General features: G+C 63.2%; 58 protein-coding genes and 1 pseudogene (1 of these 59 only partly in view). 31 read left to right on the top strand and 28 right to left on the bottom strand.

Annotation, left to right across the window (positions count from 1 at the left end):
- On the top strand, positions 1–680 hold the 3' end of the coding sequence (locus JQ580_RS31380) for a M10 family metallopeptidase C-terminal domain-containing protein (protein ID WP_212284853.1). The gene continues 1627 nt to the left of window position 1, outside the view; 680 of the gene's 2307 nt are visible here — the last part of the coding sequence; its start codon lies off the left edge, out of view; it ends in the stop codon at positions 678–680.
- Between the two features lie 212 nt (positions 681–892).
- Here the strand turns inward: JQ580_RS31380 and JQ580_RS31375 are convergent, their stop codons facing one another.
- Both JQ580_RS31375 and JQ580_RS31370 read right to left on the bottom strand, forming a co-directional pair.
- Positions 893–1345, bottom strand: a complete 453-nt coding sequence (locus tag JQ580_RS31375; protein ID WP_212284851.1) for a PEPxxWA-CTERM sorting domain-containing protein — start codon at positions 1343–1345, stop codon at positions 893–895.
- 1145 nt (positions 1346–2490) lie between these two features.
- A pseudogene (locus tag JQ580_RS31370) lies at positions 2491–2787 on the bottom strand (IS66 family transposase); the annotation flags it as partial.
- Between the two features lie 159 nt (positions 2788–2946).
- Between JQ580_RS31370 and JQ580_RS34390 the strand changes: the two are divergent.
- The gene (locus tag JQ580_RS34390) at positions 2947–3198 is read left to right on the top strand and encodes a Lar family restriction alleviation protein (protein ID WP_212284849.1); all 252 of its coding nucleotides are present in this window, start codon (positions 2947–2949) and stop codon (positions 3196–3198) included.
- A gap of 1617 nt (positions 3199–4815) precedes the next feature.
- Here JQ580_RS34390 and JQ580_RS31360 read toward each other — a convergent pair.
- On the bottom strand, positions 4816–5052 hold the full coding sequence (locus JQ580_RS31360) for a hypothetical protein (protein WP_212284847.1): 237 nt from the start codon (positions 5050–5052) through the stop codon (positions 4816–4818).
- A 348-nt stretch (positions 5053–5400) separates the two neighbouring features.
- Positions 5401–5925 (bottom strand): nucleotidyltransferase family protein, encoded by a 525-nt coding sequence (locus JQ580_RS31355; RefSeq protein WP_212284845.1) that lies wholly within the window; start codon positions 5923–5925, stop codon positions 5401–5403.
- 113 nt (positions 5926–6038) lie between these two features.
- Between JQ580_RS31355 and JQ580_RS31350 the strand changes: the two genes are divergently transcribed.
- Together JQ580_RS31350 and JQ580_RS31345 are read left to right on the top strand one after the other, a co-directional pair.
- Complete coding sequence (locus JQ580_RS31350; protein ID WP_212284843.1) at positions 6039–6503, top strand: GNAT family N-acetyltransferase; 465 nt, start codon at positions 6039–6041, stop codon at positions 6501–6503.
- A gap of 386 nt (positions 6504–6889) precedes the next feature.
- The gene (locus JQ580_RS31345; RefSeq protein WP_212284841.1) at positions 6890–7090 is read left to right on the top strand and encodes a hypothetical protein; all 201 of its coding nucleotides are present in this window, start codon (positions 6890–6892) and stop codon (positions 7088–7090) included.
- A 21-nt stretch (positions 7091–7111) separates the two neighbouring features.
- Here JQ580_RS31345 and JQ580_RS31340 read toward each other — a convergent pair whose 3' ends face one another.
- Both JQ580_RS31340 and JQ580_RS31335 read right to left on the bottom strand, forming a co-directional pair.
- Positions 7112–7375, bottom strand: coding sequence for a DUF6894 family protein (locus JQ580_RS31340; RefSeq protein ID WP_212284839.1), 264 nt, complete (start codon positions 7373–7375; stop codon positions 7112–7114).
- Between the two features lie 158 nt (positions 7376–7533).
- The gene (locus JQ580_RS31335) at positions 7534–7782 is read right to left on the bottom strand and encodes a hypothetical protein (RefSeq protein ID WP_018319193.1); all 249 of its coding nucleotides are present in this window, start codon (positions 7780–7782) and stop codon (positions 7534–7536) included.
- A 339-nt stretch (positions 7783–8121) separates the two neighbouring features.
- Between JQ580_RS31335 and JQ580_RS31330 the strand changes: the two genes are divergently transcribed.
- Positions 8122–8892 carry an EAL domain-containing protein gene (locus JQ580_RS31330; protein WP_212284837.1) on the top strand — a complete coding sequence of 257 codons (771 nt, stop codon included), beginning with the start codon at positions 8122–8124 and terminating at the stop codon, positions 8890–8892.
- Positions 8893–9104: 212 nt separating this feature from the next.
- On the opposite strand, the gene JQ580_RS31325 is transcribed toward JQ580_RS31330, so the two are convergent.
- Positions 9105–9332 (bottom strand): hypothetical protein, encoded by a 228-nt coding sequence (locus JQ580_RS31325; RefSeq protein WP_212284875.1) that lies wholly within the window; start codon positions 9330–9332, stop codon positions 9105–9107.
- A gap of 127 nt (positions 9333–9459) precedes the next feature.
- On the opposite strand from JQ580_RS31325, the gene JQ580_RS31320 reads away from it, so the two are divergent.
- Both JQ580_RS31320 and JQ580_RS31315 read left to right on the top strand, forming a co-directional pair.
- A complete protein-coding gene (locus JQ580_RS31320; RefSeq protein ID WP_212284835.1) occupies positions 9460–9654 on the top strand; it encodes a hypothetical protein in 195 nt (64 codons plus the stop codon).
- Between the two features lie 147 nt (positions 9655–9801).
- Positions 9802–10128, top strand: a complete 327-nt coding sequence (locus tag JQ580_RS31315) for a nuclear transport factor 2 family protein (protein ID WP_212284833.1) — start codon at positions 9802–9804, stop codon at positions 10126–10128.
- Between the two features lie 6 nt (positions 10129–10134).
- On the opposite strand, the gene JQ580_RS31310 is transcribed toward JQ580_RS31315, so the two are convergent.
- Positions 10135–10326 carry a Myb-like DNA-binding domain-containing protein gene (locus JQ580_RS31310; protein WP_212284831.1) on the bottom strand — a complete coding sequence of 64 codons (192 nt, stop codon included), beginning with the start codon at positions 10324–10326 and terminating at the stop codon, positions 10135–10137.
- Positions 10327–10754: 428 nt separating this feature from the next.
- Between JQ580_RS31310 and JQ580_RS31305 the strand changes: the two genes are divergently transcribed.
- The 4 genes from JQ580_RS31305 (at position 10755) to JQ580_RS31290 (ending at position 13667) form a co-directional block, all read left to right on the top strand.
- Positions 10755–11075 (top strand): hypothetical protein, encoded by a 321-nt coding sequence (locus tag JQ580_RS31305; RefSeq protein ID WP_212284829.1) that lies wholly within the window; start codon positions 10755–10757, stop codon positions 11073–11075.
- A 40-nt stretch (positions 11076–11115) separates the two neighbouring features.
- Positions 11116–11742: a hypothetical protein gene (locus JQ580_RS31300; protein WP_212284827.1), complete on the top strand. Its 627-nt coding sequence runs from the start codon at positions 11116–11118 to the stop codon at positions 11740–11742.
- A 237-nt stretch (positions 11743–11979) separates the two neighbouring features.
- Complete coding sequence (locus JQ580_RS31295; RefSeq protein ID WP_106951687.1) at positions 11980–12165, top strand: hypothetical protein; 186 nt, start codon at positions 11980–11982, stop codon at positions 12163–12165.
- 215 nt (positions 12166–12380) lie between these two features.
- Entirely contained in the window at positions 12381–13667 is a 1287-nt protein-coding gene (locus JQ580_RS31290; protein WP_212284825.1) for an NRAMP family divalent metal transporter, read from the top strand.
- Between the two features lie 390 nt (positions 13668–14057).
- On the opposite strand, the gene JQ580_RS31285 is transcribed toward JQ580_RS31290, so the two are convergent.
- Complete coding sequence (locus JQ580_RS31285) at positions 14058–14342, bottom strand: hypothetical protein (RefSeq protein WP_212284823.1); 285 nt, start codon at positions 14340–14342, stop codon at positions 14058–14060.
- A 136-nt stretch (positions 14343–14478) separates the two neighbouring features.
- On the bottom strand, positions 14479–17964 hold the full coding sequence (locus JQ580_RS31280) for a LuxR C-terminal-related transcriptional regulator (protein ID WP_212284821.1): 3486 nt from the start codon (positions 17962–17964) through the stop codon (positions 14479–14481).
- Between the two features lie 142 nt (positions 17965–18106).
- Between JQ580_RS31280 and JQ580_RS31275 the strand changes: the two genes are divergently transcribed.
- Positions 18107–18418 carry a nuclear transport factor 2 family protein gene (locus JQ580_RS31275; RefSeq protein ID WP_249134575.1) on the top strand — a complete coding sequence of 104 codons (312 nt, stop codon included), beginning with the start codon at positions 18107–18109 and terminating at the stop codon, positions 18416–18418.
- Between the two features lie 83 nt (positions 18419–18501).
- Here the strand turns inward: JQ580_RS31275 and JQ580_RS34180 are convergent, their stop codons facing one another.
- Both JQ580_RS34180 and rocF read right to left on the bottom strand, forming a co-directional pair.
- Complete coding sequence (locus JQ580_RS34180) at positions 18502–18624, bottom strand: hypothetical protein (protein ID WP_283814015.1); 123 nt, start codon at positions 18622–18624, stop codon at positions 18502–18504.
- Between the two features lie 327 nt (positions 18625–18951).
- Positions 18952–19929 (bottom strand): arginase, encoded by a 978-nt coding sequence (rocF, locus tag JQ580_RS31270; RefSeq protein ID WP_212284819.1) that lies wholly within the window; start codon positions 19927–19929, stop codon positions 18952–18954.
- 248 nt (positions 19930–20177) lie between these two features.
- Between rocF and JQ580_RS31265 the strand changes: the two genes are divergently transcribed.
- Positions 20178–20438 carry a hypothetical protein gene (locus JQ580_RS31265; RefSeq protein WP_212284817.1) on the top strand — a complete coding sequence of 87 codons (261 nt, stop codon included), beginning with the start codon at positions 20178–20180 and terminating at the stop codon, positions 20436–20438.
- An 18-nt stretch (positions 20439–20456) separates the two neighbouring features.
- Here JQ580_RS31265 and JQ580_RS31260 read toward each other — a convergent pair whose 3' ends face one another.
- Together JQ580_RS31260 and JQ580_RS31255 are read right to left on the bottom strand one after the other, a co-directional pair.
- Positions 20457–23198 carry an EAL domain-containing protein gene (locus JQ580_RS31260; protein WP_212284815.1) on the bottom strand — a complete coding sequence of 914 codons (2742 nt, stop codon included), beginning with the start codon at positions 23196–23198 and terminating at the stop codon, positions 20457–20459.
- Between the two features lie 59 nt (positions 23199–23257).
- The gene (locus JQ580_RS31255; protein ID WP_212284813.1) at positions 23258–24538 is read right to left on the bottom strand and encodes a FecR family protein; all 1281 of its coding nucleotides are present in this window, start codon (positions 24536–24538) and stop codon (positions 23258–23260) included.
- Positions 24539–24669: 131 nt separating this feature from the next.
- Between JQ580_RS31255 and JQ580_RS31250 the strand changes: the two genes are divergently transcribed.
- The 4 genes from JQ580_RS31250 (at position 24670) to JQ580_RS31235 (ending at position 28087) form a co-directional block, all read left to right on the top strand.
- The gene (locus tag JQ580_RS31250) at positions 24670–26466 is read left to right on the top strand and encodes a ShlB/FhaC/HecB family hemolysin secretion/activation protein (protein WP_212284811.1); all 1797 of its coding nucleotides are present in this window, start codon (positions 24670–24672) and stop codon (positions 26464–26466) included.
- Between the two features lie 151 nt (positions 26467–26617).
- Complete coding sequence (locus JQ580_RS31245) at positions 26618–27448, top strand: alpha/beta fold hydrolase (protein ID WP_212284809.1); 831 nt, start codon at positions 26618–26620, stop codon at positions 27446–27448.
- Positions 27449–27524: 76 nt separating this feature from the next.
- A complete protein-coding gene (locus tag JQ580_RS31240; RefSeq protein ID WP_212284807.1) occupies positions 27525–27731 on the top strand; it encodes a hypothetical protein in 207 nt (68 codons plus the stop codon).
- A gap of 38 nt (positions 27732–27769) precedes the next feature.
- The gene (locus JQ580_RS31235) at positions 27770–28087 is read left to right on the top strand and encodes a c-type cytochrome (protein WP_212284805.1); all 318 of its coding nucleotides are present in this window, start codon (positions 27770–27772) and stop codon (positions 28085–28087) included.
- Between the two features lie 238 nt (positions 28088–28325).
- Here the strand turns inward: JQ580_RS31235 and JQ580_RS31230 are convergent, their stop codons facing one another.
- Complete coding sequence (locus JQ580_RS31230) at positions 28326–28667, bottom strand: phasin (RefSeq protein ID WP_212284803.1); 342 nt, start codon at positions 28665–28667, stop codon at positions 28326–28328.
- 167 nt (positions 28668–28834) lie between these two features.
- A complete protein-coding gene (locus JQ580_RS31225; RefSeq protein WP_212284801.1) occupies positions 28835–29020 on the bottom strand; it encodes a hypothetical protein in 186 nt (61 codons plus the stop codon).
- Positions 29021–29679: 659 nt separating this feature from the next.
- On the opposite strand from JQ580_RS31225, the gene JQ580_RS31220 reads away from it, so the two are divergent.
- Entirely contained in the window at positions 29680–30036 is a 357-nt protein-coding gene (locus tag JQ580_RS31220) for a hypothetical protein (RefSeq protein WP_212284799.1), read from the top strand.
- A gap of 45 nt (positions 30037–30081) precedes the next feature.
- Here JQ580_RS31220 and JQ580_RS31215 read toward each other — a convergent pair whose 3' ends face one another.
- The gene (locus tag JQ580_RS31215) at positions 30082–30657 is read right to left on the bottom strand and encodes a hypothetical protein (protein ID WP_212284797.1); all 576 of its coding nucleotides are present in this window, start codon (positions 30655–30657) and stop codon (positions 30082–30084) included.
- Between the two features lie 41 nt (positions 30658–30698).
- On the bottom strand, positions 30699–31229 hold the full coding sequence (locus JQ580_RS31210) for a GcrA family cell cycle regulator (RefSeq protein WP_212284796.1): 531 nt from the start codon (positions 31227–31229) through the stop codon (positions 30699–30701).
- 162 nt (positions 31230–31391) lie between these two features.
- Between JQ580_RS31210 and JQ580_RS31205 the strand changes: the two genes are divergently transcribed.
- Positions 31392–32000, top strand: a complete 609-nt coding sequence (locus tag JQ580_RS31205) for a S24 family peptidase (RefSeq protein ID WP_212284794.1) — start codon at positions 31392–31394, stop codon at positions 31998–32000.
- Between the two features lie 109 nt (positions 32001–32109).
- Complete coding sequence (locus JQ580_RS31200; RefSeq protein WP_212284792.1) at positions 32110–32385, top strand: hypothetical protein; 276 nt, start codon at positions 32110–32112, stop codon at positions 32383–32385.
- A 133-nt stretch (positions 32386–32518) separates the two neighbouring features.
- Here JQ580_RS31200 and JQ580_RS31195 read toward each other — a convergent pair whose 3' ends face one another.
- Entirely contained in the window at positions 32519–33493 is a 975-nt protein-coding gene (locus tag JQ580_RS31195) for a quinone oxidoreductase family protein (protein ID WP_212284790.1), read from the bottom strand.
- A 223-nt stretch (positions 33494–33716) separates the two neighbouring features.
- Here JQ580_RS31195 and JQ580_RS31190 point away from each other — a divergent pair, with 223 nt between their 5' ends.
- From JQ580_RS31190 to JQ580_RS31180, 3 genes are all read left to right on the top strand, one after another.
- Positions 33717–33917, top strand: a complete 201-nt coding sequence (locus JQ580_RS31190) for a hypothetical protein (protein ID WP_018319162.1) — start codon at positions 33717–33719, stop codon at positions 33915–33917.
- A gap of 162 nt (positions 33918–34079) precedes the next feature.
- On the top strand, positions 34080–35027 hold the full coding sequence (locus tag JQ580_RS31185) for an AAA family ATPase (RefSeq protein ID WP_212284788.1): 948 nt from the start codon (positions 34080–34082) through the stop codon (positions 35025–35027).
- Between the two features lie 5 nt (positions 35028–35032).
- Positions 35033–36412, top strand: coding sequence for a vWA domain-containing protein (locus JQ580_RS31180; RefSeq protein ID WP_212284786.1), 1380 nt, complete (start codon positions 35033–35035; stop codon positions 36410–36412).
- Positions 36413–36433: 21 nt separating this feature from the next.
- On the opposite strand, the gene JQ580_RS31175 is transcribed toward JQ580_RS31180, so the two are convergent.
- A complete protein-coding gene (locus tag JQ580_RS31175; RefSeq protein WP_212284784.1) occupies positions 36434–36616 on the bottom strand; it encodes a hypothetical protein in 183 nt (60 codons plus the stop codon).
- Between the two features lie 351 nt (positions 36617–36967).
- Between JQ580_RS31175 and JQ580_RS31170 the strand changes: the two genes are divergently transcribed.
- On the top strand, positions 36968–37189 hold the full coding sequence (locus JQ580_RS31170; RefSeq protein ID WP_212284782.1) for a hypothetical protein: 222 nt from the start codon (positions 36968–36970) through the stop codon (positions 37187–37189).
- Between the two features lie 52 nt (positions 37190–37241).
- Here the strand turns inward: JQ580_RS31170 and JQ580_RS31165 are convergent, their stop codons facing one another.
- Both JQ580_RS31165 and JQ580_RS31160 read right to left on the bottom strand, forming a co-directional pair.
- Positions 37242–38615 (bottom strand): hypothetical protein, encoded by a 1374-nt coding sequence (locus JQ580_RS31165; RefSeq protein WP_212284780.1) that lies wholly within the window; start codon positions 38613–38615, stop codon positions 37242–37244.
- Between the two features lie 113 nt (positions 38616–38728).
- On the bottom strand, positions 38729–39988 hold the full coding sequence (locus JQ580_RS31160) for an allantoate amidohydrolase (protein WP_212284778.1): 1260 nt from the start codon (positions 39986–39988) through the stop codon (positions 38729–38731).
- 340 nt (positions 39989–40328) lie between these two features.
- Here JQ580_RS31160 and JQ580_RS31155 point away from each other — a divergent pair, with 340 nt between their 5' ends.
- Complete coding sequence (locus JQ580_RS31155) at positions 40329–40814, top strand: nucleoside deaminase (RefSeq protein ID WP_212284776.1); 486 nt, start codon at positions 40329–40331, stop codon at positions 40812–40814.
- A 135-nt stretch (positions 40815–40949) separates the two neighbouring features.
- Here JQ580_RS31155 and JQ580_RS31150 read toward each other — a convergent pair whose 3' ends face one another.
- Positions 40950–42053 (bottom strand): hypothetical protein, encoded by a 1104-nt coding sequence (locus JQ580_RS31150; RefSeq protein WP_212284774.1) that lies wholly within the window; start codon positions 42051–42053, stop codon positions 40950–40952.
- Positions 42054–42581: 528 nt separating this feature from the next.
- Here JQ580_RS31150 and JQ580_RS31145 point away from each other — a divergent pair.
- The 4 genes from JQ580_RS31145 (at position 42582) to JQ580_RS31130 (ending at position 47303) form a co-directional block, all read left to right on the top strand.
- Positions 42582–44171 (top strand): ABC transporter ATP-binding protein, encoded by a 1590-nt coding sequence (locus tag JQ580_RS31145; RefSeq protein ID WP_409363238.1) that lies wholly within the window; start codon positions 42582–42584, stop codon positions 44169–44171.
- Positions 44155–45246 carry an ABC transporter permease gene (locus tag JQ580_RS31140; RefSeq protein ID WP_212284770.1) on the top strand — a complete coding sequence of 364 codons (1092 nt, stop codon included), beginning with the start codon at positions 44155–44157 and terminating at the stop codon, positions 45244–45246. The genes JQ580_RS31145 and JQ580_RS31140 overlap by 17 nt, the downstream gene beginning before the upstream one ends.
- Positions 45233–46150: an ABC transporter permease gene (locus JQ580_RS31135; protein ID WP_212284768.1), complete on the top strand. Its 918-nt coding sequence runs from the start codon at positions 45233–45235 to the stop codon at positions 46148–46150. Before JQ580_RS31140 ends, JQ580_RS31135 begins: the two co-directional genes overlap by 14 nt.
- Positions 46151–46226: 76 nt before the next feature.
- Entirely contained in the window at positions 46227–47303 is a 1077-nt protein-coding gene (locus JQ580_RS31130; RefSeq protein WP_212284872.1) for a BMP family ABC transporter substrate-binding protein, read from the top strand.
- A gap of 94 nt (positions 47304–47397) precedes the next feature.
- On the opposite strand, the gene JQ580_RS31125 is transcribed toward JQ580_RS31130, so the two are convergent.
- Complete coding sequence (locus tag JQ580_RS31125) at positions 47398–48747, bottom strand: 8-oxoguanine deaminase (protein ID WP_212284767.1); 1350 nt, start codon at positions 48745–48747, stop codon at positions 47398–47400.
- Between the two features lie 138 nt (positions 48748–48885).
- On the opposite strand from JQ580_RS31125, the gene JQ580_RS31120 reads away from it, so the two are divergent.
- Positions 48886–49713 carry an FAD binding domain-containing protein gene (locus tag JQ580_RS31120; RefSeq protein WP_212284765.1) on the top strand — a complete coding sequence of 276 codons (828 nt, stop codon included), beginning with the start codon at positions 48886–48888 and terminating at the stop codon, positions 49711–49713.
- Positions 49710–52436, top strand: coding sequence for a molybdopterin-dependent oxidoreductase (locus JQ580_RS31115; protein WP_212284763.1), 2727 nt, complete (start codon positions 49710–49712; stop codon positions 52434–52436). Before JQ580_RS31120 ends, JQ580_RS31115 begins: the two co-directional genes overlap by 4 nt.
- On the opposite strand, the gene uraD is transcribed toward JQ580_RS31115, so the two are convergent.
- The 4 genes from uraD to JQ580_RS31095 form a co-directional block, all read right to left on the bottom strand.
- A complete protein-coding gene (gene uraD / locus JQ580_RS31110) occupies positions 52433–53320 on the bottom strand; it encodes a 2-oxo-4-hydroxy-4-carboxy-5-ureidoimidazoline decarboxylase (protein WP_212284761.1) in 888 nt (295 codons plus the stop codon). The two genes, JQ580_RS31115 and uraD, sit on opposite strands and share 4 nt — an antisense overlap.
- 7 nt (positions 53321–53327) lie before the next feature.
- On the bottom strand, positions 53328–54257 hold the full coding sequence (gene puuE, locus JQ580_RS31105; RefSeq protein WP_212284759.1) for an allantoinase PuuE: 930 nt from the start codon (positions 54255–54257) through the stop codon (positions 53328–53330).
- The gene (locus JQ580_RS31100; protein WP_036045261.1) at positions 54258–54671 is read right to left on the bottom strand and encodes a DUF3830 family protein; all 414 of its coding nucleotides are present in this window, start codon (positions 54669–54671) and stop codon (positions 54258–54260) included.
- A 102-nt stretch (positions 54672–54773) separates the two neighbouring features.
- Complete coding sequence (locus JQ580_RS31095) at positions 54774–55046, bottom strand: hypothetical protein (protein ID WP_212284757.1); 273 nt, start codon at positions 55044–55046, stop codon at positions 54774–54776.
- Positions 55047–55485: the final 439 nt, after the last annotated feature.

The following is a 55485-nucleotide window of genomic DNA, read 5'->3' as shown; positions in this document are numbered from 1 at the left end:
ATGACCGACTTTCGGGCGGACCGGGAAGCGACACTATCGACGGTGGGGGTGGTGTAGACACCGCTGCTTTTTCCGGAAGTCCCGAGAATTTTCGATGGTCTCTTAATCCAGATGGATCGTTCAATGTCACTGATTTGCGGCCCGGATCCCCAGAAGGAACTGATCTAGTCCGGAACGTCGAGCTTTTGGAATTTAGTTCTGATCCCAACGCCACAGGCGGAACCACCACGACTACCCAAGACGTTGGGAACGCTTTTCCATGGTCGATCGAGATCCGCACTTACGATGCCCAAGGCAAACTAAACTCAATCTTTGACAAGAATGACGTTGGGCCAGGGTTTTTGACAGACTACAATACGAACCACGTCAATCCTTGGAACATGGCCGTAACCACGTACGATGAACAGGGTCGCCTTCAGGCAACCTCGATCTATAAAGAGGTAACTCTCGTCACGAGCTACGACTACGCCGGTAATCAATCTTGGAGCCAAGCCATCACGGGTTACGATTCCCAAGGTCGACCGGACTACGTCACGGTCGTAAACGACAACGGTTCATCACTTTACACTCGGTATAGCTATTCCGGAAATGTCGACTACGCGATCTACACTTATGACTCTCAAAACCATCTCGCGCAGTCCTACATCCACCACCCAAATGGAACGTACGAGATAGTCTAGCCCTACTGAAGCCCGCAGCAATCTTTCCATCTATCGTCACCATCGGCCAGGATGAGGCCGCCATCAATTCATCAATTCCGCTCTCAACTATTCCGGTCACAGCCGTAGGGACGTGGCCGAATGGCCAATGTTGACCTCGTGCCCGCGCTCCATAATGGTCGTCTCGGGTTTATCGGCTTGCGCACGTCGCCTTTTCAAACGCGGGCCTTGCCTTAGGCGGGTACAGCCGTACTTTTCCGCCGTTGGAATGTCGTCGCACCGATCCCGACAAAGCCTAACAGCATCATGGCCCAGGTTGAAGGTTCAGGAACAGCAGAGATTGTGTTTCCGATGCTGTCACTCATGATAAACGAATAACTAGCCGCATCGGCAAAGCTGGGATCGATCTTGAATACCGGATCGACCTGTGCCCAAAAGCTTGCCGTTCCAGGGTCGTTACCGACCCCCGCCGGGCCCTCGGCAATTATTGTGACATGGTAGAGCTGGTTCGGCTGGAACAGATAGCGGCTGTTCAAAGTCCCAAGGCTTGGGGTTTCTACGTCAGTCGTTCTGTAGACCGCTACGCCGGGCCCATCTATTCCAAGGTAGGATTGAAAGCTCCCGGCCTGACCGTCACCAGTCGTAGTGAATCCGTAGCTGCCCGAAGCATCGTTACGGGGGAACATGGATCACAATGCCCACCGGAGAGGTCGCCATCTACAGTATAGAGCGACGTTTCCAAACGGGACCATTCTCGCGGGAGGATTGCCTAAGGCTGGATCCCTTACGACCTCACTTAGCGCGAGCTGCCTTGCTTTCGATGCGAGCTGGTTTGCAGCGCGCTTGGGCAGTGGTCAGCCTATTGGAGGCCTTGGACATTCCGGGAGCGGTTATCCCTCCTAGCGGTAAGCTGCGGGCGGCAAATAAATCATTTGAAAGATTGCTCCCAAAAGTCTTCCAGGATCGTTCTGAGCGGCTGCGACTGGTTGACCGCCGCGCAGACGAGCTGTTTGCGGCAGCGGTTGAGGCTGTAGCCGGAAGAGCTTCAGAGCGAAATGTCGGCTCCATTCCATTGCCATCAAACGACTACCTGCCCCTAATTATTGTCCATTTGCTGCCAGTGCGCGGTCTAGTGCACGACATATTTCTCGACACTTCGGCTATCGTGCTTGTAACGCCCCTTGAGCAGGCCAGTGTGCCCGGTGCAGAAATCTTGCAGGGCCTGTTCGACTTAACTCCCGCAGAGGCACGGGTAACACACGGAATAGGCAGCGCTTTGAATATCGACGATCTAGCCCAGGCGCCCAAAGTCAGCGTGGCCACAGTAGGGATCCAAGTAAAGGCTGTTCTCGCGAAGACTGGCACGAGGCGACAAGCTGGAATTAGTCAGTCTGCTTGCCGGCAAATCGTATGGAAGAACCTCTGCATCTTGAGGCGATGCCCTCGGCATCCCGACGCAGTTCTTCAACGTTGCCGTTGCGCTTAACGCGCAGGCGATAGCCGTAATATTTGATTTATTGGATTCAGTGGGGGCCGACAGGGACCAACTTGGCAGACGTCGGCAGGCAGAATTCGAACGCGATACGCATGCCCGCCAAATAAGAATTCGACGCTGGTGCACCAGCGCCCACCGTTTCGAAAAGCGGAAACGCTCCGGGGTTTTTGTGCCTCAATCATCGCAAAAGCCGGCATTTCCCCGCATTTGTTTCTCGTTAAACATCGCGTTGATCAATCGCACGATTGGGGAAAATGCCTTTGATAATTATGAGTTTTAGGTGGCGATCCCGGCAGGACTGATCGAACCTCATTAATTTAACGGTAAGCGATGTTCTCAGGCCACGCGCCAGCGTTCTTGGGTAGCGAGATAGGCCCAGGGTAGCAGTTCGTCGATCTGGCTGTTGGGGAGGTCGTTGACGATGCGGGTGATGACGTCGGCGAGATAGGCGTGGGGTTCGATGCCGATGAGCTTGCCGGGTTCGATCGATGAGGCGATGACGGCCCAGTGTTCGCCGCCGCCATCCGAGCCAGCGAACGGGGCGTTCTTGCGGTCGAGCGCGATTGGGCGGATAGCGCGCTCGACGACGTTGGAATCGATCTTGACGCGGCCGTCGGCAATGAAGCGCGTCAGCATGGAAAACCCGCTGGCCAGAAGCCAGCGGGCTCTCAATGCCCATGCGTCCCGTGGTACTCGTCACCAATCCGCGATAGGGCTACAATAGCTTAAACCGTTGAAGTCAGGTTACCACCTGACGACCACCGCTCTTAGCGCCTTCCCAAAGGAGTTGCCATGTTTCGAGCCCTTTGGAATCGATTGCGCCCTCCCTATCGGCTACCTTATGTGTTTGCGGATGTTCAGGCGCAGCTGTTGCCGTGCCCCTTTTGCGGCGGCGACGCAGCTTTTCAATTGAGAGCTCGAACGCCTGGCAAGCTTGTCATCATGTGCAAAGTGTGCCCGGCAGAGATGGACGTGACTTACAAAACGGCAGAGGCCGCCGGGGATATTTGGAACGCCCGCAATAGAGCAGGCCCGCCCGCGTGAACGCCTGAGAAGTTCAGGACGTGTTCAGGTTCTCAGAACTAACGAGGGGCATGTCTAGATTACAGGTACTGCTGCTATTGGCTCTACTCGCCTCGTCACCAGCATTTGCCGGATTGATTGATGAGGCTCGAGATGTGCCGCCTGAGGTTCGAGCGTCCTGGAATAGAGCCGGATCGGCGGTGTGTCCGCAGGACTACGACTACCTCGCCCGGATCCGGCGCTGCGTTTCCCGATCGGCGATGTCGGGTGCCGTTCGCGCTCAGCGCAATCGAAGCGGTTCCGCTGTTTGCCCGCCCTTCTACGACTACGTGGCCCGGTACAGGCTCTGCCTTCCAAAATGACAAATGGAACCGCGGGAACTGTTAGCCGTTAGTCGCTCGGAGGAACAATAAATGAAGTCAATGTTCGCAGCAACGTTCGTCGGCATCGCCACCCTGCTCTCGGCAGATGCGGGGTTTGCCCAGGTGCGGCCCCAGTGGACCTATGATGGCTCAGCGGTTTGTCCCGAAGGGCATGACTACAGACGTGGTGCCTGCTGGCCTCGCGGTTACGGCGGCTATCGGGAGAGCTATGGACGGGGCGGAAGTCAGGCCGTTCGCCCGCGATGGACACGCAGCGGCTCGGCGGTCTGTCCTGACGGCTTTGACTACTACGGCGGGGTTTGCCGCTCTCGTTATTGAAGCGCTGCTAGGTAGTATGAAAAACCCGCCAGCTTAAGTGCCGGCGGGTTCTCAATGCCCATGCGTACCGCGGTACTCGTCACCAATCCGCGACAGAACGACAGTCGCTCCAAACCGTTGAAGTGAGGTTACCATCCGAAGACTGCTGCACCAGTGTCGTCAGGATCAATTTTGCAGCCCTGGAGTCGGCAGCTTTATAGTTTGCCTCTTAACACCACCGGCTGTAGCTCACGCCCGTTCGGCGCCCCTAGGGATGGATAATTTGACTCTGAAGAGCGGAAAGTTTCGATGGCGGAATGCCCGAGCCTTACACGCACGTCCGTTTAATCTGCTGCGATGACGGCGACCTGAACCATCGATGTGAGATCCGCGTCTCCACCTTCGTTGTGTTCGAGGAGAACCCTGGCCGGCGATCGATCACGGGTCATCCTAGCAAAAAGGAAGCGGAGGAGATCGCCAAGAAGATCGCGCGTAGCGAGCGAAATCGGACAGGTGCGCCGGTTTGGGAGTAATGCCGCCAAGGCGGGAGCCCTGGGTGGGCTTTCTGCTAATGAATACACCACGCCAGAACAAAGATGGACCTATTAATCACAACCTGTTCTGGGCCGGAGAACTACGGGCTAGCTGACGGTGTACGGTGGCCCCTTTTCGAGCAATGCGAGGTCGCATGGGCCTGCCCAGATGCAGCGTGCCACTAGAACACCCCGTGCCGAAAATGGGTTATGAAGTAGGCCATCCATAGGATTGCGCCTTAAGAGCGAACATGGCACGCCTGCGTCCAGCCCCCGAAGCCAATCGTCCAATCCAAGTCGGGCTAAAATCTCGGCAGAGTCAATGGCAGCCATGTAATTTTTGGAGGGAACAGCGACGCCTGTAACAGGATGGTCACGGTCTTTTTTCACCGAGACCGTCTCTCTGGCGCGGCCGAAAGGCAGTGTTATTGTCCCCACTCGTTCTCTGGCAGCGAGCCCGGAGGCGGTCTGAGCTTGTCGAAACCCAACTCGATAATAGCCAACTCGTCTCGAATGGTCTGAATCGCGTTCGTGGGGTTGATGCCAGTGACCTCTTGCAACTCGCCCAGAATTTTGCGGCGATGCGCGAGCAGGTCGATCAATGCACGCCGATCGTTTACTTTGACGAACCCATCTACGATCTGTTGCATCGCTCTCGACATGCAGACCTCCCGCGTTTCCAAGCCGTCATCGGGGTGCGCATACTTCGGTGAGGCCAGCCCGCGTAATTCGGAATTCCAGGCCTGCCGGCGTGTCACGTTGCTCGATCCAACCTTGACGCAGAAGCCCTATCTTCGTCTTCGGAGCTTCCGGAAGCTTCGATGCTAGCACCCAGGCTTCGTGCCTAAGCTGGTCGAGAAACTGTCGGTGGTGCTGGGTGAACAGTGTCCCTGGCCGCGTTCCGCGTTCGGCGCGCAGCTCAACAAGAATGCTCTCCAATGTGTCCTCTCTCATAAATACAGTATGTCATTTCAAGGTTGAAAAGAGGTTAGGGGCGCCTCCGCTCGGTCTCATGCCGCTCGCGGCCTATCTGACCTCCATGCACCTTGCGCTGGGACTGCTTGGCTAACGCGGCTAAGAACGACCTGGGTATCCTGCATTTGCGATAGGGTCATAGTTGGAAAGCGACGAAGCTTCGCTTCAATAGAAGCCAAGCGCTTTATCCGCTGCGCGGTGATCGCGCGTGGATCAATGATTTTAGCTCGCCGCTTTAAGCCGATATGAAAAGTGTTGAGAGGAAAGTTGTGGGAAGACCTCCAATTATTGATTATGTCGAGTGCCAAAATGTAGTCCTGAGACCAAGCCCAATGCGGCTCATTGGGCTTATCATCACCTCGCTCGATGGCGTCCCAATCGAATACGGGAGCGTCGACTAAGAGCATTTTTCCGGCCCAGTTGACGCGCTTCTTGGCGTACTTCGGAACTGCCCAATCCATCTCTGACCGCCACTCGTCATCAGCCTCGTCCCAGCGACAAGGCTCTGCACGCGGCAACAACAGAGAATCGGCCGCGCCACTCATGGTAGCCGGTTCCATGCGCTGGTTTCCACTCAATTGGAGAACAGGATAAGAACTTTGTCATATGAGCGTCTCCGTGCTTCATAAGACGCTCGTGCACAGTATCGAGACATCCCCGAACGATTCATCCCATGTTCTCCATCTACCCCGACGACCTCACCTCTGAACCGACCCGCCGCCTGCTCGCGCTTCATCTCGCCGGCATGCATGCGAACTCGCCGCCGGGCCATGTGTTCGCGCTCGACCTGTCGGGGCTGCAGACGCCCGATGTCACCGTGTGGTCGGTGCGCGAAGGCGATGACGTCATCGGCATCGGCGCGCTGAAGGAGCTCGGCGATGGCGGCGCCGAGGTGAAGTCGATGCGGACCCATCCCGATCATCTGCGCCGCGGCGTCGCGGCGCTGCTGCTGGACCACATCGTGCGCGAGGCCACAGCGCGCGGGTTGACGCGGCTCAGCCTCGAGACCGGAAGCGGCCCGGCGTTCGAGCCGGCGCTCGCGCTGTATCGCAAGCGCGGCTTCGTCAACGGCGAGGCGTTTGCCGATTACACGGCGAGCGCCTTCAACCAATTCCTGCACCTGGCGCTTCGCGCCTGAGACTGCGCGCGGACGGCGGCAGCGAGCGCGTCAGCCGGCATCCGCGTCCGGCCCCGGCTGTTTCGCAGCCGCCGCCGGCGACAAAGCCGAAACGATACGTTGGGGACGATGGCGTGAAACGGTGCATTGGCGGTGGTGTCGTTGCAAACGACCAAAGCGGCGGCTTATGTTCAAAAGTGCACCGAGACATGGTCACGCTCAATTGAGTAATTTAGCTCAAAAGCCTCGCACGCATGGGCGAAGTTTAATCTGCCGATTATCAAAAGATACAGACTCGCTCCCGCAGCACGCGTAACATGGCTCCATCACCGCAAGGCCCTCGGCATTCATCGGTGATGAGAACGCTGATTGCGGGCCCGCCTCTACTCCAACACGGGAGGAGCACCATGCTGATGCGGCGTCGATTCAAGCAGACCACGACACTCACCGAACGGCTCGCCGACGAAGCAGCGCGCTGTCGCGAGGAAGCACGCACGCTTTCGCCGGGGCGGCGCCGCGAGATGCTGCTGCGCCGGGCACGGCAGGACGAAACGGCCCTGCAGATGGAGGCCTGGCTGCGCTCGCCCGGCCTGAGGGCGCCGACGTGACGCAGCAAGCGCGTCAACGCGTCAGCGATCGCGTGACGACGATCGCGAGGTGTCGATCTCGAACCAGAGTGTCACTTGCATGACGGGACCGCTGGCGTCGCGAACGGCGATCGCCATCGTCTGCCTCCCGGCCGCGGGCGGCGCGGAGATCACGGCATCGCGTGTCATGTCGGCCAGCGACTTGGCGGCCTCGGCCCGAACGGCGCGCGGATTGGCCAATTCCAATCCTTCTTCGTCGAGCTCAATTCCCGTGTGGTCACGAAGGTCGAAATAATAGCGCGGCATCTTCGCAAGCCCCCTTTGCCGTATTTAGTCGTTGCGACCGGCAAAGGTTTCCATCGCGCCGAAAAAATCGGCTGGATTCAGCGGGTTCCGGGAACCAGGCCATATCGCCGGCGATTCCTCCGCAGGACCCGACCTGCGCCGGCGTGGCGCACGCCGCCTCACTCCTCCGCGAGCTTGTGCTCGATATAGGCGTCCACCGTCTCGGCGAACGAGCGCTGCACGCCGACCGCCACATCGTGCTGGTCGAGGGCGTCGCGCTGGAGCACGCGCAGGCCGCGCCCGCGGGCGCTGAGCGGCGCCGTGTTCAGATATTGATCGATGGCGCCCTTGGCGAGCGGGATTGCCTTGGGATCGCCCCTGGCGATCAGGAGCCTGAGCAGGCTCTGGCATTCGGCCAAACCTGGCATGGGTTCGCCCTCTCTACCTGTTCTGCGATTTCGGCTTCGGCCGCTTCACCGGCTGGGTGTGGGTGCCGAACAGCGCCAGCAGGAACGCAACTTCTTCCTTCGAACCGATCTGGATCATGACTATTTCTCCTCTTCGCTCCGTTGGTCGGAACCGGGCGCGCGCGCGTTCAGGACAATCGGGTTTCAGCCCTGTTTCAGGCGTGTTTCGTCGCGCCGAACGGTTCTGGCTGGCCTGGTGCACACAAGCAGCGACCGCGGCGCGGCCTCCCCGCTTCGCTGTTCCTTAACCGCAACGCCGTAACGTGCGCGGGATTGAAAGGGCTGCAGGAGTTTGGCGAAATGGTCGTGAAGTGTGCGGGATGTGCCGACGGGACGGAGTTGCCGTTCGCCTTCAAGATGGCGTTCCAGCCGATCGTCGATGTCACCGGGAACAGGATCTGGGGCTATGAGGCGCTGGTGCGCGGCCCGAACGGCGAGAGCGCCTACAGCGTGCTCAGCCAGCTCACCGACGAGCAGCTCTACCGTTTCGACCAGGCCGCCCGCGTCATGGCCATCGAGACCGCCGGCAAGCTGTTCACCGATCCCCGCGCCAGGCTCTCGATCAATTTCATGCCGAATGCGGTCTACGAGCCGCGCGCCTGCATCCAGAAATCGCTCGAAGCCGCGCGTCGCGCGAATTTTCCGCCGTCCAATCTGATGTTCGAGTTCACCGAGAACGAGCGGATGAGCGATCCGACGCATGTCGAGAAGATCGTGCGGGCCTACAAGGCCCTCGGCTTCTGGACGGCGCTGGACGATTTCGGCGCCGGCTATGCCGGCCTCGGCCTGCTGGCCCGGCTGCAGCCGAACCTGATCAAGATCGACATGGAGCTGCTGCGCGACATCCATCTCAGCCATGCCAAGCAGGTCATCGTATCGGGCGTGGCGGCGATGGCGCGCGAGCTCGACATCACCGTTCTCGCCGAGGGCGTCGAGAGCGAGGCCGAGCTCACGGTTCTCAGGGCCGCCGGCATCACGCTGTTTCAGGGTTATCATTTCGCCAAGCCCGGCTTCATGTCGCTGCCGGCGGTGCGGGGGTTTGGGCAGATGGACGTGTCCCTCGCCGGGTGAACCGGATTCTCCCGATCACGCTTCAAACTCGAAAGCCCGCGCGGATTGCTCCACGCGGGCTTTTGCTTGTTGCTTCCTGCGATGACCGGCGCCGTGGGTCCACGGCGCCGGGCCTCGCCTCAGTGCATGTGTCCGATCAGATAGACGCCGCCACCGAGAACGATCACGGCCGGGACGGCCCAAAGCAGAATGACGGGCATCACCGCTCCTCCTCAGTTCGTCGTGCAGACCTTGACGGTCTTCATGCCCGCCTCGGCCTCGGTCCTGGTCTTGTAGACGGTGTCGCCGCTGACGACGGTCGTCTCGGTGGTCGTCGGCTTTGCCTCCGTGATGGTGCACTTCTTGGTCTTGATGTCCTGCACGACGTAGAACGACTGCGCGAATGCAGGCGCCGCGACCGACGTCAGAACGGCAGCGGCAATGATGGTCTTGATGTTCATGGTGTCCTCCTCCAGCAGCCCGGTCATCCGGATCTGTTGTCTTCAAACATCAAAAATTGCCACTTGTTCCCGATCGAGCGTGAACCAATTCCCGCAGCCTGCGTTGGTGCGGACATTGGAGGCCTCGATGCTGGATTTGAGACTTGCGACGACTTCGCTGGCGATGCTGATTGCACTGCTGTCCGTGGCGCTGGCCGATCCCGCCAAGGATCAAGCCCGGCCTGTCGCGCAAAGCGCCGCTGACGCGCGCCCGATCCGCGTCATCCTTCCCGCACCCTGGCAGCCCGCCACGGCGCAGGCGGACGTGCAATCGTCGAAGTGACCCGGCCGCGCCACAGCGATCCCGCGAGCCGTGTCCGACGACGCGGTTCCCCTGAGCGGAACGCAGACTTTCACTGACGACCTTCATCCTGCATTCACACCCCCGTCCCTAAATCTCCGGCCGATGAAACGGCAGGCAGACAGGACGATGCTCTTTGACCCGATGGCCGCTGCGGTGGACTGGCTCGATGCCTACCGCGCCGGCGATATCGAGACGATACTCGAGATGTACGCCGACCACGCGGTGGTCCGTTGCGGCTGCGGCGGCATGAAGACGATCGCGGGCAGGCAAGGCCTGCGCGCCTATTGGGTCGACCGTCTCAGACGCTACCCGGCTTCCAGCCTCGACAACCTGCAGCCGTCGGCTGACGGCACGGTCATCTCCTATGTGGCGCAGGGCCGCGTCGTGAGTGCGATCCTGACCTTCGATCCATCCGGGAAGATCGCCGCGCTCACATGCGGACCGTCGCACTAGCCAGCTTCACGCCTTGCGCTTCTGGGTGACGAGCCGCAAGGCGATGCCGTGCTGCCAGGCACGCACCCTCACCGCGGCTTCGCTTCGATTGAGTTCGTGTGCGATGTCTTCCGGCCGCCGGCCTGCTTCGGCCAATGCCTTCAATCGCTCGTGGTCTTGCGCCGTCCATTTCTTCAACAGCGGATAGCGGGATTGCATGATGGGAGTTGTCTCGCGTGCTTAACGATTCCGGCGACAATGGACCGGCGCAGTTGAAGTTCCGAAGTCGACCGCAGTTCAGCCAAATGGCAGCGACCCCGGGCACCTCCGGGGCTGGCGTGAGGAGCAAGAATGCCGGGGCCGCCGGCGCGCCGACTCAACGCGCGCGCTGTGGCCATCATCCGCACACTGCTAGTTCGTGCCGTATCAATTGATGCGGTGGCCGAAATAAACCCGCCCGGCGATCCGATCATGGTCTGTCGCGGAGCGCCGCTAAACGGGGCCCGCCAATAAACGTTCCTAAATCAAGCGCGATGCACGCGGCAATCGCGAAAGACGGGCTGCGGCACCCGGAAGCTCCGAACGCAAGCAACCAATTCGAATCTCACTTGTTGTCGCCGGCACATTCACTGCCGGAGGACAAAAAAATGCGACGTCTTACTCTACTTGCCACGACCATGTTGCTGCTCGCAGCGGTGCCCGCAAGCGCACAGTCGCAGCCGGCCCAGAGCGGGCCGGGCAACAACGCCGTCAACAGCGCTGACCAGAACAACTCGAACAAGCCCGTTGCTGGCCGCAACAGCTTCACCGAGGGACAGGCGAAATCGAAGATCGAAGAGGCGGGATATTCCAATGTCTCCGGCCTGCAGAAGGACGACCAGGGCGTCTGGCGCGGCAAGGCCGACAAGGCCGGCTCCAAGACCGACGTCAGCCTGGACTTCCAGGGCAACGTCAATCCCGCCAAGTAACGCGCCAGATATCGCGCAAAGCCATCAGGAGACCTGACAAATGACCACCACCATCTCTCGCCTTTACGACACCTACTCCGACGCTGAGAGCGCCGTGACCCGGCTCGAAGGCGCCGGCGTGCCGCATTCCGACATCAGCATCGTCGCCAACAACTCCGACAATTGGTACGGCTCGAGCTCCGGCAAGGTCGATCGCGATCGCGACGGCGTCGATGATCGCGCCGAAGGCGCCGGGACGGGAGCCGGCATCGGTGCGGGCCTCGGCGGTGCTGCCGGCCTGCTCGCAGGCCTCGGCCTGCTGGCGATCCCTGGTCTCGGACCGGTCGTCGCTGCGGGTTGGCTCGCCGCGACTGCGGTCGGCGCTGCTGCCGGTGCGGCCACGGGCGGCATTGTCGGTGCCCTGACGGAAGCCGGCGTCTCGAAGGAAGAAGCCTCGCGCTACGCCGAAGGCGTTCGCCGTGGCGGTACGCTGGTGACCGCGCGCGTGCCCGATCAGGATCGCGCCCGACTCGATGCGCTGTTGCACGAGCGCGCCGTGAATCTGCAGGAGCGCAGTGCAGCCTGGCAGAAGTCCGGCTGGAATGACTTCGATGCCGCGAGCCCGCCGCTTTCGCCGGAAGATATCGGCCGCGAGCGTCAGCTCTACGGCACGACCACGCGTCGCTAAGCGATTTCGGATAGCAACGACAAGGGCCCCGCGATGCGGGGCCCTTTGTTTATGGGCAACGCCATCAGCCGATTGCCGGATTGTCCTGATGATTTCTTCCGACCGGTTGCCTTACCGGCCGATCGAAACTTTGTCTCAAATGCAGCAGAGCGGATTTGGCGAAATGCAATCAGTTCGCGCCATGCTGGGACATGTGCTTGCGCGAATGCAATCGGGAAAGCGTCGGGGAGATCGCCCATGTACTACGTCGCCGCTGCATTGCTGGTGCTGTCGGGACTGTTCTACTCTGCGAGCCATCACGAGATCGGCTCGTTCGGCGTCACCATGTGCAGCTATGGCGGCGCATTCTGTGATAACCCTCTGATCGTCTTTTCCGGCGCGGCGCTGGCCGCCGCCTGGGGCATGTTCGTCAGCATCAGGTAGCGCGGCGGCGCAATCCCGGGGCCTGGAATTCCCGCCGCCTGGCCGGGGCGACCTCGCCCGTGAGCTGGCGAAATCCTGCGATGGTCGCAATCTACACCTGTTTTGCCCGGCGGTCAACCTGAATTAGGTTTAGCCGAAATCTCGGATCGCCTCACGGCCGGGAACTTTTGTTTCCTGATCGGCATTGGCTGTGAAAATCAGCCGCGAGGTCCGCCATGAGCGACAGCGCCCTCACGCCGACGAAATCCGGGCCGACGCTGCTGCAAAGGCTGGGGCCCGGGTTGATCACGGGAGCTGCCGACGATGATCCGTCGGGCATCGCCACCTATTCGCAGGCCGGCGCGCAATTCGGCTACGGGCTGCTGTGGACGGTGTTTCTCACCACGCCGTTCATGATCGCGATCCAGCTCGTCAGCGCGCAGATCGGCCGCGTCACCGGCAAGGGGCTCGCCGCCAACGTCATGCAGCTCGCGCCGCGCTGGGCGGTGCTGGGCCTCGTCGCCATGCTCGTTGCCGCCAACACATTCAACATCGCCGCCGACATCGCCGCGATGGCCGAGGCGCTCTCGCTGGTGATCGGCGGCCTCAACCACGAGCACGCGCTGATCTTCGCCGCGGGCTCGACCCTGCTGCAGGTCTTCCTGCCCTATCGCCGCTATTCGCCGGTGTTGAAGTTCCTCACCCTGGCGCTGTTCGCCTATGTCGCGACCGCCTTCACCGTGAAGATCCCGTGGAGCACGGCGCTGCTTGCCGCGGTGTGGCCGAAGGCCGAGGTGAACGCCGACTACCTGATGATGGTGGTGGCGGTGCTCGGCACCACCATCAGCCCTTATCTGTTCTTCTGGCAGGCCTCGCAGGAGGTGGAGGAGATGAACCAGGGTCGGCGCGACAAGCCGTTGCGCGAGCTGAAGCGCGGCGGCATGCACGAGCTCGACCGCATCAAGACCGACACCCTCGCCGGCATGCTGCTCTCCAACGGCATCGCCTTCTTCATCATCCTGACCACGGCGTCCGTGCTGCATGCGCACGGCATCACCAAGATCAATTCGGCGACGGAAGCGGCCGAAGCGCTGCGGCCGCTCGCCGGCGATTTCACCTTTGCGCTGTTCGCGCTCGGCATCATCGGCACGGGGCTGCTCGCGATTCCGGTGCTGGCGGGATCGGCCGCTTATGGTGTCGCGGAGGTGTTCGGCTGGCATGCGACGCTGGAGGCAGAGCCACACGAGGCGGTCGGCTTCTACACCATCATCGCCGCGGCAACCATCATCGGCTTCGGCCTCGGCTTCACCGGGATCGACTCCATCCACATGCTGGTGTGGAGCGCGGTGCTCAACGGCATCGTCGCCGTGCCCATCATGGCGATGATGATGCTGATCGTCTCGAGCCGCGCGATCATGGGCCGCTTCAGGGCCCGGTCGTGGCTGGTCTGGCTGGGCTGGCTCGGCACCGCGCTGATGGCGCTGGCCGTGCTCGCTCTGCTCGGCTCCTCGGTGATCGCGTGAAGCTAGACCGGTGACAGCGCCGCCGAGATCTGCGAAGCGATGATGAAGGCCGCGAACACCGCCGGCACGCTGATGAACCGCAAGAACTGGTCTATCGAAAGCATCTGTCCCCCAAAGACAAGAAGCGCCCCCCGCCCGTCGCGCTATTCCGCCCCTTGCGCGACGTGCTGCTCCGCCGTCAGAACCCGATCGGAAATGGCGGCTCCACTGATCGTGAGCAGCGCCAGAATCGAAATCATCGCCAGAAATTTCATGGCCGGGAACGTCGCTTCCGATTGTGGCGAAACCCGTCAAAACCTGGTGCGATTCCGGGACGATCCCCCGGAAAGATCATGGCACTCCCCCCGGGTTTCCACGAGCTCCGCGACGACGGTCGCAGGAGGTGGCAAGCTACGGCGTCACGGGGTTGACCGTGGGCGAGGTCTTCGGTCCCGGTCGCGCCGGCTCGATCGACGATTTCGGATTGGTCGGGAGGACCGCGGCGCCAGCGGCCCGTGCCGCTTCTCCCGTGGTCGCATACATCGCAACATGAGCCGGCTGGGTCTTGGCGCGGCTCCAGGGTCCGTGATCGACTATGAGCATAGCTGCGATCGTCACGCCGGCTATGATCAGCGCGATCACACCAGGATGGCGAAGAGCGGCAGACATCGAATTGGCAAAGCGAACACTTGTCATCACGGGACCCGCTATTTTGCTGTCGCAGAGTAATTCAAAGCTGCCCCTCCCGGTTCCCGGGTCGCGCCACCGGGTTCCAATGAGACTCCTCGCGCAAGCGCGAAAGCCGCCTGTCTTGAGGCGAGAGCACCTGCCCCTAGATCAGCAGATCATGTTGCCCGTGAAGACTGCCGGGATGCGGACCATGATTGGAATGCTGCGCCGTGTGATCGTCCGGCGGATGCGGAACCATTTCGACGATCGTCTGAAGGCCATCTTGCTGACCAAGCGCAGCATGCGGCTTGGCAAGCTCCCTGGGCTCGGCCACCGTGATGGGCGTCGACGGAGCCGCCTCGCTATCGAAGCGGAAGACGTGGTCGTCACGGCCGAGCTCGAACGCGGCTTTTGCTGGCGGCGCAGCTTCCGATGCATTTGAACCGCCATGCGCAGTCCGCTGCGGGTTGCTATGATCCACCGTGTCGGTTGCGCCGCTTTCGCTTGCGTCCGCTGCCGTCGCTGGGGCTGAATGGGTCGAATTGCCGTGCTCGCCACCAGGTTCTGCCGTCTTCGCTGCTGCCGGCGGATCGTCGATGCCGTTGCCGGCCTTCGGCTGGGCTTCGGCCACCTCCGTCGCCGCCGCCTTTGCGGGCTCCGGCGCCGCACCATGCGGTAAGTGGCCGTGCCCGGTGTCAGCGAGACCTGAACCGCTCTCGCCTGCTTCCGCTGCTTTGTCGTAAGCCGTGTGACCCGAATGGCCGTGCTCGGCTCCGCCGGTCTCCGCCGTTTTCGTAGGCTTCGCCGGACTGTCCGAAGCCGTAGAGTGATGCTCGTGGTCATTCCCGACACCGTTGCCGGGGTTGGACCTGGGTTCGGCCATCGCCGTCGCCTCCGCCTTTGCGGGCCCTGGCGCTTCGTGCTGTGAGTGGCCGTGTTCCGTCTCAACGGCGGGTTTTCCGCTCTTGCTTGCTTCTGCTCCTTCGTCAGATACCGCGTGGCCCGAATGGCCGTGCTCGGCTCCGCGGGGCTCCGCCGTCTTCGGCGAACTATCCGGAGCCTGGGAATGGTGCTCATGATCATTCCCGACACCGTTGCCGGGTTTGGACTTGGCTTCTGCGATCTCCGTCGCCGCCTTTGCAGACTCTGGCGCTTCGTGCTGTGAGTGGCCGTGCTCCGTGCCGACGGGACCTTTCCCGCTCTTGCCAGCGTCCGCTACGTCGTCGGGGACCGAGTGGCCCGAATGGCCGTGCTCGACGTCAGGTCCCGTCGTCTTCGCTGCCTGTGGCGCACCGTCTGCGGCTTGGGAATCATGCTTGTTGCCATGACCGGCGCTGTTGCCGGGTTCGGACTCCGCCTCCGCCGTCTCTGCCTTTGCCGACCCCGGCTCCTGATTGTGCCCGGAGTTGCCGCGTCCGCTGCCGTCGGCGGTGGCAAAGCCCGGCTGGGCTATCTCGTTTTGGTTCGTCGACGGCGCGGCGGCGTTCGGATTACCCGGCTCGCCCTTCGAGGCGCGATTGTCCGCGGCCGGCGTCGTCGCGCTCTGACCGGGCGACATCGATGATCCATAAGCCGGCACACCGGACGAACCTGAACTCTCCTCCGTTGCATCCGCCTCGTCGCTCGTGCTGACGCTGGACTTTGCGGAATTACCGGGGCCGGTTCGAACGGCTGCGAATTTGAAGCTCAATCCATCATCGGCCGAAGCGCTCCAAACGCCGGCCGTCCCGACCGAATCCTCATGGGCGTGGCCGCTGCTCGTATTGGGAGCGGTTTCATCGGTCGTGGCCGCCGGCATCAGCGCCTGTTCGAGTTGCTCCAAGGTGGCGGCGTGAACGGCGCCCTCTGCTGGCTGAACGGAGTCCGTCTCTGCCACGGACACGATCCCCTGCAGATGGACTTCCACAAGGCCGCGATCCCCGACATCGAGCACACGATCGGTCGGATTCACGAAGACGATGGTTTGATTGCTTGCGGAATCGTAGATCCAGGCAAGGGTGTGAGGCGGAATGGATTTGGGCGCCGCCGTCAGGTGCAACCACGCCAGCGCTCCGAATGCTGCGAGATTGAGCCTGCCGGGCCCGGATGCAAGATCTGCAACGGAGTCGGACGAGACGGACTTGGCACCGCTCGGGGCATGATGAGCCGCGTCTTCACCGGGACTCTGCCGCATTTGATCGGGGCTATCTCCGCCTGTAACGGGCGCGCGACCGGCGTCCGACAGCACGAGCGCTGTTTGGACGTTATGACCGGCGGCGACCGGGCTCGCCTCGCCCTGAGTGACGTCTTGTGCGACGTCAACTGCGGTGGTCACCGAGGCAGAATGCGGATTCAAATCCCGCGCCGGCACGTCCGGGTCTGCGCTGTCAGCGTGATGGGCGCCACCGTGCGTGATCGTCGCCAATGCAGTGGTCGCACTCTCCGTGGTGCCCGTCAGCAAGCTCTCGATCGATGCTTCGTTCACCTCGCCCGCGTGCGCGGCGACATGCGGGTCGCTCAGTGCATAGATCAGGGCACCTGCGAGAGCGGCGAAGGTGCCGAATCCCGAAGGAACGAATGTGGCCGTGGAGGCAAGCTGCGGGATCGGGTGCGCCGAGGCTGCGCCACCTCCAAGTCCCATTTCGCTGATTGCCGGGGGTATTTGCGCGGGAAGATTGCCTGCGCCCGATCCAATCGCACCGCCTTCTGTCCAGGACCTCGAGCCCAGGAATTGCTCCGCCGCGCGCAACGCTGCCATCGCCGCGGCCGGATTCTCAGCCTGGCTTGCTTTGGTGAGCAAGTCCCTCTCCGTGAGAGCAGGCGTCCCCCCGGATTTCGAAACGACGAGATGCTGAAGAACGGCTTTCTTCAAGACCTCATAGCCGGCGTGTTCGTCGGCCTGGCCGGGGCCATCGTCATGAGCAAAATCGTCGTTGGCTTCCGACGCCTTGAGTTCGTCGGCAATTGCGAACGCCAGAAAGGCGAGAACGAGCGCGCTGAAGCCGGAGGTGCGCTGCAGCCATGAGATGGTCGCAAGCACCGTCCTGTTGGTGATCTCGAGCTTCTGAAAGATATTGTGCAAGTGGACTTTGATTGTCCCGTGCGACACGTCGAGCCGGCGCGCGATCTCCTTGTTCGACATTCCTTCCGAGACCAGCCGGACGATCTGACGTTCCCGGGGCGTCAATAGCTCCAGCATCTTTTCGATCTTGCCTTCGCCATCCGCCTCCTTGCCGGCCGGCGAGAGATCGGAGGGTTCGAGCGACAAACCGCTTTTAGCCATCAGTCGCAGCGACTGCAGCATGGTCCCGGGCGCGGCATATTTGGAGATCGCGCTGCAGGCGCCGGCAGCAATCGCTGCACTCAGATCGTGATTGCCGTCGGCTTCCGTGAAGAACACCAGGCGGGTGGACAGCTTCTCGGTTTTCGCGATCGCGAGGACATCGGAGACCGTCAGGTCCGGCAGGCTATCGGCAATGAGCGCGACATCGGGCGCCAGGTTCCTGATGGCTTCGAGGCAGCTTGTCCCGTCGCTGGTCGAGGCGACGACGTCGAAGTCGTGCTGTGTCCCCAGAATCGACTTCAGCCCCTGCAGCACGATCGGTTGCCGATCAACGATCACGAGCCGGATGGGTTTGACAATCCCCGGCTTGGCGGTCGCGTCTAACATGGGGTTTCCTCAGCCCGGTCCTCTATATCCTTCGGCATATGGCCGTCGCCGGGCGGGTAATTAAAATAGTACTGGCGGATTTGGTTCCCGATCCGGAAGTCAGTTTGGACGGTAGCACGTGACAAAAATCTCTTTTGACCCCATGGCCGTGGCGGTGGACTGGCTTGACGCCTACCGTGCCGGCGATATTGACGCGATCATGGAGCTTCATGCCGACGATGCCGTGGTGCACTGCGGTTGCGGCGGCGCCCAAACCATCACCGGCCGCACGGCGCTTCGTGCCTATTGGGTCGACCGCCTCCGGAAATGTCCGGCAGTCACGTTGGACGATCTCAATCCTTCGGAAGATAGAACCGTGATCTCTTACGTCACCAGCACAGGCGTGATGAGCGCGGTTTTGGCGTTTGACGCCGCCGGGAGGATCAAGGTGCTGGACTGCAGTCCTCTGCACTAGGCCCGCGCCGCAGTCTTGGCCGCAGCTGTCCTGCATTGCGGCACGAGGCTTGGAATCGTCAGCCTGGGCCTGAAGTGCCGGTACTAGCCTTCGAAGGCGATCCGCAAGGCGATCACGATCACGGCCGACACGAGACACGAAATCGCCAGCAGCGTCCAATTCGGCCTTGTGCTTTCGCGGACCACGCGCGCGACGAGCATTTTCATGCTCGTCAACATTCGTCGCCGGGAAGGCGGTGCAGATAAGCGACTCCCAAGCTCGCGAGTTCCTGGGCATCACTCTCGCGCTCTTTCCATCTCCTCTGCAGATGTCGTTCAAGCAAGCAGCGCCGGCTGTCGAACGCGTCGACCTCAGGGTGCCGCGCTCGGTACACCGTCCAGGCGGTCTGAGTGGCACGTCTCAAGATGGCATCGTCCACGGCGCTAGCTCTCCGGTCATCAGAGCCAATCGCAGCCAACTCAAGCCACGTCCGAAAGTTTCCACTTTTTCCCGGTTATCATTGTCGCGCCTCGGGTGGCGCTTCGCCTCGCCGCTTACTCGCCCGGGGCGATCGCGTTGCTCGGGGTCGGCCGGTCGGTGATCTGCTGGCCGAACAGGCTGCCGATCAGCTCGACGGCGGTGCGCGCCGTCCGGCCACGTTCGTCGAGGAAGGGATTGAGCTCGACGATGTCGACCGATCCCACCACGCCGGAATCGTGCAACAGCTCCATGATCAGATGCGCCTCGCGATAGGTCGCGCCGCCTGGCACCGTGGTGCCGACTCCAGGCGCCACGCACGGGTCGAGGAAATCGACGTCGAAGCTGACATGCAGCACGCCGTTGCGCGCCTTGACCCGCTCGATCACCCGCCGGGTCAACACTGCGACGCCAAACTCGTCGATCTGGCGCATGTCGACGATCCTGATCCGACGTGAGCGCATCAGTTCCTTTTCAAGCTTGTCGATCGAACGCGCGCCGAACAGATCGAGCCTGTCAGGGTCGATGGATGCGCGGGGGTCGTCACCGAGCAGTCCGTCGAGGCCGGGTTCGCCGCACAAGAACGCGGCCGACATGCCGTGCATGTTGGCGGTGATCGTCGTCTCCGGCGTGTTGTAGTCGGCATGCGCGTCGAGCCAGAGCACGAACAGCTCGCGTCCCCGCGCCTGCCAATGGCGCGCCATGGCATTGACCGATCCCATCGAGAGCGTGTGGTCGCCGCCGAGGAAGATCGGCAACGCGCCGGTTTGCGCGATCTCATGGCCTCGTTGGCTCAGAACGCGCGTCCAGCGCTGGATCTCGCGGTAGTGATTGGCCCTTTCCGGCGGCCTGTCGGTGAGGTCACGGACCTCTGCCACCGAGAGATCGCCGTAGTCGACGACCTCGAAATCCAGGCTTTCCAGCAATGTCGCAAGGCCAGCGGTACGCAGTGCCGCCGGTCCCATCAAGGTGCCGCGCTGCGAAGCTCCCATGTCGATGGGAGCTCCAAGCAAGGCGATGCGCCGGGCTCGATCCGTCGTGGGCTGATCGGTCACGGCTGTCTCCTGACGTCAACTAAGGTCGAGCCAGCCTAACAGAGATTCGCGCCCGTCGTTTCACGGGTGCGCCTTGCCCTGCCAGGAACCAAATCCCGCGCGCTGAATTGCTTAGCCATGGCCGGCACCCGCCGTGAACTACGGCGCCTCTCGCGGATAGCCAAAGGTCGTCAGACCCGCTGTTCAAAACGAGCGCTCGCGCGGATAGCCAAAGGTGCCGGCCTCTATTCTCACCTTGGAGATCGCGCTTGAGCACCGAGATACCGCAGACAGATCACCCACCCGGCATGGCCGAGCGCGCCATCGACACAGCGGCGGACGTTTCCCGCACCATCGGTGAAGTGGCCGGAGGCCTGCATTCGGCAGTCAACCGCCTGACCTCTGCCGTCGAGGACTCGCGCAAACCCGGCGGGACTCTGGCGACAGTCGCATCGATCACGCGCGAAGCGCCGCTGGCCAGCCTGTTTGTGGCTTTCCTGTTCGGAGTCGCGGTCGCCCGGCGCCGATAGGCGGCGACGCCGCCTGGCTCAGGCGGCACTGACCGCGTCGAGTTCCGGCGCCAGGAATGTCTGCTCAAATGCCTGCGCAGGCATCGGGCGGCCGAAGAAATAGCCCTGACCTTCTTCACATCCGAGGCTGACCAGGAAGTCGGCGGTTGCACGATCCTCTATGCCCTCCGCCACGACGGTGAGGCCGAGCTGCCTGCTGAGGCCGATGGTAGAGCCGACGATCGCCGCGTCGTCGGAATTCGACAGCAGGCCGGACACGAACGACCTGTCGATCTTGAGCCCGTCGAGCGGAAACTTCTTCAGATAGCTCAGGCTCGCGTAACCGGTGCCGAAATCGTCGAACAGGATGCGAACGCCGAGTTGCTGAATGCGCTTGAACATATCCAGCACGCGGCCTTCGTCATTGAGCAGGATGTCTTCGGTCACCTCGATTTCGAGCAGCGACGGTGTGAGCCCCGTCGACTCCAGCAATGTCGCAACCGAAAGCGCGAGATCGCCGGAGTGGAGCTGCGACGGCGACAGGTTGATCGCGACGCGCACGCCATTGCCTGCCAGCTCCCAGCCGCGAGCCTGGCGGCAGGCGGTCTCCATCACCCAGTTCGCGATCCGCTCTGACAGCGCCGAGGTGTTGACCACCGGCATGAACTCGCCGGGCGAGACGTAGCCGCGCACGGGATGCTTCCAACGGATCAGCGCTTCGGCGCCGACGAGGCTGCCGTCGACCAGGCGAACCTGGGGCTGGTAGAACAGCTCGAACTCGCCGCGATCCGCGGCGAGCGCCAGTTCGCTCTCCAGCGTCAGCCGGCTTTCCAGCTCCTGCCTGATCGCAGCCTCGAAGATGACATGGCTGCCGCGCCGCGTCATCTTCGTCTTGCTCAGTGCCAGATGAGCATTGCTGAGAAGTTCGTCGGCGCCCTGTCCGCCTTCGCCATAGACCGCGACCCCGATGCTGATCCTGACACGATGCTGGCGCGTTCCCGTCGCGAGCGGCGTTTCGAATGCACGCGCAATCCGCTCGGCGAAATTCACGATCGGCTCACTGCCGTCTGCGGCTTCGCGCGCAATGGCGAATTCATCTCCGCTCAGTCGCGCGACGATCGCGCCATCTCCGGCCTGACTCTCCAGGCGAACGGCAACCGCCTGCAGCACCAGGTCTCCCGCCGAATGCCCCAGCATATCATTGATGCTCTGGAAGCCGTCGAGCCCGATGACGAGCAGCGCGACCTCCCGAGGCTTTCGCTCGGCATTTGCTATCATGCCGACCAGACGGGCATGCAGCGTGTTGCGATTGGCAAGGCCGGTCAGCGCGTCATGTTCGGCAAGATATTTGACGCGTTCGGCTTCACGCTTGCGGACCGAGATGTCGCGCAGGATCGCGCCGTACTGAAAGCCTTCCGTTCCCTGCCAGCCAGAGAAGCTCGCCTCGACGGGGAAGGTTTCACCATTCTTGCGCCGGCCCTCGAATTCGACGACAACCGCGCCGCCCGGAACGAGCAACGCCTGGCGCGCGGCGTCATGCATGGAGGGCCTTGCTTCACCGTTCGCCGGCACGGCGCACAACGTTTCGAACGGACGGCCGATCATCTCTGCCGGGACGTAGCCGAAGATCGCGCTCGCGCCGGGATTCCAGACCGTGATCCGGTGATCCTCGTCGGTGCAGACCAGACCGTCACCAAGCGACATCGCGATGCGGTGAAAGCGGCTCTCGGCGATGCGTCCCAGCAGGCTGCGGAAATCGATTTCGTCCAGCGCAATCGCGGTCAGATAGGCGACGATCGCGATGTGGAACAGCGATGTGTCGATGACCAGGGACCATCTCGCCTGCACGAGGATTGCGACCAGTTCGATGGCCGCCCCGGAGGCGACGAGAATCGCGACGCGAAAGCCCGGTGCGAAGCGACGCCACGAATACAGCATCAGCAGGCAGATCACACCCAGGCCGAGAATCATGCCGATGTCGGACGTCCAGCGCAGCATCCGGCCTTGAAGGATCGATTCCGCGGCCAGCGCCTGGAGGACCGGCCCCGAGACGATCTTTCCGTTGGGGACGCTGAACCGGTCGCCGAGTTCGAGCGCGGTGGCGCCGACGATGATCTTCTTGTCCTTCAGCTTGCCGAGCACGGCAGGATCGCCGCGCAGCACGTCGACATAGGAGATGACGGGAATGGAGGCTGCACGAATGCTGAAATCGATCAGGAAGGGCGGCCGCCGGTTGGCGTCCTGCCCGGCCAGCACGACGGCCATCGACGGCATCAGGGCATCGCCGAGCTTCTCGCCGAACGGATAGCGGCGAACGAGTCCGTCGGGTTCGATTGCGACGTTGACGACCGCCGGCCACGACTGGTTGCCGAACGATTTCAGCGGACGATTGATGTGGGCCGCACCGCCATTCGGCGCCGGCTGCTTGAAGGACGGCAGGATCGTCGAGCCGCCGGCGTCGCGAAGGGCCTGGACGAAGGCTTCGTCCGAGGCCGGGTCCGAGGGTGAGCTGAAATCGACGTCGAAGGCGATATCCCCCGCTCCCGCCGCCTCGAGCTTGCGCAACAGCTCCGCGTGGAGCCGGCGCGGCCAGGGCCACACCCCGATCTGATCGATGGACGGCGCGTCGATAGCCACCACGACGACATTGCCGCTGGCCGCACGCGATTGCGAGCTGAACCGTAGGTCGGTGAGCGCGTTGCGAAGCGCACCATGCCATCCCGTGGACAGCACGATCGCAAGCGCGATCGCGACGAGAATATGCGGCCGGTAGCGTTTCACCCGATCCTCCCGCGTACCCGCTTCTGCAGGTACGTCCCCTCATCCCCTAGGAAATCCCCTCAGCGCCTGCCGTAGGCATGGCCATGGCCGTTGCTGCCGTTGCCGCCGCCGTTGCCATTGCCATTGCCGTTGTTGCCCTTGCCGTTGCCGGTGGCGCCGCTATTGCCATTCCCGTTACCGTTGTTCCCGTTACCGCTGTTGCCGTTGTTACCGTTGTTGTTGCCGTTGTTACCGTTGTTGCCGTTGTTGCCGTTGTTGCCGTTGTTGCCGCCGGAGTTTCCGGGGCTGTCGCTGGATGCACCGGCTGCCGCTGCCGCGATCGCCGCACTGGCAGCCGAGGCGCTGCTGCCGGCGGTTGCCGCGCCACTCGTCGTTGCCGCAGTCTGGACGGAGCTGTTGGAGGCCGGCGTGCTGGATTTGCCGTCGCTCCAGACCGTGTCGGATCCGGCGTTGGCATTGGCGTTGCGCACATGTCCGGGAGCAGCCGCGCCGCGGGCGAGCCCATTGGTGACCTTGTGGACATTCAGCTTGACCTCGCCGAGCGAGCTCGAGATGCGCACGACGCCGGCCTTGCCGACATGAGCTCCGGCCGCCTGATGCGATGCCTTCGGCACGCCGGCCGCCTTGCTCCCCTTGTCGATCGGACCGAGCGCATGGACCGCCTGGCCATTCGCGGCATTGCGCGGCGCCGACAGGCCCGATTTCGGCACGGGCACACGCTCGATCGTCGAGGCGCGCGGCTTGCCCTGCTCGATCGGATTGAACGTGCCTGCGCCGCTCAAGCTGAGACCGGGCTTGCCGTTCTCGAAGACCGTGGCCGCCTGACCCGGCATGACCTGGGCGATCTGTCCCGTCTTGAAGTCGGAGACTTCGACCTGGCCGCGGAGCACGCCGACCTTGGTGCTGCCGGCGCCCACCGTGACGCTGAACTGCGTTCCCTTCACCACGGCGGCGAGATAGGGCGTCTCGACCTCGAAATGCTTGACGTTGCGCTTCTCGACCTCGAGCAGGATCGATCCCGCCCGCTGGATGATGGTGGTCGAAAGCCCGTCCTTCTTCTCGGCCGGCAGGCCGACCACGGAGTTGGGCGAGATCAGGATGGTCTCCTCGCCGCGGACCAGCAGCACCCGGCCATTACGCCCGGTGCGGATGGTATTGCCGGGGTTGAGCGTCGCATCCTGGTTCAGCGACACCTGTTGGGCGCCGTCGGTCGCGACCCAGACCTCGCCGGTCGCCTTGCTGACCGACCAGACGCCGTCCTCGGCGGCAAACGCCCCGCAAGCCGTTCCCAGGCTCAGCGCCACCACGACGGCACATCGCATTCCAATTCTGCCAAGCATTGACGATCCTCAGTCCGCGTTACAGCCGGATCCGAGAAGTATCCGAAACCAATCAAGAGAGGATTAGCGGGAAGCGACCAGGCCGGGCGCCGCCTTAACCAATCATTGACCATAAAAAACTATGAAAAATCATGCGGCTAACGAAGCCTTACCATTCCAGCAGAGAATCTCCGTTAAACTACGGGGACAAATCTGCTGCGCGGGCTGAGAAGCGGCATCTCCTTACCGCACTGGTGGTGATCGCACCGATTTTCGCGGGAATTCCGCAGGCCCTCGCCCAACAGGCGAACCAGCCGGGCTTCGATCCCCGCCAGCCCGAAAAATATTTTGATAACCAAACCGAGCGGGAATCGCTGACCCAGCCTTCGGTTCAGCTTCCAAGCGTCGGACGGCCGAACACCGGCGGGGATACCAAGCCGCAATTCGTGCTGCGCGGCATCAACGTCAGCGGCGCCCACGCCGTCGCCCCGGATCGCATCGCCGCGGTGTATCAGCCCTATCTCGGCAAGAAGGTTTCGCAGGCGGATCTCGCTGCGATCGCCGGCGCAATCAGCGAGCTCTACCGCGCCGACGGATTCCATCTCAGCCGAGCCATCGTGCCGCCGCAGGACATTGCCGATGGCCGCGTCCGAATCCAGGTGATTGAAGGCGCCATCGTGCAGGCTGAGCTGAAAGGCGACGGCGCCGAGCAGTTTGGCGTCAGACCGATGCTCGGGCCGATTCTGGCCGAGCAGCCGTCTCGCCTGCCGACACTCGAACGTCAGCTCTTCCTGATCAACGGCAGGCCGGGCGTCCGGATCACCGATACCGCGCTGGAGGAGATCGGTGGCGCGACCGGCCGCTTCCGCCTCATCATCTTTTTGAAGACCTGGCACGTCTTCTCCTCGTTCGGGCTGGACAATCTCGGATCGTCGTCGGTCGGACCCTGGCAGACCTACGCAACCGGCGCCTTCAACTCCTATCTCACGCCCGGCGACACGCTGGCGGTCAACCTGTCAACCATCGCCAACGACCCACGCCAGCTCGGTTTTGCGCGGCTGTCCTACGACACGCCGGTCGGCGTCGACGGTCTGCGCCTCGGTGGGTCGGTGCTGTACAGCGCGGTCCGGCCAGGCGATGCCCGCCGCCTCGACAGCGACATCACCACGACAGAGGCGTTCGAGCTGCGGGCCAGCATCGTCCCGCTTCAGTCGCAATCGTCCACGCTCACGCTGACTGCGGCGACGACCTTCAGCAACGTGTCCGAGCACGACCTTTACGGTCCCTGGTACAACGACCATATCAGGACCGCGAGTCTGACCGCCGACTACCGGCTGCAGGATCGCTTCGGCGGCACCAACCTTGCGACACTGACCTACCGCCACGGCCTCGACATCTTCGGCGCCTCGCATTTCGACGACGCGCTGTTGTCGCGCGACGGCGCATCCGCGAACTTCGCGGTACTGAACCTCTGGTTCACGCGCTACCAGACGCTCAGCGATGCCTGGTCGCTCAAGTTCTCTGCGGCGAGCCAGACGGCATCGCGGCCGCTGTTCACCTCGCAGCAATTCTATCTCGGCGGCGCGGCCTTCGGCCGTGGCTATGGTGCGGCCGAGATCAGCGGCGACAACGGCCTTGCCGGCTCGCTCGAAGTGCGCTTCGACCAGAAGCTCAATTTCCGCTACTGGACCGGCTATCAGCTCTACGCCTTCGGCGACGCCGGCGCCGTCTGGAACGACGGCTACCGCCTCAGCGACGGTCTCTCGCTGACCTCGGCCGGAGCCGGCGTGCGCTTCTTCCTGCCGGATGATTTCCAGGTCGATCTCGGCGTGGCCGTGCCTCTGAGCTACCGGGCGCCGGACAACCAGCGGCGCAGCCCGCGCTTCCTGTTCACCCTGTCGAGCGCATTCCGGCTCTGCCCCGAACGCGGCAAGTCCGGCTGTCTCTAGTGGCTTGTGGTTCGCGCGGGCTCGACACGCGGCCCTTTTGCGGCCTTGCTCACAGACTTGCCTAAATTTAATCCGGCAACCTGCTCACGGTCACTCGATCCGGGAGTTACCAATGGCCATGTTCAGCGTAACGTGATCTGAGACGAGACGAATGAAGCGGGTGTTTGCAGTCCTGGCGTTTCTTTGCGTCCTCGGCGTCGGACAATATTTCGTCGTCAGCCGGTTCGCGATCCGCCACGAACCTTTGGCCCTCTATGACGCTGCTCGGCAACGGCCGATCTCGGTCGAGCTGGCGGTACGGCGCGATTACGAGACCAAGGCCAATCTCGGCCTCTGGAAACTCCCGCTCGCCATCATCAGCAACGGCAACACCGTCAAGGCCACCGAATATTCCTTCCTCGCCAACGTGCTCGCCGCGCGGGGTTATCTGGTTGCCAGCATTCAACAGGACCTGCCGAGCGATCCGCCCTTGATGACCCATGTCGGTCAGCCATATGTCGGCCGGCGCGAGGTCTATATCCGCTGCGAAGCCAACATTCTTTTCGTGCTGGGCCAGCTGAAGAGGCAGCAGGAGAACGTCGATTACGACCACGTCACCCTCGTCGGCCATTCCAACGGCGGCGACGTCTCCATGTATGTGGCTCACCAGCACCCGGAGCTGGTGTCGAAGGTGATCACGCTCGACAATCTGCGGGTGCCTTTCGTGCTCAGCGACGGGATGAAGATCCTGTCCTTCCGGTCGAAGGACCCGCATTTCGTGACCGATCCCGGCGTGCTGCCGACACCGGAAGAGGCCAAGGCGCGCGGTATCGATATCGTCAATACCGGCGCGCAACACACGGAAATGAGCGATCGTGGGCCCAACGCGGTCAAGGAGAAGATCCAGGAGACGCTCGACCGCTTCCTGCGGGACAGCGCCAGCAGCGCGCTCGCGCCGGCCGATACGAAAAGCCCGATGATCATGAATCCAGGCGACTATTAACCAGAAATGCTTGCGGCAGATCAACGCGGCTCAGAGGCGCCAGGATAAAAGGGCATTCTGGCCTCGGAGAGCTAGCGTGCCGAACTATATCGACAGTCTTGAACCGAAAGGTCTCGATACGAGAAGTCTCGTTACGGACAATCTCGAGTTAGGAAGCATTGGCCTGCCCGCGGCGAGAATGCTGGCATTCGCTCGATATCTCTTCCGTTCGGCCCGCAAGCTGCTGCGCTCGATCATCGCCCGCATTGATCTCTCGCAATTTCCGGGATCGTGCTGCGGATAGCATGGCGGCGGTCGTCAACGATTCATGAAAGTTGCCCGATGCGCCAGCATTTGAGACGAATTTGCCTGTTGCTAGCCGCAACTTCGAGCTTCGGCACGTCGTCCGCTCTCGCAGCCGATGCCGATCACGGTGCCGACCTCGCCAAGCGCTGGTGCGCCAGCTGCCATATCGTCACGAACGGCCAGACCCAGGCGAGCGCCGACGTCCCCTCCTTTGTCTCCGTTGCGCGCAGACCGGACTTCAGTACGGAAAGGCTCGCCTTCTTCCTGCTCGATCCGCACCCCAAGATGCCGAATTTCCCGCTCAGCCGAACCGAGGCCGGCGACATCGCGGCCTACATCGCATCGCTGCGCTAAAGCGAAACATCTTGGATTGAATCGATTGCTGCGGCTCGTCCACTCCTCCCGCTCGCGGAAGAGGGAGCGCATCTCCGTCATGACAGCGACGGGGCTCATCTCATTGCGAGCAGAGCACGACGCCTGCCACAAATGCAAATCCCTGCCGGCGGTCCGACAGGGATCGGCAGAACGGATGACGGACGGCAGACGAGGCCGTTCCGGGGCCCGTCATCGACCTTGGGACGCACGCAGAGAATTAGGATTTTCCCTTGCCCGGCTGCATGAGGCTGCCGGTCATCTGGCGCATGTGATCTCCGGCGCTGGTGAACTGGCTGCGCAGGAAGTCGGACTGGATTCGCATCGCTTCCTGGAGGTCGGTGGCATGAACCAGCTTGCGCGCATGCTCGAAGGCCGACTTCATGTTTTGCTCGGTGAAAACCAGCGCCTGCTTCGACACCTCCGTCCCAGCTCCCGGAACAGACGACATCGATTTGGTGGCGGCTTCGAAAAACATGCCGAATGCCTTTTCGGCCTGATCAATTGTCTTCTCGGCCAGGTCGCGCAGTTCGGCCGGAACTTCGATCTTCGGTTCGATCATGGTCGCACTCCCTTCGTTTCCCAATTGAATACCACACTTGCCGGATCGCCATCCAGCGGCCAGGCTCGGGGACACCAGGCTTGGGGAACGTCGCCGGGGGTCCGGCTTCGGCGCGGACAACGAACGGGAAAATGAAAGTAGAGGCGTAAGGCCGGCGCGCGGCCGGCTCAGGACAAGGGATGCTCGGGAAGAGCCTCTTCGGTGGCGAGGTCTTCGACCAGCTTGATGACCTCGAAACGCTGTCGCGGCGCGAGCTTCAGAAACGCGCGGAGCAAGCGCAGGCTTTCGACCGTGCCGCTCGCGGGCGCACCGACCTTGAGGTGCAGTTCAGCCGCGAAATCGAGGTTTTTCATCTCGCACCTATTCACAAGCATCGGCTTCGTGAGTCACTCAAAAACCGAACGCCATCGTGATAACGGGACGCGCCATGACGGGACCCGTGGCGACGAACCCCTGGCCGAGTGCGCCGCGGGTTGGCACGCCGAGTGACATGTCCAAACGCCCAGCTTAACCAGAGGGTTGCAATTATGACAAGTAACAACCCCTCCGGCAAGCGCGACAATGACTGTAGCGATGCTTCGTCTGCATCACACCACGGCAATTCCGGATAACAGGTATATCAACCGCCGTCACCCACCTGCGTCAAGAAGCGGCATCAATCACACACTCGGCTCGGATCGCGTCAATCTGGGCAAACGTTTCTGATTGTTTCCAACATGAACGGACATTGGCGACGAGTTTGGCGCTTCTCCAGCGTCTACACGCCATTGTTGAGTCTCGCCTCAGCGGTTGTACAGCACGAAATGAGACCGATCCGGCAGCCGATTTAAAGCGTCCCGCCCCCGGCGCGGCTGTCGCCCCGGGAATTCATGCGGTCCCGACATGTCTCCGCCCGTGAACCGTTGTTCGTGACGGAACGACCAAGGCCATGTGACACGGCCACGCAGACAAACGGGCGCCATGGCTGAAAACTCTTCGATTCGGGCGCGCCTCAGCACCAAAGGACGACGGCATGCTTTCTCGCTGCGATCTCATCAAGGGCGCCGCGGTCGCGCTTTTTACCCTCTCGATACAAGGCGCATGGGCCCAGGAAACCAAGATGAACCTGTTCAAGATCGTCACCATCAAGGACGAAATCGTCGTCGGATTGTCGGCGGAGGAGCTTCAGGCGCTCGGCGGCAATGATGCGAGCGCGGTTGCGCACGCGCTGGCGCAGAAGGGTGATCTCACGGTCTGGCAATATAACGTGCATCGCGGCCCGAACGGTGAGTTGCAGCAGGCGCCGACCGCCAAGATCGGGCTTTTGGCCAACGCCTCGCTCCGCGTCGAGCCCTATACGACGCCTTACCAGATTGTGCCGCATCCGTGAGCGGCAGACTGGCACGCCCGCGGCCAAGGCCGCAGGCGTGCCGTGTCATCTGCGCCGCCCTGCGTGCCGTGTGCCTGTTTCCGTCGCAAGACCGTAGATCAGCGCCAGCCGGTCCAGGCACTCGCGAAAGCGTCGCGCGAAATAGTCGTTCCAGCGCTGCGTACGGACGGCACGACGCTGTCCGATCTGATCCATGGTCAGGCCCAGCACCAGCACGTCGTGCACCAGCGCCGCGCCATCGGTCCCGAGTTCGCGCTCGATCCGGTTCAGTCGCAGCACCGCCTGGCGCTGGCTCTCGGTGACCGGCTCGCGCGTGCGCGCGCCATCGACATATTCGTGGGTCGGGTCCATCGCCTGGGGGCCACGCTCCGCTCTCTCCCAATCGTTCTGGAAGGCGCGCCCGCCGAGGTATTGCGCCTCATCGATCTGGTGGTGTGCGTGCAGCCGTCCCAGCGGATCGCCACGGATCGACCGGATCGCCACGATCTTCTCGCCAGCATCAAGCGCCAGCGGATTGTCGATCTCGACCTCCGCCACTTCGGCATTGAACGGCACGTCGCGGGACCGCCGGTCGTAGATTTGCGCCAATTTGTAGGACTTATTGCGTCTGACACGAGCCACTTGGATACTCCTTTCGAAATTGACCGTGGAAGGCTGAGAGTTCAGGCCGCGACGACCAGCTTCAGCACGACGGGACCTGGGACACGGGCGGACGTCGCCCCGGAGCGACGCGTCAGGCCCGCATGCGGCGCGCAATAGCTGGAGCCCGGCTGGCGTGGATGGCCGCAGAAGGTGATGTCTTCCCCCTCCTTGGCGCCGCCATAGGGATAGCGGCAGTCGGCCGGCTCGAGTTCGACCAGTTGGATCAAGCGCGGCTGAACGCCGACGCAGCGCAGCTTCAGCGGCGCCGCGGGTTTCATTGCGGACTTCGGCGGCAAGTTCAGGTTCGGTAGCACCGCGCGGCGCGGCGAAACCGGCGCCTCACCCGGCAAATATGGCGCGACCGATGGGCTCGCGATCCATTGCGGAATGACGAGGCCGAGCCGCTTGGCGCGCCCGATCACCGCATTGCGCGTGTAAGCCGTTCCAAACCTTGCGTTAATCTGCCTTGCGACCTCCGCGTAAGACATGCCTTTGAGAAAATAGTCGCGAAGCGCGTCGGAGTGCTCCGACGGCCAATGGCCCGGTTCCATGCTGCTGTCCTGTGATGCGCCCCTGCGATCGCACGACCGCGGGCGAAACAGACATTCCGGTATTCCGAATCCAAAGTCAAGCGACAATTCTGATATTCATAATTGCAATAATTCCGAATTTCGGATTACAAGAGCGGGCGTTGGGTAATCGAGGGAATCACCATGTTGGACGTTGCAATGATCGAGCGGGGCCTGGAGAAGACGGGCAAGAGCAAGGGCGGCCTCGCGGCGGCCATGGGCGTGCGGCCCGGCGCGGTCTCGGAGATCCTGGGCGGCGAACGTCTGGTAAAGGCCTCGGAAATCGTTCCGATCATGGAATATCTCGAGCTCAATCTCGCGCCGATCATGGGCCGTGTCGGCGCCGGCGCCATGATCGAGCCGGATTACGAGCAGGTCCCCCCGGAAGGTCTCGGCGACATCACGCTGCCTTTCCCGATCATGGAAGAGACCGTCGCCTTCGAGATCGTCGGTGATTCGATGCTGCCCAAATACGAGAGCGGCGACGTGATCGTAGTCTACAAGGACCAGCGCCATCCACTGTCCTCCTTCTACGGCGAAGAGGCCGTGGTCCGGCTCAAGACCGGCGAACGCTATTTGAAGACGATCGAGCGGGGAAAAAGCCCCTCCGTCGTCAATCTCACCAGCTTCAATGCCAAGCCGATCGTCGGCGTGAAGCTCGAGTGGGTGGGTGAGATCTGCCTGTCCATGCCAAAGGGCCAGCTCGAGCGGCTGCGCGCCAAATCGGCGCGCCCGCGCAAGAAGGGCAAGTAACGCTTCGCAAGGCCAAAACTTCGCCTTTTTCGAACCGACGCTTGACTTTCTTCTGTTTTTCGTAAATAATCTGCCGCGTCCCGCCACGGGAGCGCGGCAGAGTCGTTTGATGCAGTATTTCGTCGTGATGATCGACTATGGACGGCGGGGCCGCGAGGCGGTCGTCGACCCTGAAATCACGAGGCGCGAGGTCATCTCCCGCATCGCCTCGGGCGAATACCGCAATGTCTCGTTTATCCACGAGATCGCCGGAAGTTCGGTCGAAGACGTCACCGAGGCCATCCTGACCGAGGCCGCCCTGCCCCAGATCCCGCCCGAGGATATCGACCTGCAGGCAATCCACCTCGATCACGCCCGCGATCTGTGCAAACACGAACGGACGTGACGCAAGCCCGGAGTTCCGCTCCGATGGAATCGAAACGGAACTCCGGATTTTTTTGACGCGTTTGCTTTACGCAATCCGGTAGCCACTTCGGTCGAAAAACCTCTGGCGAGCCTGCCTCACCCTCGCACGGACATCACACCAGAAGGACAGTCGATCCCGTCGTCTTGCGTGCGGCGAGATCGGCATGCGCCTTGGCAGCGTCCTTCAACGGATAGGTTTGGTGCACCTCGATCTTGACCGCGCCGGACTTGACGACGTCGAACAGCTCGTTCGCCATCGCGACCAGGTTTTCGCGCTTGGCGGCGTAGGTGAACAGCGTTGGCCGGGTGACGTAGAGCGAGCCCTTCTGCGCAAGCAGGCCGAGATTGAGCGGCTCGACCGCGCCGGAGGATTGGCCGAACAACGCGGCAACGCCGAGCGGAGCGAGGCAATCCAGCGATTTCAGGAAGGTGTCTTTGCCGACGGAATCATAGACCACGGGGACCTTCTTGCCGCCGGTGATCTCGTCCACCCGCTTCGCGAAATCCTCGCGGGTGTAGATGACGACATGGTCGCAGCCGTGCGCCTTGGCAAGTTTGGCCTTCTCGTCGTTACTGACGGTGCCGATCACGGTCGCGCCGAGGTGCTTGGCCCACTGGCTCAGGATCAGGCCGACGCCGCCCGCCGCGGCATGCAGCAGGATGGTATCGCCGGCCTTCACCCGATAGGTCTGCCGGATCAGATATTGCGTGGTGAGACCCTTCAGCATCATCGCCGCAGCGGTCTTGTCGTCGACACCGTCAGGCAGCTTGAGCAGGCGGTCAGCTGGGATCAGCCGTGCCTCGGAATAGGCGCCGAGCGGCGAGGCGCCATAAGCGACACGATCGCCCGGCTTCAGATCGGTGACATCAGGCCCAACTTCCTCGACGATCCCGGCCGCCTCGCTGCCGAGCCCGCTCGGCAGTTGGGCCGGATACAGGCCGGAGCGGTTGTAGATGTCGACGAAGTTGAGCCCGACGGCGGTGTGGCGGATGCGTGCCTCGCCCGGTCCGGGCTTGCCGACGCTGACCTCCTCCCAGACCAGGACTTCCGGACCACCGGTCTTGTGAAAACGAATGGCATGCGTCATGGGCATTGCTCCCTTATCGTTGGTTGAGGATCCGAAAAACCGGATTGGCCGCAGAATAGGCATTTGGTCCGCCCGTCACAGTACAGACACGTAACAAGAATGTCACAGCGCGCGACAAACGTCTTCCGTTCCATCTCCGTTCGAAAGAGTTGATGACGCGCCTGGAGCGAGCGGCAGTAGCTTCTGCGCGGGGTTTGGTTGTCGCCTGCAAAGGAGAACCGAGATGCCAGCTTATGTACAGCATCATCAGGATATCGAGATCGCCCCTGTGAACTGCCCGACATGCATGGGGTTCCTGCCGATGTATGTGCGCGAGGTCGAACCGCATTGGAGCCTCGCCAAGATCGACTTCGTCTATGAATGCGCCGATTGCGGCGCCGAGGTCAGGCAGACGATCCGCAAGCCGGAGCTGCTGCGGCACTGATCCTGCGAACGGCGGGCCGCGGAAATATCAGCGCAGAGACGTATTTGCGTCGAACGGAAAAAGCGCTGCCCGCGCGGGTCTGATGCCTCCCAAACGAGGCTTGTTCTTTGCCGGGAACGCAGGCAGAACAACCTCAAACAAGACCTTTGGGAGCGCCCTTTCGTGGCTGATCAGAAGGCCTCGACCTCGATCGAGGCAGTGCAGAGCGGGCTTGCCGCGCAGGGCTATATCGCGAGCCGGCAGATCGCGACCGCCGTTTATCTCTCGCAGCAGATCGAGAAGCCGATCCTGGTCGAGGGCCCAGCGGGCGTCGGCAAGACCGAGCTTGCCAAGGCGATCGCCGCCTGGCGCGGGATGAAGATGATCCGCCTGCAATGCTACGAAGGCCTCGATGAGGCCAAGGCGCTCTATGAGTGGAAATACGCCAAGCAGCTTCTCTATACGCAGATCCTCAAGGACAAGCTCGGCGAAGTCCTGGGCGGCGCGCAGACGCTGCATGCCGCGCTCGCCCAGCTCCACGATTTCGGCGACGTGTTCTTCTCCAAGGAATTCGTCGAGCCGCGCCCCCTGCTGCAGGCGCTGGAGCAGCCGGGCGGTTGCGTGCTGCTGATCGACGAGATCGACAAGTCGGACGCCGAATTCGAATCGCTGCTGCTGGAGATCCTGTCCGATTTCCAGGTCACGATCCCCGAACTCGGCACCGTCTCCGCAATCACGCCGCCGACGGTAATCCTCACCTCCAACAGCGAGCGCGATCTCGGCGATGCCCTGAAGCGACGCTGCCTGCATCTGCATATCGGCTTCCCCGAGCAGCGGCTCGAAGAGCGCATCGTCGAGAGCCGGGTGCCCGGCATCTCGCAGGCCCTGCGCCGGCAGATGGTCGGCTTTATCCACGAGATCCGCTCGCTGGATCTGAAAAAGCTGCCCTCGGTCAGCGAGACCATCGATTGGGCACGCGTTTTGGTGCTGCTCCAGGCCACGGAGCTCGACACCGAGATAGTCAAGGACACGCTCAACGTGCTTCTGAAATACGAAGCCGACATCGAGGCCGCATCGCCGCAGGTGACGACCTTCATCGCCAAGGCAGCCCGGTCGAACGTCTTCGGTTGACGCCGATGCGCGAGAACCTCCATCGTTTCTTTCGGGCGGCTCGCGGCGCCGGCGTTCACGTTTCGCCGGCCGAAAGCATCGATGCGATGCGCGCGGTCGCGCAGGTCGGCCTTTCCGACCGCGCCGTCCTGCGCGACGCCCTGCTCCTGACGCTTGCGAAATCGCAGGACGAGAAGCTCGCGCTCGGCGACTGCTTTGACCTGTTCTTCAGCCAGCCGGAGCCGCGGCAGGATCAGGCCGAAGCCAACAGCGAGGACGACGCTTCGCAGGATCCGGATCAGTCGCCCTCCTCCGGCGCAGCTAGCGAAGCGGGCGACAGCCAGCCTCCCGAGGGCCTGGGTTCGCTCGCGCAAATGCTGCTGTCGCAGGATCGCAACGCGGTCGCTGCCGCCATTGCCAGCGCCTCCGGTGCGGCCTCCCTGTCGGACATCCGCTATTCCACCCAGCGCGGCATCTTTTCCAGCCGCATCCTCGATGCCATGGGTCTCCAACGCCTGCGCGACGATCTCGATGCGCTGACCGCGACCAACCCGGCACTGGCGGAACGTCTGCGCACCGCGCTCGACGCCTTGCGCGAGGCCGTGCGCGACACCGTCTCGCAGGGGCTTGCGCTCTACGCCCGCGAGGAGGCCGAAAATCTCCGCAACGAGATCCTGCGCAACGCACCGCTCGCGCGCATCGAGCGGCGCCAGGTCGCAGAAATGCGCGCCCTGATCCGCCAGATCGCGCGCCGCCTGCGCGAGCGCTATTCGAAGCCGCGCAAGCGCCAGCGTCGTGGTCATCTCGATGTCCGTCGCACGCTCCGGCGCAATGCCGCCTGGGGCGGCATTCCGTTCCTCACCGCATGGAAGCGCAAGCATCGCGACCGCCCGAAGATCGTGGCGCTCTGCGACGTCTCCGGCTCGGTCGCACAAGTCTCCGATTTCTTTCTGCTGCTGATCCACTCGCTGCACGAGGTGGTCGACGACGTCCGCTCCTTCGCCTTTTCCTCGCACATGATCGAGGTGAGCGATATTTTGGAAAAGAAATCGCCCGAAGAGGCGATGGCCGAGATCATGTCCAAGGTCGGCTTCGGTTCGTCCGACTACGGCTCTTCGCTGGTCGACTTCGAGAAAGACTTCATGAGCGCGCTGACGCCGCGGACCACGGTGATCGTGCTTGGCGACGCCCGCAGCAACAACCTCGACCCGCGCGCCGACATCCTGCGCCGTATCTCCGAACGCTCGAAGCGACTGGTCTGGCTCAATCCCGAAGGACGGCTTGCCTGGGGCTTTGGTGATTCCGAGATGCCGCGCTACGCGACCTTCTGTACGGTCGTGCGCCAATGCGCCACCGCGCAACAGCTCGAGCGCGCGGTGTCCGACATCGTGGCGACCTATCAATAGGCCTGCTCAGCGCGGGCAGCGTCAGTTCCGCGCAAGCTCCACTTGGCCAACATTGCACTCCCGAAAATGATAGGCAATTTCGTCGAGCGCGCGCTGCTCCCATTCCTCGGCTTGCGCGAGCCAGAAAATCCGGCGATTGAAATCGCGCGCCGCACGCTCACGGCATAGCGATTCCTGACTGCGAATTTCGACCAGCCTGTTCATGCACTCCACTCCTGCAGCGTGAAGTCATTCCTCGGGAAACACAGTAACAGAGTCCTCAACCTTTCACCTCATGATTCCTGTGCATATTGCGACGCAGAATGGGACAGCAGCGCTGCCCGTGCATCGCAACAACTTGCTGCGCAACATCAAGCCGACATCATCAATATGTGATCGAAACGCGGGACGATATTTGCAATCCAGCGATCTTTACTCTTGTGTCGCAATGAAGTGCGGTAATTCGTGAAGAGACGTTCTAAACAGCACACCGAATTCCCGACTCATTGTCGTCGCATGGTCTTCACGCAGCCCCGCTAACAGATGCGCTCGAATGGCACGATCGCTTGAGGCAACATGAGCAACGACATCGACTTCGATCTCTCGCCGGACCAATGGGAAGCTCTGCGCTCGCTTCGCCATCCGGTGTCGGGCGGTCGCCTCTCGAGGACCTATCTCATCGAGGGTCTCGTCAAGTTCGGCCTCGTTGTTGTCAATGACGGCGTACCCGTGATGACGCCCACGGGGCGCAAGGCGCTCGTGCGCGGATCGTGCCGACTGCTGGATCTAGCGGCCTAGACGGGTACGGCCTGATCGCCTGCACGATCCCGCGCGGGCGTATCCGCGGACGTCAGTCGTTCCATTTGAGGAGCGGCGTTCCATACGCCCTCTTCCAGACCGACAGGAAGCGGGGAAACCAGGAATGAGCCACGGCGCCCTTGTAAGCCCAGGTGCGGTACTTCAGCCCCTGCTCCGAGATCAGCTCCTGATATCCGCCGTGGAGTTCGGTCGCGGTGCGAATGTCCTTCAATATTCCTTGCGCACAGGCCCGGTAGTTGGCGCGGCTGGAGGCATCGTCGTAGTCGAGCATACGGTCCGCAAACTCGACATTGAACGTCGGCCAGGATGAACGTCCCTGATAGGCGGGAGCCGCAATCTTGTGGATCAATTTGTTCCTGGGATTATCCACGGACACCAGAAAGTGGAACGTGGAGGGTATGCGGAAGCGCGGCTCGGCGATGATCAGATCCGCCGTGGCCGCGAACAACGCCCGCTCGCTGGCATCGTTCATATCCCAGAAACCGCGATGCACGCCGACGAAATCCAGCGCGACCGCGGACACCGGCGGCCGCTTCGGACCATCCAGGGAATGCCTGATGTAGCCGTCTTTGCCGAACAGACGGAGCAGGTCCTCCTTGTACTGCGCGAGATCGCGTCCGAGCCGCCGCTTCAGCTCGTTCTCGTCGAGGATTCCGAGTTGCACGCTCCACAGGAAGGTCGTGTAGACGCAGGCATTGGTGACAAAGCGCCTGCGTTCCGCACGGGTATCGGTTGCGGCCGAGCGAGGGCCGCGGGCATCACACAACAGATACCTGGTGCCGCCATCGTCGAACGGCTCGAGCTCGCTTGCGAGCTGCAGGATCGCACGCTTCAAGTCATCGCCATATTCCGCCTGCAGCAGCCGGCCGGCATGCGCGCATTGGGCCATCGCCAGATAGGACGGCGCCCTCTGGTCGGCCGAGATCATCTGCTGCAGGCCGGCGAGAATACCGAGCAGCGTGTCCGAAGGACGCGAGAAATAATCCACGCCGAGATACCGGCCGCGCCCCGCCGGAACGATGGTCGTCGTGACGACATCGGCACGAACCGCCTCCAGCAACAAACGGACACTCTTGTCGAGCAGCCGAGCCCGCCGCACCGCGTCCTGCGCATCCATGATGGTCTCGGGGTCGAGGACGTCAGGATAGAACCAGGCGAAGTCGCGGGGGTAGTAGGCCGACGCATGCGGCGCGCCCGTGACGAGGAAGGCCTCGTTCACCGAAAAGGCGCTGTCCATCGAGTGCCGGTAAAGGTCCTCAATCGCCGACAACGAATCGCGCGATTGTCTCAGGAACCGATCACCGAGAAAATTGACCGCCTGGAGGGCGTTGGCCAGGAAGGTCGCGGCCACGCCTTGGTAAAATCGGTTTCCGCGATCTGAGGGCAACGAGATATCGCTATTCATATGTAGCCAGGTCACTCCGATGGTGCGGCCACCATCCGAAGCATGGCTGATTCGTATTTCCTCCAGATGACGTATCGGCTCCCGGGAGTGGGGCTTATCCGACCCAGCCGGGTCTAGCCTTCCCGTGGCCTGAAATTCTCGATCACCCGCAGCAGCACCCGCGCACCGGCGTCGGCATCTGCGAGCTCCACATGCTCGTCCGGGTGGTGGCTGATGCCGCCGCGGCAGCGGACGAAGATCATGCCGACATCGGCGATGTCGATCATGGCCATGCCGTCGTGCCCTGCCCCGCTCGGAAGCTCGAACACGGAAAAGCCCTCCGCGCCGATCGCCTGCGCGATCTGTTCCTTGAGCCACGGCGCGCACGGAGCGGTGCGGTTCTCGTGGGTGACGTCGAGCTGGAGGGCGAGGTGGCGGCGCGTGGCGATGGCCTCGATCTGGCGGACGATATCGGCGACCGCGCGTTTGCGGTGCATGTCGGTGGGCGCCCGCATGTCAATGGTGAAGGACACCTCGCCCGGGATGACATTGGTCGCGCCGGGCCTCGCCTGGATGTAGCCGACAGTGCCGACGAGCCCACTTTCGTCGGTGCGACAAAACTGCTCGATCGCGCCGATGCATTCGGCCGCGCCCGCAAGCGCATCACGCCGAAGCGCCATCGGCACGGTCCCGGCATGCCCGGCCATGCCGGTCAGCCGCGCGGCAAGCCGCGTGGCGCCGGCAATCGCAGTGACGACCCCGACAGGCAGGTCCTGCGCTTCCAGCACCGGCCCCTGCTCGATGTGCAATTCGAGATAGGCAAGCAGCTCGCACCGTGTCCGCGCGGCCGCTCCGACATGATCGGCGTCGAGGCCGAACTGCACGAGCGCATCGCGCATCGACACTCCGTCGCGGTCGCGCACATTCAAGACACTCTCATCGAAGGTGCCGGCCACCGCACGGCTGCCGAGCAAGGTCGAAGCGAAGCGCACGCCCTCCTCGTCGGCGAAGCCGACGATCTCGATCGCGAACGGCAGGCGCTTGCCACGGCGATTGAGATCGGCAACGCAGGCAATGGCCGTGATCACGCCCAACGGCCCGTCCCATTTGCCGGCGTCGCGTACGGTGTCGTAGTGCGAGCCGAGCATCAGGCAAGGCGCACCCGGCCGCTCGCCTTCGTAGCGGCCGCAGACATTGCCAATCGCGTCAAGGCGGGCGCTCATGCCGGCGTCGCGCATCCAGCTCAGGAGGAGGTCCGCCGCCTCGCGCAATTGCCTGGTGAGATAGATGCGGGTGAGGTTGTCGCCACTTTCCGAGAACGCAGCCAGATCGTTGATCCGACGCACGATCTCTTTGCCGAGCGATGCATTTTGAACGGCGTTGACGGCACCCATCTCGACGAGTTCTCTCTTCCCTGGGGCCGCGGCAGAGGCCATCCTGGCGACACCGGCGCCCATACCGATCGACGCGTGACTAGCATGAATGCGCCTACGTGGCAGGCCATGCCGTGCCAGTCGTGCACAGGGGCGCGCCAGCACCAACTAGCCCGTTCTTATCAGGCCCCAAGGGGCCGCAAAATCAATATTTTAGTCAGTTATCCGGAACATGCGGTCAATCATCACGGCCGGCTGGTAGCGATGTTCCGCGGCGAATTCGTGTATGAAAGGCGAACAAGCGAAGCCGATCTCGCCATGTGCGTCTGGCGCATGGCGGGGCAATGATCGCGGAGGGTCGATGGACGGCGCAACGAAGCGTGACGAGCAGTTTCTGCGTTTGTCCTTCGCGGTTGCGCAGCGCTCCCTCACCCATGGCAACCACCCGTTCGGCTGCATTGTCGTCGATGCCGACGGTAAGGTGCTTATCGAGGCCGAGAACGGCTACATGCCGGATCATGACGGCACCGCGCATGCCGAACGTCTGGCGGCCACCCAGGCCTGCCGCACACTCGACCGCGGGGTGCTGGCGACAGCGACGCTCTATTCCTCGGCCGAGCCCTGCGCGATGTGCGCCGGCGCGATCTACTGGGCCGGCATCGGCCGCGTCGTCTATGGCCTCAGTGAGCATCGCCTGCGCGGCGTCACCGGCAACCATCCGGAGAATCCAACCCTCGACTTGCCGTGCCGCGAGGTCTTCGCCAGCGGCCAGCGACCGACCGAAGTCATTGGTCCGATGCTCGAGGAGGAAGCCGCAGCGCTGCACGATGGTGTGTGGACGACGTAAGCGTTACCACAAGCCCGGATCTGTGGGGCGGGCGAAGGCGACCTTGCGCCGTCCCCACCATCGGGCTGATCCGGAGGCAGAAGTGGTGGGCACGCTTCGCTTGGGCCACTCTACAGACTGCCCAGCGCCTGGCGATCAGAACTTCACGGTGATGCCGGAGTAGAGCGAGGATTCGGTGCACGACCCCGTGCTCACCCTCGCGCCGCCGACCAAGGTGGTGCAGCCAACCGCGTTGTTGTGATCGAGGCCGAACTTGTTCTGCCAGTAGCGATAGGCGACCCAGACGTCGACGAAGTGCGAGTACTTCTCGCCCCAAATCGCCTTCGAGGCATCCATCGTCAAGCGGATCGGCTCGGAATTTAGCTCGACCTTGGTGGGATAAACGCCGTTAGCCACGCTGGCCGGAAGCGGTTCGGTGTCGGTGCCCTTCTTGCCATACCAGCCGGCGCGGCCGCTGATCGAGAAGTACTGCATGTTTGCCGGCAGGAAGCCGAGATCCATGTAGTAGTTGACCTCGACGGCCCAGGTCGGCTTGAACGAGGTGTTGCCATCCGCAAGGCAGGTCACGCCGGGAACGCCGGGACCGAACAGTCCGCACTGGCTGAATGAGTTGTGATTGGCGAACTCCCAGTACACCAGCGGCGCGACGTTGATGTAACCCTTGTAGGGCAGATCGAACGCAAATTGCAGACCGCCGACGACGTCGCGCTTGGCGGCGCCGAAATACCTGTTCTCGGTATTGGCGTCCATGCCGACCTCGAACGAGATGTTATGGAGCGGCCCCGCGGTAAAGGCCTTGGTCTCGAACAGCTCATTCCAGCCGAATGTCGAGCGGAACAGCCCGTAGATCTCCGTCGCACCGGCGCAGGTTGCCGGCGCGCCAAAGATCGTGCCCGCGTTGGTGCAGGGCCCGGCCGGGTCGTTGTGATCGGACTTGAACATCGAGATGGTGAAGAAATTCGTGCCGTATGCCCAGGCGTCGAAATGCGTGAACGAGTAGACCTGCTTGGTGGTCTTGCTGTCGATCGACCCATCCGGCCGGGTCGACCACGCACCAGGCTGCGAGGCGTCGAAGATGTACGAGAAGGTGACGCGGTTATCGATCACCAGGAAGAACGGAAGGTCCGCCGCCTTCTTGGCGGCCTTGACCGGCAGATCCGCGGCCTGAGCCAAGCCACCGGTGGCGAGCGTCGCAAGCGACAGCGCCGCTGCTGCAACCGACTTGAAACGAAACGACATCCTGAATACCCCCAAGTTGGACCCGTCAATGAACGCCCCTTGGGTGCGACACTTGCGCCGATCTCTCGGAGGGAGAAGCCTCAACTTTTTTCAAGGCATGCTGCTTGTTTTGGCACGAAGCGGCGCTTCTCAGTGATATCTCGTCGTCAAGTTCGCAGCGGTTACGCCGCCGGCATGGCCGGCTGTTGCCAGACATTGCCGTTTGATTTCGCTGTTCTTTCATGTCCGGCGGATGTTTGGGGTACGGACCAATCAGGAGCCAATGTCGCGTCGATACGCGTTGCACAATCGCGATGGCGCAACTTTGCTCACTGCGACGTCAGGTCTGCACAGCATGGTCCGATTTGGCTTAGACCGTCACAAATCTGCAACAGGCGCCGCGAGAGCCGCGCCCGCGAGGGCGTCTGAGCAGGATCTTGTGTCCCAGCCAACGCGGGCACAGTGCCTGCCGAAGCGTTGAGCAAGGGATGACGCATTTTCGCACCTTACGCCGCGGGTCAAACTGGCCCACTATCGGGTCATTTCACCATGCAAGCGCATCAGCGAATGTTGGATTCGACACCTGACGGCCTGACTTCCAGCGAGCCCCCGCTGCTGCGGACGATCGGACTCTCCAAACGCTATGGCGATTTCCTCGCCAACGATGCCATCGACATCGATATCCGGCCGGGCGAGATCCACGCGCTGCTTGGCGAGAATGGTGCCGGCAAGTCGACGCTGGTCAAGGCGATCTATGGGCTGATCCAGCCCAGCGCCGGCGAGATTCGCTGGCAGGGCCAGCCGGTCGTGCTGTCCGGTCCTTCCGAAGCACGCAGTCTTGGCATTGGCATGGTGTTCCAGCACTTCTCGCTGTTCGATAATCTCACCGTCGCCGAGAACGTCGCGCTCGGCCTCGACGGAAAAGAATCATTCAAGGACATGTCGGCGCGGCTGGAGCAGGTGTCGAAGACCTATGGCCTGCCGCTCGATCCCAGACGCGAGGTCTGGCAATTGTCGGTCGGCGAGCGCCAGCGCATCGAGATCGTCCGCGCGCTGATGCAGGATCCGAAATTTCTGATCCTGGACGAGCCCACTGCCGTCCTGACGCCGCAGGAGGCCGATCAGCTTTTCATCGTGCTGGAGCGACTCAAGGCCGAAGGTCGCGCTGTCCTCTACATCAGCCATAAGCTCGAGGAGGTGAAACGGCTCTGCGACACCGCCACGATCCTGCGCGGCGGCAGGAAGGTCGAGACCTGCAATCCCCGGCGCGAGACCGCCGCTTCGCTCGCACGCATGATGGTCGGCGGCGACATCAAGGAAGTGAAGGCGGCATCCGGCCGGAAGACCACCGTGCCACGGCTCGTCGTCAACGATCTCTCGCTTGCGCCAGCCGAGGCGCATGGCGTGCGGCTCGAGCACATCTCGTTCGAGCTGAAGGGCGGCGAGATCCTGGGCATCGCCGGCGTCGCCGGCAATGGGCAGGACGAATTGTTCGCCGCGCTGTCCGGCGAGCGTCTCTCGAAGGATCCAGGCACGATCGTGATCGAAGGCATCGCCGCCGGCCATCTCTCGATCACGCGGCGGCGCAAGCTGGGAGCAGCCTTTGTTCCCGAAGAGCGGCTCGGCCATGGTACCGCGCCTCGCATGAAGCTTTCGGAGAACGCGTTGCTGACCGGGCATGCCGCCAGTGGCATGGTCCATCACGGCTTCATCGACACCGCGGCGACGCTGAAGACGGTCGACCGTGCGACCGAAACCTTCGACGTCCGCAAGGCCAAGCGAGATCCCGAGGCTGCCAGCCTCTCGGGCGGCAATCTGCAAAAATTCATCGTGGGACGCGAAATCCTGCGCAACCCTGCGGTGCTGGTGGTGAGCCAGCCGACCTGGGGCGTCGATGCCGGCGCCGCCGCCGTGATTCGCCAGGCGCTGCTCGATCTCGCAACCGCAGGCGCCGCCGTGCTCGTGACCAGCCAGGATCTCGACGAGCTCACCGAGATCGCCGACCGCATCGCCGTGATGTTTCACGGCAAGCTGTCGGCACCGCTCGCCACCCGCGAGGCCAGCCGCGAAAAGCTCGGCCTGCTCATGGGCGGCAGCAGCCTCGAGCCGAAGGAGGCCTCGCATGCAGTTGGTGCTTGAGAAGCGCGCCGAACGCTCTGGCGCGATCGCGCTGGTCTCGCCGCTGATCGCAATCGGCCTCACCATCGTGACCATGGTCATCCTGTTCGCGATCCTCGGCAAGAATCCGCTGCTCGCCCTGCATGCCTATTTCATCGCTCCCCTGACCGACGGCTATTCTCTTCAGGAGATCGCGGTCAAGGCGACGCCACTGGTGATGATCGCGATCGGGCTGTCGCTCTGCTATCTCGCCAATGCCTGGAACATCGGCGCCGAGGGCCAATTCCTGATCGGCGCGGTTGCCGGAAGCTGGATCGCGGTGAAGACGCAAGGCACCGACGCCGGCGCCTGGGTGCTGCCGGCCATGCTCGTCCTCGCCGCCGCGGCAGGCGCGCTCTATGCGCTGATGCCCGCGATCTGCAAGGTGAAGTTCGGCGCCAGCGAGATCTTGACCAGCCTGATGCTGGTCTATGTTGCCGACCTCTTCCTCGACTATCTCGTGCGCGGACCCTGGCGCGATCCCCAAGGCTTCAACTTCCCGACCACGGCGGAGTTCGATCCCGTCGCGACCGTCCCGTTGCTGATCGAGGGCGGCCGGCTTCATCTCGGCTCGATCATTGCGCTTCTTGTCGTCGCCGCAGCCGCAATCCTGCTCGGGCGCACTATCAAGGGGTTCGAGATCCGCGTGGTCGGCGCAGCGCCCCGCGCGGCACGGTTCGGCGGCTTCAATGCCAACCAGCTGACCATCCTGACCTTCGCGGTGTCAGGCGCGCTCGCAGGGCTTGCCGGCATCATCGAGGTCGCGGGTCCGGTCGGGCATCTCCAGCCCGGCATTTCTCCAGGCTACGGTTTCACTGCGATCATCGTCGCCTTCCTCGGCCGGTTGAACCCGCTTGGAATATTAATTGCAGGACTTTTCCTTGCACTGACCTTTATCGGCGGCGAGCAGGCGCAGATCGCGATGAAGATCCCATTGGATGTCACCAAGGTCTTTCAGGGCATTCTGCTGTTCTATGTGCTCGCCTGTGATTCCCTGATCCTCTACCGCTTCAAACTGAGTTTCCCGAATCGTCAGGTGGCCCGTGGAACTCATTGAAGCCATCATCCTCGCCGTGCTGGCCGCATCGACGCCGCTGCTGATCGCCGCGACCGGCGAGCTCGTGACCGAGCGCTCCGGCGTGCTCAATCTCGGCGTCGAGGGCATGATGATCGTCGGCGCGGCCTGCGGCTTCGCCGGCGCCTGGCTCACCGGATCGGTGTTCGTCGGCACGCTGTGCGGCATCGTCGCGGGCACGATGATGTCGCTGATCTTCGCACTGATGGCGCTCGGGCTCGCCGTCAACCAGGTCGCGACGGGTCTCGCGCTGACCATCCTCGGCGTCGGACTGTCCGGACTGATCGGCGCGGGCTTCGTCGGCGAGCGCATCACGCCGGCAGTCCATCTCGCCATTCCCGGCCTTACCGACATCCCGCTGGTCGGGCGCGTGCTGTTCGGAGAGGATGGCTTCGTCTACGTCTCCATTGCCCTCGTCATTGGCGTCTGGTGGTTCCTGTATCGCACGCGGGCGGGATTGATCCTGCGCGCCTGCGGCGACAATCACGTCTCCGCGCACGCGCTCGGCTATCCCGTGCTGCGCATCCGCACCTTCGCCGTGATGTTCGGCGGTGCCTGCGCGGGCCTTGCCGGCGCTTATCTGCCGCTCGCCTACACGCCGTTCTTCATTCCCGGCATGACCGCGGGGCGCGGCTGGATCGCACTGGCGCTGGTGGTGTTCTCGTCGTGGCGGCCGGGCCGACTCGTGATCGGCGCCTATCTCTTCGGGGCCGTGACCATCCTGCAGTTGCACGCGCAAGGCTGGGGCATCGGCATTCCCTCGCAATTTATGTCGGCGCTGCCTTATCTCGCGACGGTCATCGTGCTGGTCCTGCTCTCCCGCGCGCGCAGCGGCGGCTCGACCGCACCGGCCGCGCTCGGCACCGTGTTCGTGCCGGACCGCTGAGTTGCATCTCCGCAACGGCGCGATGGGGCGCGCAGATTGCGTATCGTGGCTTTCCCCTGATGTTTGGAGATCGATGATGAGGAAATCAATTCTTGCGCTGGCCACCGGACTTCTGCTTGCCGGCAGCGTCAGTGCAGCCTCCGCCGCCGACAAGCTCAAGGTCGGCTTCATCTATCTGGGTCCGATCGGAGATTTGGGCTGGACCTATCAGCACGATCTCGCGCGGCAGGCGCTGGTGAAGGAACTGGGCGACCAGATCGAGACCACCTATCTGGAGAACGTGCCCGAAGGCCCCGACGCCGAGCGCTCCATCGAGCAACTCGTCCGCGCCGGCAACAAGCTGATCTTCACGACGTCGTTCGGCTACATGGATCCGACGCTGAAGGTCGCGAAAAAATATCCGAACGTCCATTTCGAGCACGCCACCGGCTACAAGCGCGCCCCGAACATGTCGACCTATTCGGCGAAATGGTTTCAGGGCCGCTACATCCAGGGGCTCATCGCCGCCAAGATGTCGAAGTCCGGCGTGCTCGGCTATATCGGCTCGTTTCCGATTCCGGAGGTCGTCTCCGGCATCAACGCGACGATGCTGGCGGCGCAGACCATCAAGCCTGACATCAAGGTCAAGATCATCTGGGCCAACACCTGGTTCGACCCCGGCAAGGAGGCCGATGCCGCCAAGGCGCTGATCGACCAGGGTGCCGACGTCATCATGCAGCACACGGATTCGCCAGCCGCGATGCAGATCGCCAGCGAACGCGGCAAGCTCGCCTTCGGCCAGGATTCCGAGATGATCAAGTTCGGGCCCAAGACCCAGCTGACCTCGATCCTCGACACCTGGGGCCCCTATTACATCGAGCGGGTCAAGGCCGAGCTCGCCGGCACCTGGAAGTCCCAGGACAGCTGGGGCGGCCTCGACAGTCACATGTTCGCGATGGCGCCCTATACCAACATGCCTGACGATGTGAAAAAAATGGCTGAGGATGCCCAGGCCGCGATCATCGCGGGCAAGCTACATCCGTTCAAGTGCCCGATTGTTGGGCAGGACGGCAAGCCGGTCGAGTGCAAAGGCGGCGATCACCTCGACGACAGCCAGATTCTCGGTATGAATTTCTACGTGAAGGGCATCGACGACAAGCTTCCGGGCAAGTAGCACGCTTCTTGCTTTACCCAAATCACCTGCTCCTCCCGGAGGAGGTTCGGAGGGGGTGGCCAGAAGCACCCGGCACTTGTGGTCGCCCCCTCTTTCATCCCACCCGCATGGCCTGCGCCGCTGAACTGTGGCGGCGGATGAGGGCTGCCACGTCGAGGCCCGGGATGGCGCCATCGATCACGGCCCATCTTCCCGCCACCATCACCCGGTCGGCCCGATGCGCTCCGCACAGCACCAGCGCGGCCAAGGGATCCCCATGGCCGGAGAAGCGCAGCTCGTCGAGCCTGAATAGCGCAAGGTCCGCAGCCTTGCCGACTGCGATCTCGCCGAGTTCCGGACGGCCGACGCAACCCGCCGAGCCCCTGGTGGCCCAGCGCAGCGCATCCTTGTGGCTGACTCTCGCTACGCCATAGCGCGCCCGTTGCAGCAGGAAGGCGGCACGGACCTCCTGCATCAGGTTCGAACCGTCGTTCGAGGCCGAGCCATCGACACCAAGCCCGATGCCGACACCGGCCTCCTCCAACTCGCAGACCGGGCAGCAGCCGGACGCCAGCAGCTGATTGCTGCACGCGCAATGGCTGATGGTCGTCTTCGCCTTGCCGAGCCGCTTCATTTCGTCGGCGTTGAAGAATATGCCGTGGGCGAGCCAGGTTCGCGCGTTGAGCCAGCCGCACTGTTCGAGATAGTCGAGCGGTCGGCAGCCATACATCTGCTGGCAGAAATTGTTCTCGTCCTCGGTCTCGGCGAGATGGGTGTGCAGTCGCACGTCGAGCTTGGCGGCGAGATCGGCGGTGGCGCGCATCAGCGACGTCGTTACCGAGAAGGGCGAGCACGGCGCCAGCGCGATCTGCACCATCGCATCCAAACCGCGCTGGTGATGCTTAGCGACCACGCGCGCGCTGTCGGCAAGGATCGTGTCCTCGTCCTGCACCACGCTGTCAGGTGGCAAGCCGCCGTCGCGTTGCGACAGGTTCATCGAGCCGCGCGTGAGCAAGACTCGTACACCGAGCCGCTTCGCCACGGCGACCTCGATATCGACGGCGTCTTCGAGGCCCGCGGGGAAGACGTAGTGATGATCCGTCGTGGTGGTGCAGCCCGAGAGCAGCAATTCGGACATCGCCACGGTGACGCCGAGCTCGAGCGCCTCGGGCGTCAGCCTTGCCCACACCGGATAAAGCGCCTGGAGCCAAGGGAACAGCTCGCGGTCCATCGCCGCCGGCAGCGCGCGCGTCAGCGTCTGGTAAAAATGATGATGGGTGTTGATCAGGCCCGGCAGCACGACGTGTTCGCTGGCATCGAACACCACGACGCCGGCGGTCGCAGGCGTGGCGCCGGCCGGCACCAGCTCGACGATCCGGCCGTCCTTCACCACGATCCCGCGCGCGGCGCCATCGGCGAGGATGGCCAGGGGATCCCTGATCCAGATCGGCGTTGCATCGCTCATGATCCCGCTTCTCCTCACACCCGCTGACGGCCGAACACCGGCCCGGTCACCTTCGCGCGACCACTTGTTTGTTGCGACTTGGCTCCGGTCTTGCAAGACTCATCGGCACGATTCACCGGCGGAAGCTTTGGCGCGGCCATGGATTTGAATACCATCACGACCGTGGCCCATCCGCAAACACGGGCGCAATTACCGGCCTGGGCGGCAGGCGATGCCTGGCTCGCGGGCGGCACTTGGCTGTTCTCGGAACCACAGGCGCACCTTGCACGGCTGATCGATCTCACCGATTTCAAATGGCCGGCGCTGACGATCAGCCAAAGCCAACTCTCCATCGCCGCCACTTGCACGATCGCGCAACTCGACGGACTTGCCTGCCCGTCCGATTGGCTTGCCGCGCCGCTGATCAACCAATGCTGCCGCGCCTTTCTTGCATCGTTCAAGATCTGGAAGACCGCGACTATCGGCGGCAATCTCTGCATGTCGCTGCCGGCGGGACCGATGATCTCGCTGACCGCGGCGCTCGACGGCGTCTGCACCATCTGGAGGGCGGGCGGCGGCGAACAGAGGATTCCCGTCGTCGACTTCGTCACCGGCAACCAGCGCAACCGCCTGACGCCGGGCGACCTGCTCCGGCAGATCGATATTCCGATTGCCGCGCTGAAACGCCGCACGGCGTTTCGCCAGATCTCGCTGGCGCCGGTCGGCCGCTCGGCGGCCCTTCTGATCGGCAGCCTCGATGCCGATGGCACGCTGACGCTGACGGTCACGGCGTCCACGGTGCGCCCGATCCAATTGTCGTTTGCCAAGCCGCCCGATGCGGGCGCACTTCGCGATGCGATCGTCCAGCAGATCACGGACGATCTGTACCACTCCGACATCCACGGCCAACCGCTCTGGCGCAAGCACATGACGTTGCGGCTCGCCGAGGAGATTCGCCGCGAACTCCTGGGGGCAATGCCGTCATGAGTTTCGAGGTCAACGGCCAGCCGTTTGCGCGGGGCCCGCGTGCCGGCCAGTGCCTGCGCACGTTCCTGCGCGAGCTCGGCCATTTCGGCGTGAAAAAGGGCTGTGACGCCGGCGACTGCGGCGCCTGCACCGTGCTGCTCGACGGCGAGCCGGTGCACAGCTGCCTGATCCCGGCCTTCCGGGCCGAGGGACACGCCATCACCACGATCGAAGGTCTGGGAGGAGACCACGGCACGCATCCGATGCAGCAGGCCTTCCTCGACGCGCAGGGCTTTCAATGCGGCTTCTGCACGGCAGGTATGATCCTGACCTGCGCCTCGCTGAACCAGGCCCAGCGCACCGATCTCGGGACGGCGTTGAAGGGCAACATCTGCCGCTGCACCGGCTATCGCGCGATCGAGGATGCGTTGCTGGGCAAGACCAATGTCGAGGCCAGCGTCGAGGCCGGCGCCGCCTTCGGCCGCAGCCTGCCGGCCCCCGCAGGCCCCGATATCGTGCGCGGCACTGCGCGCTATACCTTCGACACCGCCATGGATGGCCTGCTTCACGTCAAGCTGGTGCGTTCGCCTCATGCGCACGCCAGAATCGTCGCGATCGACAAGTCGGACGCCCTGCGCGTACCCGGCGTGCACGCGGTGCTGACGCATGAAGATGCACCTTCGATGCTGATCTCGACCGCGCGGCACGAGATGGACTGGATGGACCCCGAGGACACCCGCGTTCTCGACGAGGTCGTCCGCTTCATCGGCCAGCGGGTTGCCGCGATCGTCGCCGAGAGCGAAGCCGCCGCCGAGGAGGCATGCCGGCGGATCAAGGTGGGTTACGAGATCCTGCCCGCGCTGATCGATCCGGAGCAGGCGATGGCGCCGGGTGCGCCCATCTTACATCCCGACCGCACCTCCGCGAACCGCATCGCCGATGCCCAGCGCAACCTCGCCGCGGAAACGCATGGCGAGTACGGCGATGTCGCAACCGCGCTCGCGACGTCTGCCGTCACCTACGAGGGCACCTTCCACAGTCATCGCGTGCAGCACGCGGCGCTGGAGACCCATGGCGGCCTCGCCTGGCTCGATGACGCGGGCGTGCTCAATGTCCGCACCTCGACCCAGGTGCCATTCCTGACCCGGCGCGCGTTGGCAGACATCTTCGAGCTTCCTCCCGACAAGGTCCGCGTGTTCTGCGAGCGTGTCGGCGGTGGGTTTGGCGGCAAGCAGGAGATGTTCGTCGAGGACATCCTCGCGCTCGCTGCGCTCAAGACGGGACGTCCGGTGAAGCTGGAGCTCACCCGTGAGGAGCAATTCATCGCGACCTCGACGCGGCACCCGATGCGGGTCCACATCAAGGCCGGAGCGGATGCCGACGGCAAGCTCACCGCGCTCCAGCTCGACGTGCTCTCCAACACCGGCGCCTACGGCAATCACGCCGGCCCGGTGATGTTCCATTCGCTGTCCGAGTCCATCGCCGTCTACAATTGCCCGAACAAGCGGGTCGACGGTTACGCCGTCTACACCAACACGGTGCCGGCGGGCGCGTTTCGCGGCTATGGCCTGCCGCAGACGCTGATCGCGATCGAGGCCGCGATCGACGAGCTGGCCAAGCAACTCGGCATCACCCCCTTCGAGATGCGCCGGCGCAACATCGTCAGGGACGGCGATCCCATGCTGTCGCCGCCGCCGTCCGAATTTCACGACGTGCTCTACGGCTCCTACGGGCTCGACCAATGCCTCGACCTCGTCGAGCGCGCGATGCAGGCTGACGGCCCGCAGCCGGACCTGTCGCAGGATTGGCTGATCGGTGACGGTGTCGCGCTGACCATGATCGACACCGTGCCGCCGGCAGGCCATTTCGCCGACGCGACGATCGCGCTCAACGACGACGGCGGTTTCGATCTCACCGTCGGCACAGCCGAATTCGGCAACGGCACCAGCACGGTGCACCGGCAGATCGCCGCGACCACGCTGGCGACCACGGTCGACAGGATCCGCCTGCGCCAGTCCGACACCGCCCATGGCGGCCACGACACCGGCGCCTATGGCAGCGCGGGCACGTTCGTCGCTGGCAAGGCAACGCATGCGGCATCCGTGCAACTCGCGGCCGAGCTGAAGGCGGCCGCCGCCGGCACGTGGCTGTGCGACGTCGGGAGTTGCGTGCTGGAGGATAACGCGGTCGTCAGCGGCGTCCGGCGCATGCCGTTTGCGGAGCTGGTACAACTCTCTCGCGCGCGCGGGCAGCCATTCTCAGGCATCGGCAACTCCGCGGGCACGCCGCGTTCGGTCGGCTTCAACGTCCATGGTTTTCGCGTCGCCGTGAACAAGGCCACCGGCGAGCTCAGGATACTCCGGAGCGTCCACGCCGCCGACGCCGGCGTCATCGCCAATCCCATGCAGTGCCGCGGTCAGGTCGAAGGCGGCGTTGCACAGGCGCTCGGCGCTGCGCTCTACGAAGAGATGGTGATCGACGCCGAGGGGCGCGTCACCAACCCGAGCTTCCGCGACTACCACCTGCCCTCCTTCGCCGACGTCCCGCGCACCGACGTGTTTTTCGCCGAGACGTCCGACACGATCGGGCCGCTGGGAGCGAAGTCGATGAGCGAGAGTCCGTACAATCCGGTTGCGGCCGCGCTCGGCAACGCGATCGCGAATGCCACCGGCGTCCGCTTCACCGCGCCGCCGTTCAAGCCGGACCGGCTGTTTCCGGCGCTGCACGCGAAGTTCGGGGACTAGCTGCCGCGATAGGTCGAATAGCTCCAGGGCGTGACCAAGAGCGGCACGTGGTAGTGGCCCTCCGGCTCGCTGACGGCGAAGCGCAGCGGGATCTCGTCGAGGAATGGCGGGTCCGTGAGCTGCACGTTGCGCTCGGCGTAGTATTTGGCAACGCTGAATTTGAGCTCGTAGCGGCCGATTGGCAGCGGACGACCACCGATCAACGGCTGATCGGTGCGACCGTCGGCGTTGGTGACCGCGCGCGCGATTACACGGCTCTCGCCGAGGCTTGCGAGCTCAACGAGCTCAATCGGAATCCCCGGCGCCGGCTTGCCAATCTGATTGTCCAGCACATGGGTCGAGAGCCGGCCGTGCACCTTCAGCCTGTCATCGGCCATGACGAGCTGATCCAGCCGCAGTGCGGAGATGCGGCCGATCTCCTCGATCGCACGCCGCGTCTCGGTCTTGGCGATGTTGCGCAACCGGGACTCGAAATCGTGCAGCACGGAATCCCTGGTGTGGCGGCGGATGCAGACGATATAAGGGAAGCCGAACTTGTCGCGGTAGGCATTGTTGACGCGCTCGAATGCGGCGTATTCGGCGTCCGACAGGCGGTCGAGGCCGGCGCTGTTCTGCTCGTCGGTCGATTCCGCCGTGAGACCGGCCGCACGCTGGGTCTTGTTGGCGAGATCTGGATGCGCACGCAGCAGCGCCAGCTGCACATCCGGTTCGGCGCTCTGGATCGCCGCCATCAGTGCCGCGTGCAACTGGTTGATGCCGGTGAACGGCCGCTGCTCGGCTAGCTTCTCGGCGATCCACGGCGAATATTCGACGACGTTGGCGAGCGCGGCGACGAAGTCGGCCTTGCTTGCTGCGTTGAGATCGGCGAGCGAAATCTGCGGCATTGTGCCCTCATCCGATCTCGAACGCGTCGAGATGCGCGAGCCTGTCGTGCCAGTGCTGCGCGATCTGCAGCCGCGTCGGGACCCAGACGCGCTCGTGCTTGCCGATGTAATCCAGGAAGCGCATCAGCCCCGCGGCGCGGCCGGGCCGGCCGGCGAGGCGGCAGTGCAGGCCGACCGACATCATCTTCGGCGCGGTCTCGCCTTCGGCGTAGAGCACGTCGAAGGCGTCCTTCAGATAGGTGAAGAACTGTTCGCCCTCGGCAAAGCCTTGCGGGTTGATGAAGCGCATGTCGTTGGCATCGAGCGTGTAGGGAATGACGAGCTGCTTGCCGTTCGCACCCGTGATCCAATAGGGCAGATCGTCGGCATAGGAGTCGCAGAGGTAGATGAATCCGCCCTCCTCCATCAGCAGACGGTTGGTGTTGATCGAGGAGCGCCCGGTGTACCAGCCGAGCGGCCGCGATCCGGTAGCCTCGGTGTGGACGCGGATCGACTCGGCGATCTCGGCGCGCTCCTGCGCCTCGGTCATGTCCTTGTGCTCAATCCATTTCAGGCTGTGGCTGGCGATGTCCCAGCCCGCCTCCTTCATGGCGGCGACGATTTCGGGATTGCGCTTCAGCGCAGTGGCAACACCGAACACGGTCGTCGGCCAGTTGCGCGCGGTGAACATCCGCCACAGTCGCCAGAAGCCGGCGCGCGAGCCATATTCGAACATCGACTCGATATTGGCATGGCGCTGGCCGGGCCAGGGCTGGGCGCCGAGCACGTCGGACAGGAACGCTTCCGAGGCGGGGTCGCCGTGCAGGATGTTGTTCTCGCCGCCCTCCTCGAAATTGACCACGAACTGCACCGCAATCCGCGCATTGCCGGGCCACTCGGGGTGCGGCGGGTTGCGGCCGTAACCGCGGAGATCGCGCGGGTAGCGTGTGTCAGCCACTCAGACTTCCTCGAAGCGGATCGGCAGCGCACCCTTCCACAGCACGCTCTTGCCCAGCGTCGCCAGGTTCTCGAGGCCCGAGGTCAGCGTGATGAAGTGGTTGCCGGCGAGCTGGCCCATCTTGCTCGCGAAGTGGACGCCGCCATAGGCCAGCAGGATCTCGGTCTCGCTGATGCCGCCAGGATAGAGGATGATCTGGCCGGGCGCGGGATAGCTGGTGTGGTTCTCGTAGCCGACGCCGAAATCGAGATCGCCGAGCGGCATCCACACGCCCTCGCCGCTCCAGCGCACGTGGATGATGTGGCTTTCGAACGGCAGTGCCTTGCGGAAGGCGGCGACGGTCTTGGGTGCCGCTTGTTCCTCGAAGCGGGCATCGAAGGTGAAGTCGCCGGCACGGATAACGAGTTTGCTCATCTCATCTCTCTGGATCGGGGCAGGTGGCCCCACGGATCATTTTACGGATCATTTTCAAGCAAAGAGCATTCCCGACAGTTTCGCGCAAGGGGCGCGGGCGCATCACCTGCGGTCGTAGGACCAGCCGAAAATGCCGCTCCGCCGCGTCTCCGGTTCGGGCTCGGCGGCCGGCGGCGCTTCCTTCAATTCCGCCTGCGGCGGCGGGGGCGGCGCCGGCAGGTTCTCGCATTTCATGGAGTAGACCAGCTTGCCGTCCGCGGTACGGCCGATCGGGGCACAGGGATCAGGATGTCCGGCCGCAGCCTTCGGCGCCAGCTTGACTTGCGCGGCCGCGGGCGAGGCCAGCAGCACCAGGACCAGCAGATATTTCGACATCGTTGTCGCCAGAAGCTCGATCGGCCCATTGAACCGGATTGCGGCGGGCAAGTCCATCGGCGCCGGAGGGCATGATTGCCGAATATTTAGCCGTGTCCCGGACGCCATGCAGCGTAGGCTCGGGCACGACAGCGGCGTCATCACGCTCCGCTCTCCCGGATGCTCCCGTGCACATCCCAGTGACGGTGCCGTAGGGTGGGCAAAGGGGCACAGCGCCGTGCCCGCGATCTCCATCCATAAACAACACAGACGTGACGCACGCTTGCGCTTTGCAGACCCTACGAGACTTTCAGCGCAATCAACTAGCAGACAAGCCTTTGCGTTCTCGCGGCGCAATTCGCCCGAGCTTTGCTTCGTCGCTCCACCCTCCAATCCAAGAGGGCGCAGGGAAGGCCGGGTGCCGGCTGGCACCCGCGGTCCGCTGCGCGAAAATGCACAC

Source organism: Bradyrhizobium sp. SZCCT0148, assembly GCF_018129985.1.
GTDB classification, from domain to species: domain Bacteria; phylum Pseudomonadota; class Alphaproteobacteria; order Rhizobiales; family Xanthobacteraceae; genus Bradyrhizobium; species Bradyrhizobium japonicum_H.
This window is presented reverse-complemented; position numbering and strand designations above follow the sequence as displayed.

Bases quoted from the DNA above. Each gene is read 5' to 3' on its own strand.
- JQ580_RS31375 (WP_212284851.1), bottom strand. From the start codon at position 1,345: ATGTTCCCCCGTAACGATGCTTCGGGCAGCTACGGATTCACTACGACT.
- JQ580_RS34390 (WP_212284849.1), top strand. From the start codon at position 2,947: ATGTTTCGAGCCCTTTGGAATCGATTGCGCCCTCCCTATCGGCTACCT.
- JQ580_RS31360 (WP_212284847.1), bottom strand. From the start codon at position 5,052: ATGTCGAGAGCGATGCAACAGATCGTAGATGGGTTCGTCAAAGTAAAC.
- JQ580_RS31355 (WP_212284845.1), bottom strand. From the start codon at position 5,925: ATGGAACCGGCTACCATGAGTGGCGCGGCCGATTCTCTGTTGTTGCCG.
- JQ580_RS31350 (WP_212284843.1), top strand. From the start codon at position 6,039: ATGTTCTCCATCTACCCCGACGACCTCACCTCTGAACCGACCCGCCGC.
- JQ580_RS31345 (WP_212284841.1), top strand. From the start codon at position 6,890: ATGCTGATGCGGCGTCGATTCAAGCAGACCACGACACTCACCGAACGG.
- JQ580_RS31340 (WP_212284839.1), bottom strand. From the start codon at position 7,375: ATGCCGCGCTATTATTTCGACCTTCGTGACCACACGGGAATTGAGCTC.
- JQ580_RS31335 (WP_018319193.1), bottom strand. From the start codon at position 7,782: ATGCCAGGTTTGGCCGAATGCCAGAGCCTGCTCAGGCTCCTGATCGCC.
- JQ580_RS31330 (WP_212284837.1), top strand. From the start codon at position 8,122: ATGGTCGTGAAGTGTGCGGGATGTGCCGACGGGACGGAGTTGCCGTTC.
- JQ580_RS31325 (WP_212284875.1), bottom strand. From the start codon at position 9,332: ATGAACATCAAGACCATCATTGCCGCTGCCGTTCTGACGTCGGTCGCG.
- JQ580_RS31320 (WP_212284835.1), top strand. From the start codon at position 9,460: ATGCTGGATTTGAGACTTGCGACGACTTCGCTGGCGATGCTGATTGCA.
- JQ580_RS31315 (WP_212284833.1), top strand. From the start codon at position 9,802: ATGCTCTTTGACCCGATGGCCGCTGCGGTGGACTGGCTCGATGCCTAC.
- JQ580_RS31310 (WP_212284831.1), bottom strand. From the start codon at position 10,326: ATGCAATCCCGCTATCCGCTGTTGAAGAAATGGACGGCGCAAGACCAC.
- JQ580_RS31305 (WP_212284829.1), top strand. From the start codon at position 10,755: ATGCGACGTCTTACTCTACTTGCCACGACCATGTTGCTGCTCGCAGCG.
- JQ580_RS31300 (WP_212284827.1), top strand. From the start codon at position 11,116: ATGACCACCACCATCTCTCGCCTTTACGACACCTACTCCGACGCTGAG.
- JQ580_RS31295 (WP_106951687.1), top strand. From the start codon at position 11,980: ATGTACTACGTCGCCGCTGCATTGCTGGTGCTGTCGGGACTGTTCTAC.
- JQ580_RS31290 (WP_212284825.1), top strand. From the start codon at position 12,381: ATGAGCGACAGCGCCCTCACGCCGACGAAATCCGGGCCGACGCTGCTG.
- JQ580_RS31285 (WP_212284823.1), bottom strand. From the start codon at position 14,342: ATGACAAGTGTTCGCTTTGCCAATTCGATGTCTGCCGCTCTTCGCCAT.
- JQ580_RS31280 (WP_212284821.1), bottom strand. From the start codon at position 17,964: ATGTTAGACGCGACCGCCAAGCCGGGGATTGTCAAACCCATCCGGCTC.
- JQ580_RS31275 (WP_249134575.1), top strand. From the start codon at position 18,107: ATGGCCGTGGCGGTGGACTGGCTTGACGCCTACCGTGCCGGCGATATT.
- JQ580_RS34180 (WP_283814015.1), bottom strand. From the start codon at position 18,624: ATGAAAATGCTCGTCGCGCGCGTGGTCCGCGAAAGCACAAGGCCGAAT.
- JQ580_RS31255 (WP_212284813.1), bottom strand. From the start codon at position 24,538: ATGCTTGGCAGAATTGGAATGCGATGTGCCGTCGTGGTGGCGCTGAGC.
- JQ580_RS31250 (WP_212284811.1), top strand. From the start codon at position 24,670: ATGCGGCTAACGAAGCCTTACCATTCCAGCAGAGAATCTCCGTTAAAC.
- JQ580_RS31245 (WP_212284809.1), top strand. From the start codon at position 26,618: ATGAAGCGGGTGTTTGCAGTCCTGGCGTTTCTTTGCGTCCTCGGCGTC.
- JQ580_RS31235 (WP_212284805.1), top strand. From the start codon at position 27,770: ATGCGCCAGCATTTGAGACGAATTTGCCTGTTGCTAGCCGCAACTTCG.
- JQ580_RS31230 (WP_212284803.1), bottom strand. From the start codon at position 28,667: ATGATCGAACCGAAGATCGAAGTTCCGGCCGAACTGCGCGACCTGGCC.
- JQ580_RS31225 (WP_212284801.1), bottom strand. From the start codon at position 29,020: ATGAAAAACCTCGATTTCGCGGCTGAACTGCACCTCAAGGTCGGTGCG.
- JQ580_RS31220 (WP_212284799.1), top strand. From the start codon at position 29,680: ATGCTTTCTCGCTGCGATCTCATCAAGGGCGCCGCGGTCGCGCTTTTT.
- JQ580_RS31210 (WP_212284796.1), bottom strand. From the start codon at position 31,229: ATGGAACCGGGCCATTGGCCGTCGGAGCACTCCGACGCGCTTCGCGAC.
- JQ580_RS31205 (WP_212284794.1), top strand. From the start codon at position 31,392: ATGTTGGACGTTGCAATGATCGAGCGGGGCCTGGAGAAGACGGGCAAG.
- JQ580_RS31200 (WP_212284792.1), top strand. From the start codon at position 32,110: ATGCAGTATTTCGTCGTGATGATCGACTATGGACGGCGGGGCCGCGAG.
- JQ580_RS31195 (WP_212284790.1), bottom strand. From the start codon at position 33,493: ATGACGCATGCCATTCGTTTTCACAAGACCGGTGGTCCGGAAGTCCTG.
- JQ580_RS31190 (WP_018319162.1), top strand. From the start codon at position 33,717: ATGCCAGCTTATGTACAGCATCATCAGGATATCGAGATCGCCCCTGTG.
- JQ580_RS31180 (WP_212284786.1), top strand. From the start codon at position 35,033: ATGCGCGAGAACCTCCATCGTTTCTTTCGGGCGGCTCGCGGCGCCGGC.
- JQ580_RS31175 (WP_212284784.1), bottom strand. From the start codon at position 36,616: ATGAACAGGCTGGTCGAAATTCGCAGTCAGGAATCGCTATGCCGTGAG.
- JQ580_RS31170 (WP_212284782.1), top strand. From the start codon at position 36,968: ATGAGCAACGACATCGACTTCGATCTCTCGCCGGACCAATGGGAAGCT.
- JQ580_RS31165 (WP_212284780.1), bottom strand. From the start codon at position 38,615: ATGAATAGCGATATCTCGTTGCCCTCAGATCGCGGAAACCGATTTTAC.
- JQ580_RS31160 (WP_212284778.1), bottom strand. From the start codon at position 39,988: ATGGGTGCCGTCAACGCCGTTCAAAATGCATCGCTCGGCAAAGAGATC.
- JQ580_RS31155 (WP_212284776.1), top strand. From the start codon at position 40,329: ATGGACGGCGCAACGAAGCGTGACGAGCAGTTTCTGCGTTTGTCCTTC.
- JQ580_RS31150 (WP_212284774.1), bottom strand. From the start codon at position 42,053: ATGTCGTTTCGTTTCAAGTCGGTTGCAGCAGCGGCGCTGTCGCTTGCG.
- JQ580_RS31145 (WP_409363238.1), top strand. From the start codon at position 42,582: ATGCAAGCGCATCAGCGAATGTTGGATTCGACACCTGACGGCCTGACT.
- JQ580_RS31140 (WP_212284770.1), top strand. From the start codon at position 44,155: ATGCAGTTGGTGCTTGAGAAGCGCGCCGAACGCTCTGGCGCGATCGCG.
- JQ580_RS31130 (WP_212284872.1), top strand. From the start codon at position 46,227: ATGAGGAAATCAATTCTTGCGCTGGCCACCGGACTTCTGCTTGCCGGC.
- JQ580_RS31125 (WP_212284767.1), bottom strand. From the start codon at position 48,747: ATGAGCGATGCAACGCCGATCTGGATCAGGGATCCCCTGGCCATCCTC.
- JQ580_RS31120 (WP_212284765.1), top strand. From the start codon at position 48,886: ATGGATTTGAATACCATCACGACCGTGGCCCATCCGCAAACACGGGCG.
- JQ580_RS31115 (WP_212284763.1), top strand. From the start codon at position 49,710: ATGAGTTTCGAGGTCAACGGCCAGCCGTTTGCGCGGGGCCCGCGTGCC.
- uraD (WP_212284761.1), bottom strand. From the start codon at position 53,320: ATGCCGCAGATTTCGCTCGCCGATCTCAACGCAGCAAGCAAGGCCGAC.
- JQ580_RS31100 (WP_036045261.1), bottom strand. From the start codon at position 54,671: ATGAGCAAACTCGTTATCCGTGCCGGCGACTTCACCTTCGATGCCCGC.
- JQ580_RS31095 (WP_212284757.1), bottom strand. From the start codon at position 55,046: ATGTCGAAATATCTGCTGGTCCTGGTGCTGCTGGCCTCGCCCGCGGCC.